Below are 57,671 nucleotides of genomic sequence, written 5' to 3'. Positions count from 1 at the left end.
CCATCTCGAAGATCTCCCCCCGCGTACGGGCCCCCGCGAACCACTGCGCCACGTCCCGCCGTCCGGCGCTCTCCAGCCGGCCGAGCGCCGTCTCCACCGAGGCCCCGGACGCCAGCTCACGCGCCAGCGCCACGATGTCGGACATGGCATGGTCGGCGGTGATCCGCCGGCGTACGTCCGCGGCGACGGCAGGCGGCACCTGGTAGGCCCGCAGGACGAGCTCGACCGGTGGCGGCGTCCAGCGCACCTGGTGACCGTCGGGAAGCGTCGCCGCCGTGGCGGTGACGACCAGGTAGGCCCCCGCCTCCCGCACGCGCCGCTGGATCTCGCGCACGCTGAAGTCGGCGACGCTCTCTTCGAGGTCGTCCTTGGGCCAGCCGGAGAGCAGGTAGCCGTACCCCTCGCGGTACTCGCGCGCGGCGAGCTGCTCCAGCGTGTACGCCGGGCTGAGCTCCACCACGCGACGTCCGGCGACCACGTCGCGCAGCAGGTTGAGCGCGGCGGTCCTCTTGCCGGTGCCGGAACCTCCCACGAGGACCACCACGTTGCGGACCTTCAGCCGTCTGTCCGCCTCGGTGTAGGCGGCGTGGCGGACGAACGAGATCGCGGCCTTCCCGATCTCCTCCTCCGGCACGGGTCCCGAGGTGCGCCGTCCTTCCGGCCGCGCGCCGGAGATGCCGAAGGTCGCGTTCCTGATCTGGTCGTGGATGTGGTTGATGACGATCTGGCCCTGGTAGACCTGACCGAACCCCTCACGTGCCGCCTCGTCGGATTCCTCCACTTCCGCCGCGTCCACGTCGTTCAGCGGGTCAGTTCCTGAAGCCAAAGGTGATCTCCTGGCCGCGCACCGAACCGGTGATCACGTTGATGGACATGTTCTCGGCCATGAACCGCTGCGCGACCTTCTCCGCCGCGGCGTCCAGCCGCACCATCCGCCGGAGCGATTCGGTCAGTTCATCCCGTGTGCGAGGCATGGCCGGACTACCCTCCCTGGTCCGGAAGTCCCGCAATCTGGCGAGCAGCAACCCGGCCGACTCCAGGCCGGTCTCCAAGCCGGACCGGTCGAGGGCCCCTCCGGAGACAAGAGCCCAAAGCGTGTCCGCAACCTCAGGAATTCTGTCCATATTCAGCGTCTCTCTCACACGTTTGTCAGTAGAAGGAACCCACACCCACGCGATCTCAAGGCCTTCCTTGGTCGGCACCTCGAGGCGCGTGAAATCGTCCGCCTGGAGAAAGGTGTGACCCTGCCGTACGACGTCCTCGAAGATGCGTCCCGGCAGGATGAGCACCAGGTCGGCCAACTGGCAGTCCCGCAGCGCGGCACGAGCGGCGTCGGAGTTGAGCAGCCGGCACGCCGTCACGACCGCCTGGCCGACGAACCCCATCGCGCCGCGCCTGACCACCCCATGGTTGATCGACACCCGCAGCCGCAGGCGCGCCTCCGGAAGCCGCTCCCGGTTGTGGTCACGCAGGGCCCACCGCATCCGGGTGACGAACCCGTCGATGATCTGCGGTTCCTGCACGTGGGCCGGCAGGATCGACACCTCGCCGTCCCCGCCTTCCTGCCGCTCCCACTCGTCCCGCCGGAACCCCGACTCCCTGGCACTGCGCTCCAGCACCGCCGCCAGCCCCGACTGGATCGAGTCGTGCCGCAGATCGTCCCCGCCGCCGTAGTTCTCGGCGTCCACCGCCAGAATCGGCCTACGGCCGAAATCAGAATCAAGCATCACGTCACCTGTTGTTATGTCTGGATCGCCCCGGTTCTCCGAGAGAGCAGTGTGGCGAAGACCGGCGTGACCGACGACGTACCAGTACGTCTTCCACGAAAATTCTGGACAACCCTCAAGCCTGGTATACGGACAGTCCGTACTGATCGAGCACGATCCTCCGCCGCTTCACCGAGTCGATGAGCCCCGCGTCCTTGAGCCCGCGCATGGCCTTGAAAACAGCGTCCTTACCGGCCCCGATCATGCTCGCGATCTCGGCATGCGTGAGTTCCACCCCGAGATCTCTTCTCCCGTCTGCCCGCTCCACGCCGTACCGCTCCGCGATCTCCAGCAACACCTTCGCCACCCGCACCGGCACACTGTGTTGCGCGAAGTCGATCCGCCGCCGATTGGCCCATTCGAGCCGGTCCGCGACCATCCGCGCCACCGCGTTCCACACCGCCGGATGCCGATCGAGAAAGTCCACGAAAACCTGCGCACGTATGACATGCACCAACATGGGGCTACAAGTCGTCACCATCGCCGAACGAGGCGTCCGCCGCAACGCCGCCAACTCCCCCACGACATCCCCGCCGACCCGGATCCCCAACAACACCTCCGCCCCCGACTCCAGATAAACGACGACCTTCACACAAGCCGTGACATCGGCCCCAGGAAGCGATCGCAGCAGGTAGACATCGGTCCTGTCCTGATCCCCCTGATGGATCAGCACCTCCCCGGCCCCCCGCGAGGACGACGGCGCCAGCCCGAGCAGCCCTTCCCTTTCCACCGGACTAAGCCTGTCCATAAGGGTGCCCTTAGGCCACATGACCGGAATATGCGCACCAACCACCGACAACGCCTTTGATTGACAACTTCACGGCGCTGAGAAGCTACACCCCTGTCGGCTGATCGACAAATCACACCATAAAACCGCTATACCCACAAATCCCCATTGCGAGCAATACCCGCCACCTCCGAGCAATATTGCACCCGCAAAAACCCCATCCCACTCCAGACCGATCCCCGAGCCCCATTTCACGCAATCACCCCGTCCCCAACGACTCCCCAACCGGCGACAGGACGACCCCGAACTCCGACCAGCCCCGGCAGACCGAACCGGCTGGGTCACGCCGTCGGCCCGTACGGCGAACCACCGCCGTCCGTCATAGGCTTTGCGCAGTTCTGGCACGTCACGGACGGAGGCTCACATGGCCGAGACGACGCTCACCGACACCACGGTCGCCGAGTTGATGGCCGAACTGGCCGCGTTGGACGACCCCAGGGCACGCGAGGTGAACGAGAAACACGGCGATGACCACGGCGTGAACCTCGGCGAACTCCGCGCCATCGCGAAACGCCTGAAAACCCATCACGAACTCGCACGCCGCCTCTGGCAGACCGACGACACCGCGGCGAGGCTCCTGGCGCTCCTCATCTGCCGTCCCAAGTCCTTCGACCGCGACGAACTGAACATCATGATCCGCCAGACCCGCGCACCGAAGGTCCACGACTGGCTGGTCAACTACGTGGTGAAGAAGAACCCCGATGCCGAAGCCCTGCGCGTCGCGTGGTCCACCGACCCGGACCCCGTGGTCGCGAGCGCCGGCTGGTCCCTCACCGCCGACCGGGTCACCAAGAACCCCGAAGGCCTCGACCTCTCCGCGCTGCTCGACACCATCGAGGCGAACATGAAAGAGGCCCCCGACCGCCTCCAGTGGTCCATGAACACCTGCCTGGCCTATATCGGCATAGAACACCCCGAACACCGCACCCGCGCACTAGAGATCGGCGAACGCCTGGAGGTCCTCAAGGACTATCCGACCTCCCCCGGCTGCACGTCCCCGTTCGCCCCCATCTGGATCAACGAGATGGTGCGCCGGCGGCAGGAGACCTAGGAACCCGGCGGCTCGACAACAGTCATCGGTTCCGCGCCGCGTAGTGCGCACGGTGCCGCCGGGCCTCCCTCAGAGCCCACTCCCGCGCGTCCGCGGGCACCCGTTCGTCCCGCCAGCCGTCGAGGACCCGCAGCATCTCCTCGGCGAACGACCGGCCGAGACGGGTGAACCGGCCGGTGCCGAGCGACCGGTCGACGGCTTCGAGCGTCACGTCCCGCCAGCGTGCGTACAAGGCGGCGGCGGGAACGCCGCCGGTGCCGTGCAGCCACTCCGCGCGCCAGAAGGACGTGACGCCGAGGTGCGCGTAGGCACCGTGGAAGAGGCCGATGAACGGACGGGGGTCGCTGCGCCAGGGAGCGTAGTACTGGTCGTTCTGGTCGTCCGGGAGGGGACGAACCAGGTCGAACATGGTCATGAGCGCATTCAGCTTCTGGTGCTGGGCCTCGTGCACCAACATCACCGCCGTGTGTGTGCCGCCGACCGGCCGGGACATCGCCACCGAGCCGAACGCGGCCTGCGCGCTCGCGCTGGCATGGCTGTCACCCGAGGCCAGCACCGGCGTGAGCACACGCACCACCTCCCGTACCTCCTCGGCGGCGGCAGGGTGCCGCGCGGAGAGCACCTCGGCCGACTCCTGGAGCGAACGACGCCACGCCTGCACCTCAGGAGGGTGCAGGACGAACCTGGGACAGGGGTGCGGGGGGAAACTGTACGCGTCGACGTCGTCGAGACAGATCTCCCAGAGCCCTCCTGGCGGACCGAGACGCAGCCGGCGCACCGGCCGCCATCCGAGGTGACCCGGTACCAGGCGCACCCACCGGCCCTCGTCCAGTTCCAGATGGCCGTCCCGCACCCGGACCTTGAGCGGCGCACGGTCACCGGCGCCGCTCAGGCGCAACCCGCCGAGGGACGGGAAACCGAGACCGCCGTGTTCGGTGCGGACGGTCGCCGCGAGATCGGTCCCCGCACGCGCCGCTACCGTGAGGGCCAGCGCCGCGAGGCGTTCCGGCCGGATGCGGTCGTGATCCCCGGACCGCATGGCACGGAGCGTGGTGAGGGCCCACAGTCCCACCGACGGATAGCTGAGCACCTCCTCGGCCGCCGCCGGGACCGCCGCGCACAGGTCGGCGAGCAGCGCGTACGCCTCCGCGGCACGCGTGCCTCCCTGTCCGTCGTCGCGGAACGACTCGGCGACGCTCCTGACCAGCAACAGGTGCTTGCTGCGTTCGGCCGCCGCCAGCAGCCGCACTCCTTCCGCGCCGCCTTCGCCACGGGCCAGCGCGCCGAACACACCGGCGGGAAGGACGTGTGGCGGCGGACTCATCCGGCGACACCTCCACGGCCGGTCAGGTCGTCACGGAGCCGCCGCCTGATGTGCGAGATCAGCCGGTACAGGTCGGGGCAGTACACCGAGGGATTGGCGAAGCCCGCGCCGTCGCGGTAACGGTGCGCGTACTGGCCTCCTCCGCAGGTGCGGCGCAGATCGCAGGAGCGGCAGACGGGTGCGAGCGCGAGCGGCCCCAGTTGCTGCGCGACGACCGGCGGGCTGAGCAGCACACGGTCGAACGCCGCGGACGCCACGTTCAGTGTGCTCCGCGTGGTTCCCGCGCGGGAGGTCTTCAGCACGTCACCCTGCTCGATCGTCCCGTCGGTCTCCACCACCACGGTCTGGACGGGCCCGAGCCCGATGCCTTGTACGGCCGGCCCGCCACCGAGGAGGGTGTGGACGATGCTCTCCAGCAACCGAACCGGCGGAGGTGGTGCCGAAGCGCCATACCACAGGTCGAAGACCGTGATCAGCCAGTCGGCGTACGGCGTCGCGGCGTCGCCTGCCTCCCGGCCAGGTGGCGGGCTCGACCAGTGTCCGTGTGGAAGCAAGAAGTCGATCATGGGGGGATCGAGGTCCGACAGGCTCCGGTAGACGCCGGCGGGATCGGTCCGCGGATCGATCACGCACAGGAGCCCGCCGAACAGGTGGCGATATCGCGGGGAGGTCAGGAGGCGTATCGCGGCGGTGACCGCGGCGTGGCTGCCTCGGCCGTCCGGCCCGCGGCGATGCCGGTCGTGGTCCGCGGCGTCGCCGTCGAGGCTCACCCCGACCCTGACGCCGGCCTGGTCGAACGCGCGCAGGTAGTCCTCCGACAGGCGCACACCGTTGGTCTGGACGCTCGCGTCCACCGTGACCGCCGGGCCGACGGCACGCCGCACCCGTGTGACGACGGCGGCGAGGTCGTCCGGCGTCCGCAGCAACGGCTCACCGCCGTGCAGGATGACACGGATGCGGGTGAGCCGGTGATCGCGGACGTGTTCGGCGATGCGGCCGGCGGTGAGCTCCGCGACGTGGGAGGTCATGGTGCGCGGCTGGGTCCTCCAGCGCTGGTCCGCGAATCGGTACACGTAGCAGTAGTCGCAGGCGAGATCGCATCTGCTGTGCACTTTCAGGACGAATTCCCGAAGTGGCGCGGGATGCCAGCCAGAGGCAAGCATCGCATCGACCTGGAGGTCGTCCGGCCATTCTCGGGTACCGGCGGACGGGCTTCGCTGATTACCCGCGTCGTCCACCCACACCGCCGAGACCAGAGGAGCGTATGACGCAATCCATCCCGTGATCCCATACTTCGATTAAATCATCATAAACCAGGATGATATATGTATCATCGGTAGCCCGTCAGGGCAATACATACCACCGAGGTGGGTTTTGAACAACTATAACGCTCTCATGACAGCTCGCGGAGCGCCAGAGCGGGGGTGACACAAACGGATGGGTGAGATGGAGGAAGATCACGACGGCCTCGTCGCAGTCATCGCGAAGTTATCGGTGGCCGACCTGACGAGCTTGCGCGTCCACGCCTCTCCGGTGCTGGCCAAGGCCCTGAACAGGCTCATCGAGGGAAACGGCGAAACGGACCCGTTCTGGGTCGGGTTTCAGGACGGCCCCTAAATCGACCTTGACCATATCGGCATTCCACCGCGTCCTATAGTCCTTTTTGACGGGCATGCGAAACCTCTATACTTCAGACCGGAAGCGACGGCACGAGACGATTCCTCGCGGCCCGAGACGCCTGGCGCAAGGCCCGGCGATACCGAAACGGAGCGCGATGGGCAAGGTTCCTCCCACAATTCCGCCGATCGCCATGATCGCTTTCTACGGCGCTCGCACGGGAGTGGGTAAGTCGACGACGCTGTGCAATGTCGCACTCATCCTCGCCGCCGCCGGCCGCCGGGTGCTGATCGTCGACCTCGGGACCGAACCGCCTGGCCCCTTCTCCTATCTGCGCGAACTGCTCCCCGATGACCTCGGCGAAGCCGGCGAGGAGCCCGGCCGTCGGCCGGTACCCCTGCGCCTCGACGCCTCCGGCGGCGTCGCGCTCCTGCGACGAACGCCGGAGACGTTCACCGTCGAGGAAGCCGCACGACTGCGCGCGGAGCTCACGGGATCGCCGTACGACGTGGTCCTCCTGGACGCACCCGCGAACGCACCCGGCGTGCGAGAGATGGTGTCGGCCGCCGCGGACCAACTCGTCCTGTGCTTCCCGATGAGCCCGCAGGCGGTCGAGGAGGCCGCGCGCTGGATCGAGTCGGCGAGAGGCGCCACACCACAGATCCTGCCACTGGCGGTGCGTGTCGACCTGGGTGCGGGCCTGCCACTGGCTGAGGCCAGGCACATGGCGCAGGCGTCCGGCCTTGGGGACGACCTCCTGGAGATCCCCTACTGCGCCGCGTACTCCGTATCGGAAGAGCTCGCCGTCCTGCACGACCGGCCCGGCGCGGAAGGGCTGCGTGGCGCTTACGAGCAGCTCGTCACCACGATCACTGGGGGTACCGTCTTCCCCGTCCGGCGCGTCTCCATCGTCTACCCGTCGCGCCGGCGGCACTGGGCCGAGTGGTTCGCGGAACAGGGCACACGCCATGGCATAGGCGTCACCCTGGTGCGGGAGGAAGACCTCGGAGGCACGCCGCCACCTCAGGGCCACCGCTGGGTGGCGCTCCAACCGGCCGAGCTCGGGGAGGCGACCCGCCGGCGCGTACGGTCGCTCCGCGCGCTGCTCGTCCGCCTGGACGGCGAACGTCTGCCTGACGACCTGGCGGGTCACGAGGTGGTCGCACTCGGCGAGTCACCCCAGGAAGTTCTCGCGGCCGTCCCTTCCGTCCTCGGCGCCGGGCCTGCCGTGCGGCGCAAGTCCGAGGACGAACGCCTTCCCGGCAGCCGGCCCGGCCTGGAGCGACTGCCGCGCGACGACAGCGAGTTCCGCGGCCGTGGCACACTGCTGGAGGACATCCGCGACCTGCTGAGCCCCGGCGCGAGCGGCCACGTCGCGCTGGTCGGGCCAGGTGGCGCGGGCAAGACCAAGACCGCCTTGGAGTACGCCAGACTCTTCCGCGGAGCCTACGACGTGGTCTGGTGGCTCGACGCCGGCCATCAGGACACCATCAGAGCGGGACTGGTCGACCTCGCCGAGCACCTCCTTCTGTCGGCGCAAGGCGATCCGGTGGACGCCGTACGCGCGCACCTCGCTTCCGGCAAGGTGTCCCGCTGGCTGTTGGTCTGCGACGACGCCAGATCCGCCGAGCAGGTGGCGGCGGCCGTGAAACCGCCGGCGCCGGGCTCAGGCGGCGTCGGTCACGTCCTGGTCACCGGCCGCGGCTACGACTGGCCGGAGCCGTTCAGGCAGTTGACGGTCAGGGAGATGGACCGTGACGGCGCCATCGGCCTGCTGCGCGACCTGGTGAAAGGCATCCGTGAGCCGGACGCGGAAAAGGTCGTCGCGACCGTCGAGAAGCAGCCTCTGGCGGTCCGCCTGGCCGGAGCCTTGATCCGCCGCGAGCTTCTGGAGCAGGGATCGGGCCGGACACGCCAGACCGACCTCACCGACGGCGACGGCGTGTGGCAGAGGGGACAGTACGAGCAGGAGGTCGCCGAAAGGTTCGTGACGGAGTTCGGCGAGGAATCCCGCCGGCAGGGACGCCGGTACGGCGAACAGCCCGACGTGTACGACGTGCTGGTCGAACTGGCGGTCCAGAAGCTGAAGGAGGGTGTGGCGGGTCGGGCCGGCGAATGGCTCGTGGAGGCGTGCGCGTTCCTGTCCCCTCAAGGCATCGGTCCTGGCCTGCTGCGTTCCACCTCCATGCTCGCTCGGATCGCCGAGGTCGATCAACGGCTGTCGGCACCCACGCTGATCGACGCGGTACTGCGGGAAACGGACCGCTACGCACTCATCCGCGCCGAACTCGGTCTTCCCGCCGAGCCGGTGCGCATGCACCGAGTGGTACAGGAATCCGTGCGCACGCGCCTGAGCCGCGCCGGCCTGCTCGATCGCAGGCGGCTGGAGATCACGTCTGTCCTCGCCGCGTCGGCCCCGCGCTACATGGAAGACATGGCCACCGGCGACCGGGACCTTCTGGCGGAACTCGACCGCCATCTGCCGACCTGTGGCGCGATCACCCCCGGAGCTCCCGCCGAGGTGCGCCAGTGGGTGCTCACCCAGCTCCGTTTCCTGCTCAGTGTGGGGCACGTGAGCGCCGTTCACCGGGCCCGGCGCCTGGCCGAGGAAGCGAGATCCGCCTGGAGCCCCACCGTACCCGCCACTCACCAGGACGGCATGGCACAGGACGCCGGCGCCGGACAGCCGGCCAGGAGCACGGCGCACGAAGAACTGCTCGTGATCCTGGCACGGGTGCACCTGCGCCTCAGCGAGGGTGACGGCGTCGTCGTGAACGCCGAACGCGCTCTTCCCGGCTTGACCCGTGCGTACGGCACTCTGCATCCCCTGGTCCTGGAGGCGACGACGATACTCGCCGCGGGGCTACGGCTGACCGGGGACTTCTCCGGCGCCTACGACCAGGCGGCACGGACGCTGCAGGGCCTGCGTGAGCTGTTCGGCGCCAACCACCCCGAGGTGGGCCGTGCGATGAACAACTTCGCCAGGGCCGCAGGACACATCGGCCAGTTCGAAGAAGCGGTGCGGGTGGCGACGGACCGCGTCAGGCGCCGTAAGTCGCTGTTCGGAGAGAACGACCGATTCGCCTTGCACACGGCCTGCAACATCGCTTACTTCTACCGCGAACTCGGCCGGCTCGAGGACGCGCGCAACCTCCTGCGGCAAGCGGTCCGGCGGCTGAGCTGGCTCGACTCCCCGGCCGAGTTGGAGCGCCTGACGGCACGCCTCGGGCTCGCCGTCACCGAACGCCGGCTCGGCCGGCTCACGACCGGCCTCCTGCAGGGTAACGACCAGACTCTCGCCGAGCTGCACGCGGAGTTCGGCCCTTCGCACCCCCTCACCATGGCCGGCGAGGTCAGCGCCAACGCCGACCGTCACGTCCTGCGGATGTGGCCTGAGGCCGCCGCGGGAGCGGCGCGGACACTGCGGCGGTTCCGCGGCCTGATGGGAGACGACCACCCGTTCACCCACATCTGCCGCGCCAACCTGGCGGTCTACCTGACGGCCTTGGGCGAGTTCGGCGACGCCGAGTCACACAGCACCCGGGCCATGGACGGTCTGCTCGCTCGGCTCGGCGACCTGCACCCCTTCTATCTCGCCGTCACCGCCAACCACGCCGGCGTCCTCGCCGCGCGAGGCCGGTGGGACGAGGCGATCGAGCGTGAGCGCACCGCGTTGTCAGGCCTTGTCACGGTCCATGGCCACGGCCACCCCACCACTCGCCTGGTCAAGGCCAACCTGAGCCGTACCGAGTCACATCAGGTGACGGGCCGAGAGGCCGTTGACATCGAGATTCCGAGCTAGCTCAAGGAAGGCAAGGCGCAGATGACCCTTCCCCAGCCACCGGACGAGTGCTGGGAGCATTCGCCTGAGGCGGCGGACCATCCGCTCGCGGGGCTCCTGTCCGTCTGGAGGGCCGAGCACTGCGACCCGTCGCTGTTCGATCCGCTCATCAAGCTCTGTGCGGAGGCGATACCCGATACGGCGGGGCCACAGTCACTGGTCCGCTTCGCTCGAGGTTTTCATGATTTCACCATCGACCTGCTCGGCGAGAAACCCGAGGAGGAACGTGAGCCTGTCCGCGTGGCCCGGCGGCACGCCTTCCGCCAGGTCGTGCTAGGCGTCGAACGGCTGGACCAGATGCTCGGCGAGCTGGACACCGGCCCGCTGATGCGCACGGTCGTGCAGACCCGGAGCGGCATCGTCCACTGCGGCAGAGTGCGGCCGGGGGAGTATCTCGTCGCGGCGGCCCGTGACGTGGACGACCTCGAACTGACGGACCGGCGGCTCTGCACACTCGTCACCAAGATAAGGAACGAACTGCACGGCCTGTCCGACGAGGATCCCGGTGGTTACTCGGACGCGCTCGTCAGCCTGGAAAGATCAGGGCCGATCAGCAACCGACCCGGCGAGAGCGCGTTCTCCCCGGACGTCCGGCAGGTGATGGACGCGAACCTCAGCGTCGACGACCTGCATTATCTGGCGTTGTACAAGGACTGGCGGCCGGTCTACTCCTGCGATGTCTTCGACGCGCCTCGGCTGAAGTCCGCTTTCTTCACGATGACCAGGCATCGGCGCCGTGAACTGTACGACGACCTCGTGCACAAGGCCCGGCGGGACATCAACCACCTGGGACGTTCGGTGCGCGACGTGATCGGTGCGGGGCCGATCAGAATCGTGCTCGACGTGGAGTCCGGTGCCGTTTACACGCATGTGCTCGATCTGGACGGCGACTTCCTGGTGGGAGTCACTCTCCGTCAGTCGGCCGTCTTCCGCGCCGAGAAACGTATGCAGAAAGTCGTGCAGCACATCCTCCGATCTCCAGCCGACAACTGACGAACATTTCAGCTCCACAACCCTGAATGTAGTCATATTTCGCGACATTTCACCCAGGACGCGTTTACCGTTCGCCACCATTCAACTACACTTTCTCAGGCGGGTGCGAGACAGCGGTGACGCGTCCCCGGGGAGCGGGGCACGCGGAGGCCACACGCGAGAGGCGGCCGCATGACGAGTGCCACCGATGGCCGGTCACTGCTGTGGCCGTCCGTGCGAAGACTCCTGCTCGCCCTCACCTGCGCCGGGGCCGGCCTGGTGATCGCCGGTGTCTTCAGCGGGGCCGATCCGCCTTCCTCCCCGGCCTATGTGACCGGGGTGAGCGCACTGCTCGCTCTCGGTCTGTACGGCAGTGCGTCCGGCATCCCCCGCGCGGCGGTGACCGACCTCCGGCGGGTGGTACTGGCGGTGACGGTCGGGGTGCTGTTCAAGGCGCTGCTCATCGGCGGCGTCATGTTCGCCTTCTCACCCCACCCCGCGTCGCTGGTGCTCGGTGTGGCCGTGGCCCAGATCGACCCGCTCTCGGTCGCCGCGCTGCTGACGCATTCGCAGATGTCCGCGCGGGCCAAGGGCCTCCTGCTGGCGTGGGCCTCCTTCGACGACCCCATCACGGCCCTGCTGACCATCTACCTGTCCGTCTTCGCGTTCGGCGCCGCCGCCGGCGCACCGCACCTCGAGACCGAACTCGGGCCGTACCTGCTCGGCATCGCCGCCAACCTTCTTCTCGCCGCCGCCGGGTGGCTGCTGTGGCAGTTGATCAAACGGCTGCCGGTCGGCGAGCGGACACGCCTCGCGATCGCGGTCGCCGTGCTGATCGTGCTCGGCGCCGTGGCCGTCTGGCAGTTCCTCATGCTGGGGATGGCACTGCTGGGGCTGTTCTACCGTCTCGACCTCGGTGCGGTGCTCGACCGGTTGGTCACGGTGACGTTCTACCTGGCGTCCGTGGCACTCGGCCTGTTGCTGATCGACGGGGTGCTCGTCACAGCCGGGCTCGTGCTCGGCCTGGCGGCGTTCGCCGCGCAGATCGTGGTGGGTGGCCTGCTGGTCGCGCCGCGAGGCATCGGAGTGACCGACCGGGTCTACCTGGCGCTCGGACAGCAGAACGGCGTCACGGCCATCCTGCTCGCGCTCGCGCTGGCCCCTGTGTATCCGCCGGCGATCCAGATCGTGGCCCCCGCCATCCTGGTGATCAACATCTTGCATATCCTCACCAACGCGGTGTGGGACCGCAGGACGGCCGTTCCCGCCTGGCTCGGCGGCATCCGGAGCAGACAGACCACCGGACTGGCCGCGCGCGTGGTGCGCGTGCTCGGGGCGGGCCACATCAGCGAGCATGTCGGCCGGCGGCTGGAGGACGCTCTGCGGAACGAAAGAGCGGTCCTTGGCGCGGCGACGCGGGACGACCGGACGGCCGCGACGGCACAGAACCGCCACACCGGCTGACCCCAGCGGGGTCGAGCGGCCGCATTCGAGCAGTTCGGTGGTGCCGTCGGCCCCTCGCGTCAGCGCACCGGCCCGACGGGTCCGAGCAGCTCCTCCTGCACGCGGGTCGCCAGGTGGGTCAGCGCGTCCTCGGCGTCCCGCCGTACCGAGCTCTCGATCACCTGCTCGGCCAGGCCGAGGATCTCGACCCTCTGCCCCCGCTCGGTCAGCCGGAAGAGCGGGATGATCTCCGCCGTGGCGTCGTACCGCTGGCAGATGGCCCGCAGTTCCTCACGCTGCTCCTTGGACAGGCCGCTACGGAACGCCTGCGCCTCGGCCCGGTCCAGCCAGCGCGCCACCGCGTCCATGAACGTCTCCACCAACCGCTGGAAGAACACGACGATGCCGATCACCTCGAAGAACTCGCGCGAGGAGGCGGGACGCATGCGGTGCGCCATCGGTTGCTCGCCGTCGAAATGGTCACGGAACAGCGACTGGATGCCGATCAGCCCTTGCAGTGCCGACAACGCGCGGGTGAAGTGGCGGTCCACCCGCTCGGGAAGTCCATGTCCCGTGTCGCCGGCACCGGTTCCCGTCCCGGCCACCGTCTGCATGCGCTGGATCTGCGCGGTCAGCAACTCCAGCGTCGTCTGGGTGTGGTTCTGCTGCCTGCCGATTCGCAGAACCTCCTCGCGGATACCGGTCAGCACGGTCTCGCGGCCGGCCTGCTCCAGCCGGCCGTGCGCCTCGGCCAGTTGCTCGCGCAGCAGCTCACGGAAGCGGTAATGGTCGTAGATCAGCGGCTGCCTGGAGAGCATGCCGGCGAGCGCGCGCCGATCGGAGGGCCGCATGTAGCCGTTGACCACCACGATGACCTCCTGGCCCGGCCGGGCCAGGATGGCGTCGACGTCCCGGCGGAGCCGCGTGTTCTCCTGGTCGTCCAGGATCGACAGCGTGAGCAGCACGGTGACCGCCGCGTCGTCCGCGCGCCGGGAGATCCGGAACGTACGGTCCCCCACCTGGTCGGCGGACCAGCCGCCGGTTTCGAGCACTTGCTGGACCTCGCGAGCCACGCTGCTGAGTTTGTGCCTCTCATGGATGAGGCGGATCGCGGCACGAACCGTGGGAGGAGTCACCACGTTGACCTGATCGGGACGGTAGACCTCGTCCCAGCCGACCCGGCACACGTTGAGCATGAACCGCGGGTTGCCCTCCGCGGACGTGGTGATCTCGCTCACGGCCTTCTCGGAGAACCGCACCGGTGAGCCGGGGGACACGTACTTGTCGATGAGCCGCCTCGTCTCCGGCACGTCGAACGGCTCCACGGGGAGCACTCGCACACGATCGTGGAAGCCGCCGGAGAACCTTTCCAGATTGTCCGGCAGCACGGTGAAGATCGTCAGTCCGCCGCTCTCGATCAGCACGTTGACCAGGCGCTCGAACCCCTGGAGCAGTTCCACGTTCCACGCCGGCGAGCGGTCGCTCTCCTGCAGCATGCGTTCGATCTCGTCCATCACGAACACGAACGGCTCACCGGCCCTGCCGTACAGGAAGGCGAGCATGGTGAACGCGCCGAACGCCTTGACGTCGCTGTCGATCGGCTCGGTGATCCCCTCTTCCTTCAGATCCTGGTCGAGATGATCGCCGCTCAGCCACTCCCACACCGCCGCGGCCCGGCCTTCCGAGCGCAGCATCTCACCGAAGTTCAGCAGTGCGAACTGACTCGCCAGCGCCTCCTGATCGGTGACGGCGAGAAGGTTCTTGCTCATGATGGCGCGGATGTCGTGATCCGACAGCCGGAACCTGGTCACGACCTGATCCGCGCGGATCTTCATCTCACGCACACTTCGCACCTGTGGTCCCGGCGCTCCCATCCGGGTCAGGAGATCGGCCGTCGCCTCCGCGTAGTAACGACCGAGGACCCGGGTGAACCCCGGCAGATCGAGGCCGTTCATCAGTGTCTCTTTGTAAAGCGTGAAGAATCTGCCGGACGGCCCGGCGGCGGAGAAAAGCTTAGGCGCGAAATGCGGACCGAGCCGGTCGCCGCTCCCGTCGCGCGGGATGACGGCTTCGAGATCGTCGAGGACCGTCCGCAGCAAGTGGGTCTTACCCGCGCCTAACCCGCCGGTGAAGGGGAGACAGACCCCGCCACCCGCGGTCCTGGTGCCCTCCAGTGTGCGGGACGCGGCCCGGTCGAGGTAGTTCTCGACCTGCCGGCGTGCTTGTGCGACGGTGGCCGTCTCCACGGTCAGTGACCTCTGGCCGCCGCCATGAAACGCCGCCGCCGTCTCGAGAAATGGGTTCGTGTCGGGGGGCGGGTCGTTCGTCCGGCTCATCACGCCTGCCCCTCCGGATCCTCGAGCTGCTGCCACACCGCGAGGTTCGTCAGGCCGAACTCGTCGGCGAAGTGGTGGTACTGCACCACCGTCAGTCCCGGCCTGTTGTCGAATATCTGACGCAGCACACCGCGCCACTGACCGATGCTCAGACGATCCGGACGGTGCTCGCGAACCTCTTGCACCACCGCCTTCGTGATCAACACCGGCGGTTTCATACGGCGCAACTGACGGTCGGCATAGCGCCAGTAATCTTCCTCGCGCATCGGACCGATATGCATGTGGTAGAAAAAACGATCCGGAGGATTGCGGATGATCCTGTACAGGTACGTACCGAGATCCTGCCGTAGCTGAGCGGCCTGCCGCTCGAGCGTCGCCAGCAGCAGAGAGGAGCTCTCCGCCAGGAAGACGATCCTGTTGCCGGCGAGATGCAGGTAGGTCCGCACCTGCTCGACGGTGTCCATGGGAGGGAGCAGCACGACGAGGTACATGTCGTCCCCCAGCGCCTCACCAAGAACCCTGTATCCGGTACCCGGGTCGGTCGCCGAGTCGCACAGGTCCGACAACCTGACCCCCCGATTACGCAAGTATAAGAGCACCTCTTTGAAAATGTACATCTCCGCGTCGACACCCCGTGCGGCGTTCTGCTGCAACGACAAACCCGAAATGTCCACCACTTTTACCGATGAATCCATCCAGACGCCGTCGGCCACCTGCGACCTGGCGACATCCACTCCCCTCGGCATTCCACACTTCTGCAGGTAGGCCGCGCAATTACCCAGCAGGGTCGTCTTTCCATCACTTTCACGACCGGTGGCCAGTACGAGAAATCCGCGCCTGTCCAGCCTCTTCAGGTCCCTGAACCGCTTCCGGAATTCTCCGAAGACCCGTCCCAGATCGTCCACCAGCGTGTAGAAACGCAAGTCACCCGGATTCGTGTCCGAGTCCACCCAGCCCCGCAACGGCTCGTCCGGCCGCTCCTCCGGAGCACTCGGATGCATGAACGGGTTGCTCAAGATTTTTTCCTTCCGAGCGCCTTCATCTTCCTGGCACGGTCACGCACACCGCCGGTCAGAGCCCGCAGACCCCCCCACCCGGCCCGCGGACGAGGCAGCAACCGTTCCGCGTCCCTGGCGGCGGCCATCACCGTGTGCACTTCATGTTCGAGTTCCTTGAAGCACTGCGCGGAGAATTTGGTCAGGTCGGCTTTGCGTTGCCTCTTCCATTGCCCGGAACTCCCCCACGGCGGCTCCTGCCGCTCGTACATTTCCGTCAGCAACAGCCGGCACCGTTTCGCGCCGGCCAGACGAAGACCCGCCATGACGGAAAGCTGTCCCTCGAGCGCGTGTTGTGCGGCCTGTACCTCACGATCCTCCGGTGTGTTCCCATCGCCGCGCCACTGCTTGATGTACTCGACCCCCGCTCTGCGGTACGCGACCGCCGCCGTCCGCAGGTCCATCGCCACCTTGGCGGCCCGGTCGCGCCGCACATGCCACGCCGTCGCCACGAGCGTGAGCAGCGCACCCACCGCGACCGGCACCATGCCGCCGATGAGACCCGGCCAGATCGACGCGTCGTCACGCAGACGCTGCGGGTCGGCGCCGATCAAGGCGTCACACGCCTTGTCGAAGGCGGCCTGATGACCCGTACGCCAGTCGAGCAGGGAAATCCACTTCCCCTCGACCCACACGTCATCGGCAGACGGCGAGGACGGCACGGCCGCAGGAGAGGTGACGTGCGGGGAGGCCGAAGGCGACGGCACGCGCCGGGTCGCGGCCGGTGAAGGCCCTGGGGTGACCAGCCTGAGAACGACCACCGCCTCGGCGAGGTCGCGCCGGTGCTCGGGAAGCAGGCAGTAGACCGTGCGCGCGTCTCTCGATTCCCGGTCGTCGTCCACGGCGGCGTTCGCCGGGCCGGCGAGACCCAGGCCGAACAGGAACACTCCCGCCAGCAACCTGACAATCGGACCGGTCATACCGCCTTCCTTGGGCTCACTGCGGGGACACTAGCCCAATTACACATCAAGCGGCGTGATATCAGATCAGTTCACAATGGCGAAATCGTATCGATGCGACAGCCGGCGATAATTGCCCTCTGCGGACGTCCCGAAAATGCTTATTCGGCTCGACAGGAGTCCCGTTGGACCGGAGATCACCCTGGCTGAGCGGATAAAGAGGATCGGCGGGCCGGAGCCCGCCGATCCCGCGATCGACAAGTCTTCCTCCAGGGTCCTCGAAGCCGGCCGTTCGTGCCGGCGCGGCCCCCGTTCTCGCGGCGTCAGCCGTTCCTGCGCGCGGTGAAGAGCAGATACTCCCACTCCATCACCGATTTCTCCCCACCCTGCATGTGCCGGCGAGCCAGCTCACTGAGATCGTGATCCAGCGCCGCGACCCGCTCGGCATCCCCCGCGACGGCCCGGTACACCGCGACGGTAGGCCCGTAGTTGGCCTTGAAGAAGTCGCGGAAGGCGTCCGGTGAGTCGAACCGGTCCACCGTGACCGACTGCCGGCGCACGCCGACCTCGGTGACCCGGTCTCCGAACAACCCGCGGACGTGCTCCTCGCTGCCCCACAGCGGAGGCGGCTGCGCACCGGCCGGCGGCGGTGGCGCGTACGGCTTCATGGTGGCGAACATCTGGCCGACGAAGCCCTCAGGCGTCCAGTTGACCAGCCCGATGGTCCCACCGGGCCGGCAGACCCGGACCAGTTCGTCGGCGGCGGCCTGGTGATGCGGCGCGAACATGACGCCGACACACGACAGGACCGTGTCGAACTCGCCGTCCCCGAACGGCAGCGCCTCCGCGTCGGCCCGACGCCACTCGACCTGCGCTCCACGCCGCGCGGCCAGTCCCCGTCCGACCTCCAGCAGCTCCGGCGTCAGGTCGCTCGCCACCACGCCGGCCCCCGCCAGCGCCGCGGGAATGGCCGCGTTCCCCGACCCGGCCGCCACGTCGAGCACCCGGTCCCCGCGTCCGACGCCGCACGCCTCGACCAGGATCGCGCCGAGATCGGGGATGACCTCCTCGGCGACCGCGGGATAGTCCCCCAGGGCCCACATGGCGCGGTGCTTCGCCTTGAGTGCCCCGTCGGCCCCTGAAGCGTCGATCTTTGCATTCATCGCACGTTCTCCCCGTTTTCCGCGGTTGTCTCGGTTCGACGGTAAGAAGAGACGCGCATCAGCCTCTAGTACACGATGTGTACCGCTGCTGAGACCCTGCGCCGATCACCTGGTGCCACCCCCGGCATCCGACTCTAAACTGCGCGCATGGGCTCCTCGTACCACCAGTTCTGCCCGGTGGCCAAAGCCATGGAACTACTCGACGAACGCTGGACACTGCTCATCGTCCGCGAACTGGTGTGCGGCCCCGCACGCTTCAACGACCTGCGCCGCGGCCTCCCCCGCATGTCCCCCACCTTGCTGTCCCGCCGCCTGAACCAGCTCACCAACGCCGGGGTCGTCGACCGCCGCACCGAGAACGACGAGGTCCGCTACACGCTGACCCAGGCCGGCCAGGAGCTACGTCCCGTGGTCGAGGCACTGGCGGTGTGGGGGATCCGCTGGATCGGTGAACTGGGGGACGAGGACCTGGACCCCAAACTCCTGCTCTGGGACATGCACCGCAACATCGACCGGACCACCGTGCCTCCTGGCCGCACCGTGATCCAGTTCCGCTTCCCGGACATCCCGCCGGCCAACCGCCACTGGTGGCTGGTGATCAGCGGCGAAGAGGTGGACGTCTGCGACACCGACCCCGGCCACACCGTGGCCGTCACGGTGACCACCGACCTCCGCAGCATGATCGACATCTGGCGCGGCAACCTGACCTGGTCCGACGCGCTGCGCGCCAACGCACTGACGGTGAACGGCCCGGAGTCGCTCCGCCGCGCCGTACCCGGCTGGTTCACCCTCCACCCGTGGGCCACGGTCCCGCGACCCACCTGACCGAACGGCTACCGCGCGAGCAGCGGCAGCGCGGCGAAGGTGTGGCCCTGCCACAGCAGCCGCGACGCCTCCTCCGGGTAGGCGGTGACCGTCGAGGGTGTGCCGAAGACCTGCGTGAGGCGCCGGCCGGCGTCGTACGCGGGCCACCCCGGGTCACCCTGTACGGCGAACGCCGTCCACGCCTGTCGGATCCGCGCCGACAGTTCCTCGGCCTCAGGCGGCGGCGGGTCGCCGATCAACATGGCGGGCTGTCCGCTGCTCAGGTTGCCGAAGACCAGCGGCACGTCCAGGCCGTGGCAGGCACCGAGGCCGCCACCGACCCCCGGAGCGGACCACGTCAGCTCGTACAGATGGGCCCGGCCGCCACCGTCGATCTGCGCCTCGGCGAGGTGCAGGCTCGGCATGCGGAACAGCCAGTCACCGTTGACCAGCTCGTACAGCTCCTCGTCGGCGGCGTCGCCGAACGCCTCCCGGTACCGCCGCGCGCCGTCCGGACCAGGAGCGAGCAGACGCAGAGCGGTCTCGGTCCGCTCCGGCGTGACCGCGCCGAGGACACCGTCGATCAGGCTGAACAACCGGTGCTCGTCGCGAGTGTGGCCGACGACAAGCGCGACGTCCCGCGCCGCGCCACCGGCCAGCGCCTCCCAGGGTGTGGCCGGCAGCACGTCCCCGTCGACCACCGGCGCGAACGGGATCGGCCGATGCGTGATCTGTCCCCAGCGTTCCCGCCGCCGTCCCATGCCGGCGAAGACCGCGTCCCCCACGGCCGGCAACCGGTCCGGCGGCACCTTCGACAGATCGGAGACCGCGGGCCGCATCCCGAGCTCGGCCGCGAAGGCCTCCGCGATGTCGGCGGCCAGCTCCGGTGAGAAGAACGTCCCCGGCACACTTTGCGCGATCGCTCGCCGGAAGAGCCCCGCCGCACGCGGCACGGCGAGCAGCGCCGCGACCGACCCACCCCCCGCCGACTGCCCGAAAACCGTCACCTGCTCCGGATCACCACCGAACCCCCGGATGTTGTCCCGCACCCACTCCAGAGCCGCGACCTGGTCGAGCAGCCCCCGATTGGCCGGCGCTCCGTCGATCCACGCGAACCCCTCGACCCCGAGCCGGTAGTTGAGCGTCACCACCACGACCCCACCCCGCGCCAGGCATCCGGCGTCGTACTCCGGAAGGCCGGCGTCCCCCATGGCGTAACCCCCACCGGGAATCCACACCATGACCGGCAGTCCCGCCGTGGCCCCCGGCTCCGGCGTCCACACATTGACCGTCAGCCAGTCTTCCCCACCGCCGTCGGACGACCCCCCGAGCACACGCGACTGCGGAGGCGGCGGCCCGAACTCCACCGCCGTCCGCACCCCGTCCCACCCACTGACCGGCCGCGGCGCACCGAACCGAAGCGGCCCGACAGGCGCGTCAGCGAACGAAACCCCCCGGAAAACCCCGGCCCCCGCCTCCCAGCAGCCACGGATGACCCCGGCCACCGTACGAACCTCCGGCCCGGACGACTCACGGGACGCACGGACGACCATCGCGAACTCCTCCCCGCTGCTGCTCGGCCGAGCATCGCAGCGCGCGTCATTCGCCAGCAATCCATTTAAAAACCGCATGAGGCCCGAACCAACCCCAATGACCGGCAGCCTGTGGTGTCAACCAGCCCACATGAGACGCACGATGTACACGACCCTGAGCTCCTCCAGCACCACATAAACAATCAGCCCGTACCGGCCGAAAGTCAGGTTGAGCAGATTGGCCTTCGGATTCCCGGGGTTGGCCGACACACCACACCAAGGCGAGACCTCAAGCAGGGCCCGCATCTCCAGATAAACGTTGAGCACCTCACCAGGCAACGCCGCGGCCTGCTCGACGACGGCCGGATCCGACTCGACCGTGTACACCCGCACGCTCAACCTTGCCGCGACCGCAACCGCGCGGCATACCCCTCGTCCCACGGCACCCCACCGACCGCCTCCCCTCGATCGGCCCTCCCCTGAAGCTCCTCGGCCCGATCCAGAACACGCCGATACTCGACAGGATCAGCCTTCAGCATGACGATCCCCCACCACCGATCCTGGAACCGCTGCACAGCCGCCAGATCGTAGGTGTCCCTGGCCTCGTCGAGCGCCGCACGATACTCCTCGTCGAACGCCGCGTGATCCTCGACCGGAAGCACGGCACGCAACGCTCGCGGACTCCGATCGTCCTTCACCGACTCCCGGATCCGCTCCGGCGACGACCGCGACCCCGGCACGTACGGCTGAGCACTCATGGCCCCCACAGTACGGCGCACACCCCGTCACGTCAGCTCACACATGGCCCCACCACGAGGAATCCGGCCGGCCCCCTGGTCAAATGATCATCAGGGATGCCGCAAGCCAGGATCGGACGGACATCTATCCCTTCCACTCCAAGATCATTAGTGACACCACAGGGCCGGTCGTCACCCGTCCGCGGGGGAGGCGGTGCTGTCCCGGATCGTGAGAGTGGTCGCCAGTTCCAGGCCGATCCGCTGGGTCTCCTCGCCGCGGCCCAGTGCGAGCGCCAGTTCGGTGGCCGCGGCCGCCATCTCGGTCAGCGGTTGGTGGACGGTGGTCAGTGGTGGGTCGACGAACGCCGCGACCGGCAGGTCGTCGAAGCCGACGACGCTGAGGTCGGCGGGGATGCGCAGGTCCAGTTCGCGAGCGGCCTGGTAGACCCCGAGCGCCTGTAGGTCGTTACAGGCGAAGATCGCGGTCGGCCGTGCCTCGGCGGTGAGGAGACCGAGCGCCGCCTCACGGCCGTGCTCCCTGGTGAGTTCGGTACGCAGGACGAGGCGGTCGTCCATCGGCAGGCCCGCCGCCTCCAGTGCCGAACGGTAGCCGTCGAGTCTGGCGCGGCAGCACAGGACGTGGTCAGGGCCCGCGATCATCGCGATGCGCCGGTGGCCGAGGTCGATCAGGTGCCGGGTGGCGGAGCGTCCGCCGGACCAGTTGGTCGCGCCGACGAAGGGGACGCCGTCCGGCAGTTCGACGGTGGGATCGAAGACCACGAACGGGATGTCCTTGGCGCGTAACTGGTTCCGCTGCTCCTCGGAGAGCTGGGCCACCGACACGACGCACGCCGGACGGCGGGCCAGGGTCTCGTCGATGGGATGGTCCATGGGATCACGCTCGGGGCCGAACTCCGTCAGCACGACACCTACGCGATGCTCGCGGGCCACGCGCTCGACGCCTCGGATGATCTCCAGGCCCCACATGTCCTCGAGCTCGCCGAAGACGAGCTCCATCATGTTCTTGCGGTTGCTCTTCCGGTAGCCGTACTCGCTGATCAGCGCCTCCACCCGGGCCCGGGTGCCGGCGGAGACGCCGGAGCGGCCGTTGATGACCTTGGAGACCGTCGGGATGGAGACTCCGGCGGTCTCGGCGATGTAGGAGATGGTCACCGGACGCGTGGGGTCGCCTCCGGGGGGCTGCTCCCTGTCAGCGACCGAACCGCCTGCCTCGGCGTGAGACAACATGGCCCCTTTCCTCGCCGTTCCGTCCCCACCAGGCGAGCCGTGGCAGGCGCGTCCACGGCGCAAGGATAACCCGCCGGTTCCGCTCAGCAGTGGTCGTGCGGCCCCGGCCGGCGGCTCATCGCCGGACCAGCCGAACCGGACGGCGCCGTCACGGCGTCGTGACCGATCAGCCGGCTGAAATATTCAGCACGATTCACCGAGAAAGTTTCTCCTCTGACTCTCCGGTAGTGGCAGGCGAACCAGTACGGCGAAGGACACGAAGCCCGTGGCCTCCCGGTTCGGCCTTGAGGGGTGGCGATATCTCCGCGACCCGGCCGCTGCCTCCCCGAGCGACCCGGCCACCCGGGATGGACAGCCTCACACCGCCTTCCTATTTTATGTTTCCGTTGCGATCTAGAGAAAGTTTCCGACCAAGGAGGACAACCGTGGAACCACACGGGTCACGACCAGCCCGCTCCAGGGTCGGAGCGGTCGTCGCCGCCGTGATCGCACTACTGACCATCGGCACGATGACGGCTTTCCACGCGCAGGCCGCCGCCGGTTGCCGCGTGACATACACGGTCTCGTCCCAGTGGACCGGCGGGTTCACCGCCGACGTGAACGTCACCAACCTCGGCGACCCGGTCACGAGCTGGCGGCTCGCCTGGACGTTCCCCTCGGGACAGCAGGTCACCCAGGCGTGGAACGCGACGATCACCACGTCCGGGGGACAGACGACCGCGGCGAACATGAGCTACAACGGCTCCATCGCGACCAACGCCTCGGTCTCCTTCGGGTTCAACGGCTCGTGGTCAGGCAGCAACACCAAACCGTCGGCATTCACCCTCAACGGCACCACATGCACCGGGAACGTCGGACCGTCCCCCAGCCCGTCCGCCAGTCCGTCGCCGTCCCCGTCCCCCAGCGCGTCGCCGTCCCCCACCCCCACCCCGGGGAACGCGATGGCCACGGTGGCGGCCATGCAGCCCGGGTGGAACCTCGGCAACACGCTCGACGCGATCCCCGACGAGACGGCGTGGGGCAACCCGCTGACGACCCAGGCGCTGCTCCACCACGTGCGTACCCAGGGGTACAACAGCATCCGGCTCCCCATCACCTGGAGCAACCACCACGGTCCTGCTCCGGACTACACCATCGACACCGCCTGGCTGAACCGCGTACGCCAGATCGTCGACTGGTCCCTCGCCGAGGGCTTCTACGTGATGATCAACCTCCACCATGACTCCTGGCAGTGGATCAACGGCTACCCGGCCGACAACACCACCGTGATGAACCGCTACAAGGCCCTGTGGCGGCAGCTCGCCGGCGCCTTCCGCGACCACTCGCCGAAGCTCGTGTTCGAGAGCATCAACGAGCCGCAGTTCACCGGCACGTCCGGCGACGACCAGGGCGACCAGATCGTGAACACCTTCAACACCGAGTTCGTCCGCCTCGTACGGCAGTCAGGCGGCGGCAACGCCACCCGGCTCCTCGTGCTGCCGACCCTGCACACCAGCGGCGAGCAGGCCCGCATGGACGCGTTGAACGCGACCATCACCGCGTTGCGCGACCCCAACCTGGCCGCGACGATCCACTTCTACGGATGGTGGCCGTTCAGCGTGAACATCGCCGGTGGCACCCGGTACGACACCAATGTGGAACAGGACCTCGTCGGCACCTTCGAGCGAGCGCGCACCACGTTCGTCTCCCGGGGAATCCCGGTGATCATCGGAGAGTGGGCCCTTCTGAGCTGGGATCACACCCGGCCCGGCATCATCGAACGCGGCGAGTTCCTGAAATACCTGGAGGCGGTCGGCTACAACGCCAGGATCCGCAACCTCACCACCATGGTCTGGGACGCCGGCCAGTTCCTGAACCGCCCCGAACTGAAATGGCGCGACCAAGGCGTCTACGAGATGTTCAAGGCGAGCTGGACCACCCGCTCAGGCACCGCCTCGTCCGACCAGGTGTACCTGCCACGCACCGGCACGATCACCAGCCGGACCCTCACGCTCAACCTCAACGGCACCACGTTCCAGGGCCTGCGGCAAGGCACCACCAACCTCACCCAGGGCACCGACTACACCGTCTCAGGAAACACCCTCACCCTGACCGCCTCGGCCCTCACCCGCCTGGCCGGAAACCGCGCCTACGGCGTGAACTCCACCATCGAGGCCCGCTTCTCCCAAGGCGTGCCGTGGCAGATCAGCATCATCACCTCCGACACCCCGACCCAGTCCGCCGCCACCGGCACCACCAGTTCCTTCACCATCCCCACCCAGTTCCGCGGCGACCAACTCGCCACGATGGAGGCCAAGTACGCCGACGGCAGTCCCGCCGGCCCGGCCAACTGGACCAGCTACAAGGAGTTCTGGAGCAACTTCCAGCCCGACTACACGGTCGGCGCCATCATCCTGAAGCCCGACTTCTTCGCCGAGGTGAACGACGGCCGCGTCACTCTCACGTTCCACTTCTGGAGCGGGAAGCAGGTCACCTACTACATCACCAAGTCAGGTAGCACGGTGACCGGCAGCACCAGCTGAGGACCGGCCCGCCGGCGGTGAGCCCGTACGGCGGCACACGGCCGAGGCGCACCTCCACGGGAGGTGCGCCTCGGCCCAGGCCTGTGGTACGAACTCGCCGTCACCCTGTGCGGGGCCTAGCGTTCGCAGACGATGCCGTCTCCGTCGCGGTCCTGGTACCAGTGGTACTCGGGGTCCCGGTCACGGTAGTACGGCCCGTAACCGTTCTTGTTGGCCTCGGCGCAGGTCCTGAACCGCGGGTCGTCCCCCGACGGCGGAGGCGTCGGCTTGGGAGTGGGTTTCGGCGTCGGCTTGGGGGTCTGCTGAGCGCCGTCGTCGCACCGGCCGGACCAGATGCGCAACCGTGCGGCCTTGGCGGCGGCCTGGTCCTCACGCAACGGCTTGAGGTACCTGACGTTGTCCCCTACCTGAACAGCCTTGGCGTACCCGTAACGGACCAGATTGCGGTTGACGAACGTACCTGCGCTGTTCCAAGCGTAGAAAAGATAGCGACCGGCGGAGTCCCGCGCCGTCTTGTCGCGAAGCAGGCGGACCTTGCTCCCGGCGGGGAGCAACGCCGCGGCACGTGCGGTCGCGGCCGCCGACCAGCACCGGCCCTTGTTCGGCGCGTTCACGTCCAGCAGGCGCACCCGGAGCGTCTTGCCCTTGTAGGAGACATCCACGGTGTCCCCGTCGACCACCGCCTTCACCTTCGCGGTCACCGTCCCCCGTGGAACGGCGGCGGCATCGGCCGGAACCGACAGAACGGCCAGGCCGCCGGCGGTCAAGGTCCCGGCGAGTAAGAGACGGACGCGCAACGTGGCTCCTCGTGTGAATGAAGTGACGCAGAGGAGACGGAGAACGAAGAACACCGGTTGTCCCCATGTCCGGGTTCGGACACAGCTCGTGATGATCTGTCCCTTACGAGACCGATGTGGACGGTGGCGCCGCGCACGGCAGCCGTACCGTCCACCTGGTCAACCGACCCACGTCCGCACACCAGGGACATAGCCTCCATGAAGCTGATCACTCTGAGAAGTCAAGCATGAACATCACCGGGCCGGCACGAGAGCCCTCGGCGTCAGGCGAGGGTGGGCACGCCTGCGCCGGCAGAGAGTGCGCTGCAGAAGGCGCAGACCCAGGTACTCGGCGTGGCGGGTGCGGGTCGTGTGTGCGATCTGTGGCGGCCGGTGGGGGGTTCCAGTTCCGGCGCGGCGGCGAGGACCGCCTGCTGAAGCCTTCGCAATCGTGCCGACGGTTCCAGTCCGAGTTCCTCGACCATCGTCTTGCGCAGCCTTCGATAAGCCTCCAGCGCGTCAAATATCCGTCCGGCCCGATAAAGGGCGACGATATATTGCGCGTGCAGGGACTCGTCCATCGGATTGTGCATGGCGAGCGACGCCAGTTCGCTGAGCAGGTCGAGGTGCAGTCCGAGTCGCAGGCCGACCTCGTTGCGCTCGTACAGCGCCTTCATTCTCCGTTCCTCGAGGCGCACCACCTCGCGTTCGAGGGTGTACCCGACCGGCACGTCCGCCAGGGCAGGGCCGCGCCACAGCGCCAGAGCGTCATTGAACAGCGCGTACGCGTCGGCGGGATCGGCCGCCAGCCCGGCCTCCCGCGACAGCCGCTCGAACCCGTCGAGGTCTCTCGTACCGGCGGGTGCGGCCAGAACGTAGCCGCCGTTGCGGGTGGCGAGCACGTCCTTGGGGCCGGCCCAGGAGTCCGCACCCAGCGCCACCGCCAGCTTCTTACGGAGCTGGAGAATGTAGGTCTGCAGCGTCGTTCCCGCGCTGCGCGGCGGCCGTTCCCCCCACACCTCCTCAATGAGGACATGAGCCGGGACGATCTTGTTCGGATTGAGCGCGAGGACCGCGAAGATCTGCCGTGGTTTGTCGGCGGTGGGGAGAATGTCGACATGGTTTTGCAGAGCGCTGAGCGGTCCGAGAAGCTTGACCTCCAATTAAGCTGGCCTCCTCACGCTGTCGGGCACAGGGATCAGCATCGAACCCATGCGCTTCATGGAACATGTGAATTCCGAGTGCCATTGCAGCCTATATACTTCCAGGACCCGGGAGAGTGGACCAGTGCGTCCGTCATCCGCGTCCTGGGATAGATGACATCGCCGGCCATTAATTACTCATGAGCTGCACAATGAAGTGACGCACCGGAATTTCTCCGACGCTCATCGTGCCGGTGAGCCGGAAAGCCCGTGCCGCGCCGCGGCGGTGCGTGCCCAGGCGAGGTCGGCCGCGATCAGATGCTCCCGGCCGCCGCGGTAGTCGTTCTCCAGCACCAATGCCCGCACGGGGACCCGGTGGCGTCCCAGCACGGCCAATGTGGCATCCAGGCGCCCCTGCCCGCGGCCGAGCGGCGGGGTGTCGCCGGTGGCGGGAGGACCGTCCTTGACATGCACCTGGTCCGCGAGCGCCGGTGCCAGCCCGGCGGTCAGCCCAGCCGGGTCCAGGCCGGCTCCTACAGGGTTGAAGGTGTCCAGAACCAGCCGGAACGCCGGCGAAGCGACCGTCGCCACCAACCGGCAGGCGGCGGCCTCCGGCAGCACATTCTCGCTGGCCAGCACCAGACCGCGAGCGTGCGCCTCCCTCGCGGCCCAGGCCAGCGCGCGTGCCGTCCGCGTGAAAGCGATCGGGCCATCGATAGCGCTGCGGCGGAAACTCGGCACGAAAGCCAGCGGCACGCCGAGGTCGCGCGCGGTGTCCAGCAGCCGCGTCAGCAGCCGGCGTACCCGCGTCTCGGCCGGGCCACCCGGGGGGGCCGGCAACCCGACGTCGTTGAGCACGTTGCCCGCGACAGCGAGCAACCGGACGTTCGCCGCCGACGCGGCCTCACGCAGAACCGCGACCCGGCCGGGAGCGTCGGCCCACTCCCCGCGTCCTGGCCCACCGAACTCGACCTGCATGCCGTCGGCGCCGGCCTGAGCCGCCAATCGCAGCGCGCCGGCGCCGGAAGACGGCAACCGCCACTCGGCCAGTCCGACCATCGGTGGATCGGCCGGCGCGTTCACGTCGTCACCGGCCGGCTCTGCGAGCGCGGCGCGCGATCGCCGGCCGACCACCATGTGCCGTCCTGACCGATGACCAGGCTGTCACCGTGGTGCCGTGACCCGCGGGTCACACCGAGCCGAACCGCCACCTGCGCGAACGCCTCCGGACGCATGTAGGCGGCGTAGTCGAAACCAGCCGGCCTGCGCCTGCGGATCCCCGGGGTGTCGACCATGCCCTCGGGCAGTATCTGCACGATCCGCACGTCCGCCGGGTCCTCCTCCTGAGCCACCGAGTCCAGCAGCGACTTGGCGGCGGCCTTGGAAGCGGCGTACCCGCTCCGGCCCGGCCCGGCGTTGAAGGCGACCTCGGAGGACACCCCGAGCAGCAGGCCGGGAGCCGCACGGCGCAGCGCGGGCAAAGTCGCGGCCAGCGTGAGCCACAGCCCGGTGACGTTCACCTCGACCTGGCGGCGCCACTCCTCCTCGGCGACCTCCCGGAAGGGGGCGCGTCCGGAGCCGTAGTGAACCGCCGAGTAGCACACCAGGTGCAGCGGTCCCGCCCCCTGCTCGGCCAAGACCGCGCGAGCCCGCCCCGTGTCGGTGAGGTCCAGGTGCCGCCAGCGCAGCGAGCGAGCACCGCAGGGCTCGCTGCGGCTGCACACGACGACATCGGCTCCCGCGTCGGCCCACGCCTGCGCGACCGCACGTCCGATCCCGGCCGAACCACCGACCACCAGTGCCCTCCGGCCGCTCAGGGGGCCCTCCAGCAGACCGCTCATCGCCGCTCCCTCCGCTCCGCGCCGATTCGCACCGCGAGCTTCACCAGCCGCCTGCCCTCGATCGTCCGGCCGGCCGACCCGGCCAGCGTGCGCATGACGGCGACCGCGCCGGTGAGGCCGGTCTCGTGGGTCACCAGGTCCCGGTAGCGCCACGGCGCGGCCGTCAGCTCCGCGGCGGCCTCGGCCAGATGCCGGTTCGCCACACCCCGGTGCCCGCACAGCACCACCCGCCGTCCGGTCGCGGTCACCGCGAACGTCATCTCGGGCTCGGCCGGGACACCCGCGCAGTTGGCCGCGCGCACACCTGCCAGGTCGACACCCGGCAGCAGCGGAGTCGCCGCGCCGGCCGGCACTCCGCCGACCAGATCCACCACGTCGGCCCCGAGCGCGAGCACCTTCTCCAGCATGAGGACGGTGGCATCGCGCGGGGTGGCCAGCAGCACGCACATCACTCCCCCCTCCGGCCGGAACCTTTCCAGGTCGCCGGCCTGGAGCAGCACGTCGGCACGGCCGGCGCGGCCGGCGCTCCACGCGAGCCCTGCCGCGGTGTGATGGACGTGCGCGATTCTCGTGCGGCCGAGACGGTGACGCGCCGCCCGGACGGCCAGGTGCCCGACGGTGCCGTCGCCGACGACCAGCAACGTGGCGGGTGCGAACCGGCCGAGCATCTCCAGCGCGTAGCGCGCCACGGCCAGCGGCTCCAGCAGGGCGGCCAGCGCGAGTTCCGGTGTGCGGCCCTCGTCCAGGGGGAGCACCAGTCCGCCGGTGACCGCGGACGCGGGAATGAGCACCCGTTCCTGGAACAGTCCGTCCACGGTATGGCCGAGAAGGAATGAGGGATCGCCGGGGTGGGTGGGGTTGACGACCACCGTGGTCCCCGGCGCCAGGTCCACACCTGGCCCGGCACGGACCACCCGGGCCGTTCCCTCGTGGCCGATGACCGCGGCGGCGTCGTCCCGCAGTCCGCGCAGCATCTGGATATCGGTACCGCACAGTCCGGCCACCTCCACCGCCACGCTGAGCTCGCCGGGCCCAGGCTCGGCGGTGAGCCGCGGCGCCAGGTACGGTGACCCACCGTCGCGGACGATGGCCCGATGTGTGCCGGTCACGACACCCACGCCTGTTCGGCCGCCATCCCCGCGCCGACCAGGCAGTCGGCCTCCCCGCGCGCGCAGACCAGCAGGCGCTCCGCGACCCAGGCCGGGGCCAGTCCGCTGGTCAGGTAGAGGCCCTGGTCCCCGAGGTGCCCCAGCAGCGCCGCCCGATAGTGGCCGCCAAGCGCGGTCGCGACCCCACCGGTGAACGCCACCATGTCCAGCTCGGGATCCAAGCAGAGCGCGGTGCGCGTCACGTCGGCCATCGGCGAGGTCGCCGCGCGCGTCAGCTCCCCGGCCACCGGATCACCCGCGTCCAGCGCGCTGACCAGCGCCTGCCCGAACGGCGCGGGGCCGGCCAGGGGGCCGGCGTCCCAGCCACGCGGGTCGCGGTCGCGCAGCACACCAGCCAGCCGCCGAAGGCCCGGCCCTGAGGAGAAGGACGCCACATGGTTGCTCCCGCCGCAGTCGCAGCACAGCTCCACGGGACCACCCGCGACGGACGTCGCCGCGGGCAGGTGCCCGATCTCCCCCTGCAGCCCGCAGCCGTCCACCGGGATCAGGCCGCTGCGCAGGTCCAGCACACGGCAGGCGACGCCGGTGCTGACCGTGACCAGCAGCAGTTTGCGGCGATCCCGGCCGACCGGCCCGGCCGCCAGATGGCGCAGGGCCGCGGTCACGTCGTTGACGACATGCCAGCGTACGTCGGGCCGGGCCGCCGACAGCGCACCCATCAGGTCGAACGGACGGGTGCAGGCTCCCCACAGCGGGGCGGAGGCGTAGACGGTGCCTGAGCGGTGGTCCAGCGCCGCACCGAAGGACACCCCGGCCACGCCGCCGTGCGGCACGGCCTCGGCCATCATCGCCACCAGCCGCGCGCGCAGTTCCTCCACCGGCCCGGCCGTCCCGTTCGCGACGCTGGGTGTCGGCACCTGCCGGATCTGGCCGAGGCCGCCGTCCCGGCTCCAGGTGGCCCAGCGGAAGTGGGTACCCCCCACGTCCAGCACCACGATCGGCTGCGACACGACCGGCTCCCTCCCGTAGGTGACAGGCCACGCGAGCCTAGGCAGGCGCCACTGGAGCGCCGGTGGACCGTGCGGGTCGAGTTGGATTTGAGCAGCCACGCGGAGGCTCCCTTGTGTCAGCCGCCGTCCCGGCTCCGCCGGGTCCGGCGCCAGAAGGTATTCCACGCGAGCAGACCGCCCGGTGGAGGGCGGGCAAGGGAGCGTCATGCCGGGATCAGCACAGGTCGACCACACGGCCGAGCAGGGGCTGTTGGCCTCCGACGGGGCGTCCGGGCCGTGGTGGCGCCTGACCACCAGGCAGCCGGTGAGCTACGAGGTGCGGGTACACCCCGGTCTTCTCGATCCGGCCGACCCGACCCTCGCCGACGCCGGAGCGCCAGAGCAGCCGAGGGTGGCGCGCCGCCTCGTCGTCGTCGAGAGCACGGTGTACGAGTTGTACGGCCAGGAGATCAACGCGTACTTCACCGGGCAGGGAGTGCGGCACGAGATCCTGGTGATCGAGGCACACGAGCAGGTCAAGACCATGGACACGGTGATGACCGTGGTCGCGGCCATGGACGCGTTCGGCATCGTCCGCCGGGCCGAGCCGGTGATCGCCGTCGGCGGCGGCGTCCTGACCGACGTGGTCGGGCTGGCCTGCAGTCTCTACCGGCGCGCGACCCCGCATGTGCGGGTGCCGACCACCTTGATGGGCATGGTGGACGCGGGTGTCGGCGCCAAGACGGGGGTGAATCTGGGCCACCGCAAGAACCGCCTGGGTGCCTACCACCCGGCCGTCGCCACGCTGATCGACCGGCGCTTCCTGCACACGCTCAGTCGCCGGCACATCGCCAACGGGCTCGCCGAGATCCTGAAGGTCGCCCTGGTCAAGGACGAGGCGCTGCTCGAACTGCTGGAGGCACACGGCGAGCGGCTCATCGCCGAGCGGATGCAGGCCCATGGCAGCATGGACGACGGGGTGTGCGCGGAGGAGGTCATGCGCCGGGCCATCCAGGGCATGCTGGCCGAACTCCAGCCCAACCTGTGGGAGCACCGGCTCAGCCGGCTGGTCGACTACGGCCACTCCTTCTCCCCGGCCATCGAGATGCAGGCGCTGCCGGAGCTGTACCACGGGGAGGCAGTGAGCGTGGACATGGCGTTATGCACGGTGATCGCCCGGCGGCGAGGCTGGCTGACCGGGGTGCAACAGGAGCGGATCATGGAGGTGATGCGCGCGATGCGGTTGCCGTCCTGGCATCCGGTGTGCAGTCCCGCGCTGATCGGGGCCGCGCTCCAGGAGACCGTACGGCATCGCGACGGTCACCAGCGACTGCCGCTTCCGGTCGGCTTGGGACAGGCACGCTTCGTTGAGGACCTGACCGGTCCCGAACTGGACGCCGCGCTGGCCGAACTGCGCCGCCTCGGTCATCTCAGGAAAGACATCGCCGTCTGAGGGATGGCCTCCCCGCCACGCGGCGGAGTTCGCGACCGGTGTTCCGCGCGCCTGCGCCGCGGCGGCCCGGGACGTACGCTGGTGCGACGGAGATCACCTACAGTGCCCGGAGGTAGGCGTGCAGAGGGTCCGCTCGCGGCTGGTGTACCAGAACGCCTGGATGTCGGTGCGCGAGGACGATGTCGAGTTGCCGGACGGTTCCATCGGCCTGTACGGCGTCGTCGACAAACAGGACTTCGCCTTGGTCGTGCCTGCCGAGAACAACGGGTTTCATATCGTCGAACAGTTCCGCTACCCCGTCGCGGACCGGTTCTGGGAGTTCCCCCAAGGTTCCTGGCCGGCTGAGGACGGCCACGCGGCGCAGACCCCCGGTCCTGATCCGGCGTCGCTGGCGGCGGCCGAACTGCGGGAGGAGACGGGGCTCGTCGCGGCCTCGTTCCAGTACCTGGGACGAGTCCACGTCGCCCACGGTTACTCCAGCCAGCGATGCCACGTGTTCCTTGCGGAGGGCTTCACCCAGGGGCGTCCGCAGCGCGAGGCCACCGAGTCCGACATGCGCCAGCGCTGGGTGAGTGAGGTGGAACTGGACCGGATGGTGGTGGAGGGCCGGTTCGTCGACGCGCTGTCGCTGGCCGCGCTCACGCTGCTCGACCGGATCCGGCGCGCGGCGCGCTGACGGTCCCGCGTACGCGGGTCAGGCGGCACGCGCCGGTTCAGCAGGCGTCGGGCAGCACGGGGTCGACCGCCGGGAGCAGCCATCCGGACTCGTCGGCGATGCGGATCGCGTCCACGCGGTTGCGGGCCTCCAATTTGGTGACGATGGTCGCCAGGTAGTTGCGCACGGTGCCGACCCGCAGGTCCAGACGCTTGGCGATCTCGGTGGGCTCGGCACCCGCCGACACCAGGACCAGGACGTCCACCTCACGCGGGGTCAGCGGGTTCGGCCGCGCGTTGAGCGCCGCGATGGCCAGCTCCTGGTCCACGATCTGCTCACCCGAGGCGACCACCTTGATGCCGTTCACCAGGTCGCCGGCCGGGGAGTCCTTCAGGAGCAGCCCAGAGGCGCTGGCCTTCATCGCGCGACGTAGCAGTTCGGGTGACTTACGCGCCGCGATCAGCAGCGTACGGCAGGCGGGCATGTGCCGGTGCAGATCGGCCGCGACGGTGATCGCCGACCCGTCGGTCATGTCGGCGTCAAGCACGACCACGTCCGGACGGCAGCGCTGGGCCGTGCGCAGCACGGTCTCCGCCCGGTCGGCCTCGCCTACCACGGTCAGGTCGGAATCCATTTCCAGTATCGCGGAGAACGCGTCCCGGATCATTTGCAATTCCATCGCCAGCATAACGCTGAACATCCGCTCCCCCACCACGTCGATATGAGCCGGCACCCGAGCGCTCGACAGCCTGAGGTCGACCCCCATCTCGATTATCGACACCCGCGCCGGCCCAGCACTTCGTGGGCCGCGTACACCGTCCGTGAGCATATCCGGTGACAGCGCACGTCGGCGTGGCGGCCGGAATCGATGTTCTTGATACGAATATGAACCGGCCCGGTAATTGCGTCTGTCATGCCTGTCCATGATCTGATGCGAGACTAGATATAGGACGCATCGATGTCAACCCGCCATGACTGAAGTACTTCGCCCTTGTCAGATGAACATTTTCGGATGACCGTAGTCATTATGTCGGTATTGAACGGCACGGGCCAACGTACTTACACAGGGTAACCGCGTGATGATATGCCGAGTTTCCGCCTGACGGACGATCAGTAGAGCGACCAGGCGGCATGGCGGGATCTGTGTTCTTTTTGTGGTCAGTGGGAGTGGGTCACCTCCGGAGAATTTCGTTATCGGAAGATGCCGGCGGGACGACCGCCATCCACCGGACCTTCCTCCAGAACTGTTCCGTGCAGGGCCACCCGGTTCACGGCAGCCGACCTCCGTCCCGTATCGACATCCGATCTTCAGGAATTCCCCGCGGCGCCTGCGCCATGGAGAAGATCCACGGGCCGCACGCGGGTCCGCCGCACGCAGGCACCGGCCCGGAGGCTGTGGGGACCTCCGGGCCGGCAGCCAGGCGAGGCGTCCGGAGCCCGGTGAAGGCCCCGTGCCGACACGTACGGCGGAACCGATTGCGTGCCTGGAACACAGCCTAGTACGTTGATCGATGACTCGACCAATGTTCGATTACCAGTCCAACGTTCTAGGAAGCCACATGGAGATTACCCAGGGGTCCCCGCCGGCGAGCGCGCCTCGAGCGACGGCGCGCTGGTGGGCCTTGGCGACCGCCGGTGCAGCGCAGCTCATGGTGGTTCTGGACTCGACGGTGGTCAACATCGCGCTGCCGTCGGTCCAGTCCGATCTCGGCCTGTCGGACGCGGCGCGCGGATGGGTGGTGACCGCCTACGCGCTGGCGTTCGGCGGGCTGCTGCTGATCGGCGGCCGGGTGTCGGACCGGTTCGGGCAGAAACGCGCCTTCATCGGCGGCCTGGTGGGGTTCGCGATCGCCTCGGGGATCGCCGGGATGGCCTCCACCGCGGACCTGTTGTTCGTCGGCCGCGCCGCTCAAGGAGCCTTCGCGGCCGTTCTGGCCCCGGCGGCGCTGTCGCTGATCTCCACCATGTTCGTCGAGCCGCGCGAGCGCGGCATGGCCTTCGGGGTGTTCGGCGCGCTCACCGGTGTGGGTGCCGCGGTCGGACTGCTTGTCGGCGGGCTGCTGACCGAGTACCTGTCCTGGAACTGGTGCCTGCTGATCAACCTGCCGATCGCTGCTCTCGTCCTCGCGCGCGCGGTCCTCCTTCCGTCCGACGCACCCGCGTCCGGCGCGATCTCACTGGACCTGCCCGGGACGGCGCTGAGCGTGCTTGGCATGCTCGCCGTCGTGTTCTCCTTCTCGGACATGGCCGACCACGGCTGGTCCGACCCGGTGGTGCTGGCCGTGCTGGCCGCCGGGCTGCTGTTGATGGTGGGGTTCGTACTCCACGAGAGGCGCACCACGCGTCCGCTGCTTCCGCTGCGGGTGGTGAGCGACCGCACCCGCGCCGGGGCCTTCCTCGTGCTGGGCCTCCCACAGATCTCCATGTTCGGTTTCTTCCTGTTCCTCACCTATTACCTGCAGGGCGTCCTCGGCTACAGCCCACTGCGAACCGGGCTGGCGTTCCTGCCGCTGTCGCTGGCCATCGGCATCGGTTCCACCGCCATCAGCGGTGTACTGGCACCCCGGCTGTCCCCACGCGCGATCATCGTCCCCGCGTTGCTGATGATGGCGGCCGGTATCGCGCTCATGATCGGCCTCGGTGCCGGAGGGCCCGGTGTGTACCTCACGCGTCTCCTGCCCGCGGAACTCCTCATCGGCCTCGGGCTGGGATGCGTGATCGCCCCGGCCATCAGCATGGCCACGGCCGGGGTGGATCCCGACGACGCGGGTGTGGCCTCGGCCACGGTCAACGTGGTCCAGCAACTCGGCGGGTCGGTGGGTACCGCGCTCCTCAACACGATCGCCACCGCCGCCGCGGGCACCTACCTGGCCACACATCCCGGCGCGACGCTTCGCGCCACCGTGCACGGGTTCGACATCGCGTTGATCGTCGCCGTCACGGTCGTCGCCGTGACGGCGCTGATCGCCGCGGTCATGCTGAGGACGCGCCGGCCCGCCGTCGCACCAGGGCCGGAGGCCTCCCGAGAAGGGCTCTCCTAGTGGGAGACGTGCGCGTAACCGGCCTTTCCTATGCCATGCCCGACGGACGTCCCCTGCTGGCAGGGGTGTCGTTCCACGTCGGTGAGGGTCTCACCGCCGGATTGGTCGGCCCGGACGGTGCGGGCAAGACGACGCTGCTGCGGCTGATCGCGGGCGATCTGCGGCCCGCCTCCGGCCGGATCGGCGTCCACGGCGGCATCGGCTTCATGCGCCGTTCCACCGGCGCGGCAGGCGGCCACCGTACCGTGCGCGACATGCTCTTCAGCATCGCTCCACCCAAGGTGCGGGCCACCGCCGCCACCTTGGCCGCCGCCGAGGCGTCCCTGGTCACCCGCGACGACGAGAGGACCCGGACGCGCCACGCGCGAGCGCTGACCGACCACTATGACTCCGGTGGGTACGAGCTGGAAGCGATCTGGGACGTGTGCGCCAGGAACGTGCTGGGCCTGCCCTTCGAGCAGGTGGCCGACCACGCACTGACCACGCTGTCATGCGGCGACCGCAAACGGCTCGCGCTGGAGACGCTGCTGCACGGGACCGAGCAACTACTGCTGCTCGACGAGCCGGACGACGGTTTCGACGTGCGCGGCAAGGAGTTGCTGGAGGACCAGCTCCGTGTCAGTCCCAAGACGATCCTTCTGGTGTCCCGGGACCGCCAGCTCCTGGCCAACGCCGCCAACCGCATCATCTCGGTGGAGAACGGCGGCGTGCGGGTACACGTCGGCGGGTACGCCACGTTCGCCGGCAGCCGGGGGGTCACCCGCCGGCACGGCCTTCCGGGTACGCGGCCTTCCTCGCCCGCGCGGCACGGCGAGCGCACGCTCGCCTGCCGCCGCCTGGCACTCACCGGGCTGACCGAGCCGTTCGAGCTGGTGGCCCACCCCGGTGAGCGAATCGCCGTGGTCGGCCCCAACGACACCGCCAAGTCGCTGTTCCTGCGGCTGATCACCGAGTCGGCCGGTCCGCGCGAGCCCACGATCCCGTTCACAGGCGTCGTGGACCTGAGCCCAGGCGTGTGGCCCGGTCACTTCACTCCGGGCGGTGTCCGTCCCGACCTGGACGGCAGGAGCGTGGGTGACATCGTCGCCGGCGACTACCGGCTCGGCCGTGACGAGGCCATGGCGGCACTCGACCGTTACGCGATGGCCAACGCCTGGCGTCAGACGTTCGACACCCTGACGGTCGGCCAGCGCACCCGATTACAGATCTTGCTGCTCGAACTGGCCCACGCCGACCTGCTCCTGCTCGACGAGCCCACCCGCGATCTGGACACCGTCAGCGCCGACGCACTGCAGCGCGCCCTGCGCGACTTTCCCGGTCCGATCGTCGCGATCACCAGCGACCGATGGTTCACCGCCGACTTCACCCGCTACCTGCACTTCGCCGCGGACGGCCGGGTGCGGGAGGTCGGCGCTCCGGTGTGGGAGCCGGTAGGCGACGGCGGCCGAGCGCGCGGTCAGGACGCGGACTGTTAGGCCTACGGACAGGTGTCGTGACCCACGTGTTCAAGCTCGGCTCGAGTCCACGTCCCTAGCGTGCGGGGGAGCCGTGTACCCCTCCGACATCGAGGTTGACGACTCATGAGCCGACAGACCGCAGACGAGATCGGGAAGTTCTACGACGATGTCACCGACCCCTACGTCCAGGCGTGGGACGGGAATCTCCACATGGGCTACTGGGAGACGCCTGACGCCGCTCCCTCGATCACCGAGGCGACGGAGCGCCTGACCGGGGAGGTCATCAGCGCGTTGCGGGCGGACCCGGGCGATCGCGTCCTGGACGTCGGGTGCGGGATCGGCAGGCCCGCGCTGCGACTGGCCCGCGAGCGCAAGGTCGACGTCGTAGGCGTGTCGATCAGCGAGCAGCAGATCGAGATCGCCAACGCGTCCCTGACCAGCGTCTCGCTGCCGAGCCGGGTGTCCTTCCAGACCGCCGACGCCATGGACCTGCCGTTCCCCGACGCGTCCTTCGACGCGGTCATGTGTCTGGAGGTCCTGCACCACATGCCCGACCGGGGCCGTGCGCTGAGGGAGATCGCCCGGGTGGTGCGCCCCGGCGGGTCGGTGGTCATCGCCGACTTCGCGCTGCGCGCCCCGGTCCCCGAGCGGCACCGAGATCTGGTGGACCGGTTCTCCGCCGCCTGCAACCTGGTGACGCTGACCGAGATCGACGAGTACGCGCGCGAGTTCACCGTCTCCGGACTGGACCTGACCGAGGTCATCGACATCAGCGACCAGGTGCGGCCGTCCATGTCGCAGCACGCCGCCGCCGTCCGCGCCGCCCGCGGGACTCTCGGGCCGATCGTCGGCGCGGACCGGCTGGAGGAGATGGCCGGTCTGACCGACCGGTACGCCGCGCTGCCCGAGTTCGGCTATGTCGTGCTCAAGGGCAACGGCCGGCTGCGGAGCGGCTGACGCTCCACCCGGGAGTCCTCCGGCCGGCGCGCGCGGGCCGACCGTCACCCGGCCGGCCCGCGCGCGTTCACGTGCCGTGGGCTCCTCAGCCCAGCTCGCGCAACCGGGCCGCCGCGGCCTCCGGCGCGATCTCGTTGACGTACACATCCATGAGCAGCTCGGACCCGGCCAGGTGCTTGAGCTTGACCGGGCTGCGGCGCACGGTGAACAGCTCCAGGTGCAGGGCGAAGTCCTCGGGTGCCGCGACCGGGGCCTGCAGCCAGGCGGAGATGTACGGTACGGGGCCCGGCTCCGCGCCGAACAGCCTGTCGAAGCGGCGCAGCAGGTCCAGGTAGAGATCGGGGAACTCGGCACGAGCGTCGTCGTCCAGCGCCGTCAGGTCCGGCACCCGCCTGCGCGGGTACAGATGCACCTCGTAGGGCCAGTGCGCGGCGTTCGGCACGAACGCCGTCCAGTGCCGTCCCTGGATCACCACCCGCTCACCGCGCGACTCCGTCGCCAACAGGTCGTCGAAGAGATTGCGGCCGGTGCGGTCCCGATGAGCCGCCACGGCGGCGAGCACGCGCTCGGTGCGCGGGGTGACGAACGGGTAGGCGTAGATCTGACCGTGTGGGTGTACCAAGCTCATGCCGGTCTCCTTGCCGCGGTCCTCGAACAGGAACACCTGCTCGACACCCGGCGTCCGCGACAGTTCGGCGGTGCGGTCGGTCCACGCCGCAAGGACCAGCGCGACCTGGGCCGGCGGGAGGTCTGCGAAGGAGGCTTCGTGGTCGGAACTGAAGCACATGACCTCGCACCGGCCCGCGCTCGGTGCCGACTCCCAGTGACGGCCCGGCGCGCGCAGGCCCTGGACGGCCCTCAGCGCGTCCGGGCCGCCGTGCCCCGTGAGGGAGGGGAAACGGTTCTCGAAGACGACCACGTCGTAACCGGCCGCCATGATCTCGCTGTGCCCGGCCGGTGACGGACACAGCGGGCATTCGTCGGACGGTGGCTGGTAGGTGCGTCCCTGGCGGTGTGCGGCGATCAGCACCCATTCGCCGCGCAGCGGGTCGTAGCGCACCTCCGAGGTGGTCACGGCCCGCGTGGCGTAACGCGCGTCGACCTCGTCCCGTGCCACGTCGTCGCGGACGTCATAGTAGATGAGCCGGCGTCCGTCGGGCATCTGGGTCACGGTCTTCTTCACAACCGTCTCCTTCGTGTCGTGGAGGTGCTCAGCCGTCACCGGAGAAGCGGCCGTCGGTCAGGGCGAGTCGTTCGATGAGCCGGACCGCCTGTCGCGGCCCGTCGTGCCTGCGGTACTCCTCGCGCACCGTCTGGGCCCGCCGGCGGTAGGACGGCTCGGTCAGTACCGTGTCGACGGCCGACCGCAGCCCGGCGGCGGTCAGCGCCTGCCGCCGCAGACCTATGCCGACCCCGGACCAGGACACCCGGGCCGCCACCTCGTGCTTCTCCTCCGAGGCCGGCGCGACCACCAGCGGGACACCATGAGACAGCGCGGTGTTCACCCCGCCGTACCCGCCGTTGGTCACCATGACGTCCACGTGGGGCAACAGCTCGAAGTGGGGGACGAAGCGCTCCAGCCGGACGTTCGCCGGCAGCGGACCGAGGCCGAGGGACTCGGGTGGGACGCCGGTGGTGGCCACGACCAGCACGTCCATGTCACCGAGCGCTCGCAGCGCCGGCACCAGCAGCCGGTCGGCGTCGTTGGCGACGGTGCCCTGGGTGACGTGCACGACCGGGCGGCCGCCGTCCAGCTCACCCCACCAGGCGGGCTTGTCGAACCCCTGGGGTGGAGGGCCGACGAACGGGCCGACAAAGTGTGTCTGCGGCAGCATGTCGCTGCGCGGGTACTCGAAGGACGGCACCGTACCCATGAGGTACAGATCCGGCGGGTCCACGATGTTCTCGAACGGGCCCTTGGGGATGGGCCGCAACCCGGCGCGCGACCGGGTCACATCGGCTTCCCTGCGCAGCTCCCGTAACGGGCCGAGCAGATTGCGCGAGGCCACCTTGAGCACGCGGTTGCGCAGCCGGCCCGCCGGCGAGGAGCTCGGCGGCAGGCCGAGGCCCAGCGGCGCCGTGTCGCGGCTGCCGAAGATGTAGATGGAGGTGGCGACCCAGGCGATCGGCACGCCACGGCGTTCGGCGGCGAAGCAGGCCCCGAAGATGGTCTCCCCGGTGACGATCACGTCGGCTGGGTACTCGTCCAGGACCGCCAGGATGTCGATCATCTGCCCGTAGGCCGGGCGGAAGAAGATGTCGCGGAAGGCCGCGGTCATGCTGGCGACGCCGGTGAGCCCGGCGTGGTGGGGGAACGCCTCCTCCCGGGTCTTGCCGCCCCAGTCCAGGCCATGGCGCATCGGCACGTATTCGGCGCCGGTCGACTCGACCTTTCCTCGGAACGCTCGTCCGGTGTACCAGCGCACGGTGTGCCCGGCCTGGACGAGAGCACGGGCGACCTCCACCATGCCGTTCACGTGGCCCTCACCGGGGGTGGTGGCGACCAGGATCCGCCGCATTCGGCTCACTCCTCTCCTTCGCGGTGTCCACCGGCGGCGTGACGGCCGCCTGCGAGACACATGTATGCGCCTCCGGTGGAAGTTGCCTCGAATCGAAGGCCCGGCGCCTCGCTTGACCGGATCTCAAGCACGGTCGCGGAGAGTCGCGCCGAGGCCGCACCGGTCGCCTGGGGCCGCGCACCGCACCGGGTGACCGACGAGGACTCCGGACAAGACAGGGAGTTGCCGTGTCAAAGCCGCAGGACGCGGAATGGCAGATCATGACGACGCTCGCCGGCATCGGACTGATCCTGCTGGTCGTGACCGGCGTCGTCCTCCTCGCCCGACGGTTGCGACAGCCGGCCGTGATCGGGGAGATCATCGCGGGGATCATGCTCGGTCCAAGCGTGCTGGGACTGCTGCCCGGCGACCTCACCGAGGTGGTGTTCCCGCCGGCGCTGCGCTCGCACCTGTCGGTGGTGGCACAGGTCGGCGTGCTGTTGTTCCTGTTCGTCGTCGGCTGGGAGTTCGACCCGTCCTCGTTGCGTGGGCGGCGGCGCAGCGTCGGCCTGATCTGGCTGTCGTCGATGGTCACGCCGATGCTGCTCGGCCTGGCGCTGGCCTGGTGGCTGTACCCGTCGTACAACGTGGTGGACGGGAAGCGGATCGCCATGCCGGGGTTCGTTCTCTACTTGAGCGTCGCGATGGCCGTCACGGCCTTTCCCGTGCTGGCCCGGATCATCGCCGAGCACCGGATGCAGGCCACCCGGATAGGGACGATGGCGATGGCGATGGCGGCCGCCGACGACGTGATCGCCTGGTCGGCGCTGGCGGTGGTCGTCGCTCTCGTGTCGGCCACCGGCCTGAGTGGTTTCGGCCTGGTGCTGGCCTGGTCGTCGGTCTACGTCGCCGGCATGTGGTGGGTGGTACGCCCCCTGCTGGCATACGCGTACGAGCGCACCGGCCCGTCCTCCCGGCCGTGGCTGGCCATGGTGACCACCGCCGGGGTGCTGCTGTCCTCGTACGCCACCTCGTTGATCGGCATCCACGCCATCTTCGGGGCGTTCATGTTCGGCCTGGTGATGCCGCGGCCCCCCACGTCGGTGCTGAGGTCCGCCGTGCAGGCTCCGCTGGAGCGGGTCGCGGTGCTGCTGATGCCGGTGTTCTTCGTGGTCACCGGGCTGTCGGTGGACCTGACCCGGCTCACCGGCATGACCCTGCTGGTCACGCTGGCCATCGTCGCGGTGGCGTGCCTGGGGAAACTCGGCGGGGTGGCGCTGCCGGCCAGGCTCAGCGGGATGAGCACGAATGCCTCGGTCGCGCTGGGGCTGCTGATGAACACCCGTGGGCTGACCCAGCTCGTGATCCTCAACGTCGGCCTGGAGCTGGGGTTGCTCAACAACCAACTCTTCAGCGCCATGGTCGTGATGGCCGTGGTCACCACCGCCATGGCCTCTCCCCTGCTGACGGTGATGCTGCGCCGCGCCGCCGCCTCGCCGGCCGAGCCGGACCTGCGGATCGACGCCGGGATGCCGGTGTCGGCCATGTCGGTGCGCTGACCGCACCGGAGAAGACCGCACGGAGAAGCGGAGAACAGGAGGCACGGTGGACTTCGGCTGGACCGGGGAACAGTCCGCGCGCTATGACGACCTGCTGGCGCGGGCCCGGGATCTGTGCGCGCGCACGCACACCGCGGAGCCGTTGGGCGGCGCGCGGGAGAGCTGGCTGGGGCTGGGCACCTTGGGGGTACTCGGCGCGAGCCTGCCGGTCGGCTACGGCGGGCTGGGGCTCGGCGCGCTGGACACCGCACGCCTGTTCGAGGCGCTCGGCCGCGCCTGCCCGCACACCGGGCTGGTGTTCGGGGCGAGCGCACACCTGTTCGCCTGCTCGATGCCGATCGCCGAGTTCGGCGCCGCCGAGCTGCGCGACCGCCTGCTGCCCGGCCTGATCTCCGGGGCCCTGGTGGCGGGCAACGCGATGACCGAGGAGGACGCCGGGTCGGATGTGTCCCGGCTGGCGGGCACAGCGCGGCGGGTGGACGGCGGCTGGGTGATCAGTGCCGAGAAGTCTTTCGTCAGCAACGGCCCGATCGCCGACGTGTTCCTGACCTACGTCACCACCCACCCTGAGGCCGGGTATCTCGGGCAGACGGCGTTCGTGGTGGACCGGAGCGCCGACGGCGTCCACGTCGGCCCCCCGATGGAGAAGATGGGGCTGCACGACTGCCTGGCGGGCCGGGTCCGCTTCGAGGACTGCTTCGTATCCGACGAGCGGGTGCTCGGCGAACCAGGGCAAGGCGGCCCTATCTTCCAGCGGTCCATGGACTGGGAACGGGCCTGTCTGTTCGCCGGTTACCTGGGGCTGACCGACCGGGTCCTCGAGCAGGTCACCGGGCACACCCGTGACCGGCGCCAGTTCGGCGCGCCTATCTCCCGCTTCCAGGCGGTGTCACACCGGATCGCCGACATGGTGCTGCGCGTGGAGAGCTCCCGCCTGCTGCTGTACCGGGCGTGCTGGCTGATGGACCAGGGTGAACCGGCGACCCTGGCGACCGCCCTGTCCAAGCTCTCGGTGTCGGAGGGGGTGCTCCAGAGCACCCTCGACGCCGTCCGCCTGTTCGGCGCCCGCGGCTACCTGCGCGGCGACGGCGTCGAGACGGCGCTGCGGGACGCGATCCCCTCAGTGATCTTCTCCGGCACCTCGGACATCCAACGACAGCTCATCGCGAGGGAGCTCCACCTGTGAAGCTGCACCAGTTGCTCATCGACGCCGCTCGGCGGCGACCCACTGCCGTCGCCGTCCACGACCGGACCGGACCCGCGACCTATCACGAGCTCGACGAGCTGGCCGGCCGGTACGCCGCGGCGCTTCGGCGGCTCGGCGTCCGCCGGGGCGACCGCGTCGTGGTGTGGTCCGGCAAGAGCACCGCGGCGGTCGCCGTGACCCAGGCCGCGCTGCGCCTCGGCGCCGTGTACGTCCCGGTGAGCGGCACCAACCCGGTGCTCCGGCTCACCGGGATCGCCGCCGACGCGCGGGCCGCGCTGATCGTCGCCGACGAGGACGGCGTCCGGCGCGCCGGCGCGTCCGGGGACGGCCCGCCGGTGACCGCGCTGGCGGACCTGGCGGACCTGGCCGGCCATGAGGACGCCATCGGGACCAGGGATGAGTCCGGCGCGGGCGACGACCCGGCGTACATCCTCTACACCTCCGGTTCCACCGGCAGCCCCAAAGGGGTGTGCCTGAGCCACCGCAACGCGCTGGCCTTCGTCGACTGGGCCGTGCGGGAAGTAGACGTGCGGGCCGGCGACCGGCTGGCCAACCACGCGCCGTTCAACTTCGACCTGTCGGTGTTCGATCTGTACGCGGCTTTCGCGGCGGGTGCGTCAGTGCACCTGGTACCCGAGGAGACGGCGTACGCTCCTGAATCGCTCACCGCGTTCCTGTACGAGCGGGACATCACCGTGTGGTACTCCGTGCCGTCGGCGCTGAGCCTGATGATCCGTGAGGGCGGCCTGCTGGACCGGGAACCGCCGCCGCGGCTGCGCGCGTGCCTGTTCGCCGGGGAGCCGTTCGCCCCGCGGCACGTGCGTGCGCTGCGGGAGCACTGGCCCAAGGTCAGGCTGCTGAACTGGTACGGCCCGACCGAGACCAACGTGTGCTGCTCCCATGAGGTGACCGGCGAGGATCTGACCGGCGACCGGCCACTGCCCATCGGCCGCGCGTGCTCGGGAAACACGGTGGAGCTCGATGCGGCCGACGCCGACGGCGTCGGCGAGATCGTCGTGTCCGGGCCGACCGTGATGCGCGGCTACTGGGGACGCGCGCCGCAGGCGGGGCCGTACCGCACCGGCGACTACGGAAGACGCGGCGCCGGGGGCGAGCTGCACTTCGTCGGCCGGCGCGACGACCTGGTCAAAGTGCGCGGCCACCGCGTCGAGCTCGGCGAGATCGAGGCGGCGCTGGGTTCCCTCGGCTCGGTGGCCGAGGTCGCGGTGCTCGCGGCCGGCGAAGGTGTGCGCTCGCGCCTGCACGCGTTCGTGGTGCCCGCACCGGGCCGGCGTCCTTCCCTCTTGGAGGTGAAACGCCGGTGCGCGGAACGGCTGCCGCCGTACATGATCGTGGACCATCTGCGGGTGCTCGACGCGCTGCCACGAACGCCGAACGGCAAGACCGATCGCGTACGCCTGCTCGCGGCCACGCAGGAGCGGGAGGATGGCCGATGAGCGGCTGGGAGGTGTTCCCGATGGCGTTCATGGAGAGCGACCCCGGCTGGATGGACATGTTCCCCACCTCCGGCCGGGACGTCACCGGCCGGGGATCGCCCTCGGTGGACGCGCAGACCTTCCGCGCCGTCATGGGGTCGTTCGCCAGCGGCGTCTGCGTGACCACCACCGTCGACGCCGAGGGACGGCCGCGCGGTTTCACCTGCTCGGCCGTGTGCAGCGTGTCGGCGGACCCGCCACTGCTGTTGTCCGGTGTGAGCAGCAGGAGCGGCACGCTCGCGGCCGTGCTGGACCGCGGCCGGTTCGCGGTCAACATGCTGGGCCGGGACGGCCGCCGGGTGTCGCAGATCTTCGCCTCCCCCGTCGCCGACAAGTTCGACCGGGTGCGGTGGAGCCGCGGCCGGGTAGGCGGCATGCCCGTGCTGGACGGCATCGTCGCCTACGCCGAGTGCGAGCTGGACCAGACGGTGACGGCGGGCGATCACACACTCCTGGTGGGCCGGCTCATCGGCGGCGGTATCGGCCTCGACCGCCACCCGCTGGCCTACTGGCGAGGCGGCTACGCCGAGGTGCTGCGCTGACCCTGTGCCACGACGTGAGCGGCGCCGGCGGACCACTCCGGGGGCGCCGCTCATCGTGTACGCACGTCAACCCGGACGTCACGGGCCGGATCAGTGCAGCGCGTCCGGCTGGACACTGGTCAGGTTCTCCTTGGTCATCATTCGGCGGAACTCCACCGGGGCCGTGGTCTTGGACCACAGCATCATCCGCAGCCGCCGCGCCGCCGAGAAGTGGTAGTACCGTGCCTTGGGATCGGCGAACCGGTACACAGGAGGCACGAACGGCGCCTCCCGCAGCAGCGCGAAAACGCGTCCTGCCGCGGCGCCGGCCGATCGTGTCCCGGCCTCGACCTCGCCGAACTCCTCGAACACCTGGGACAGCAACCGGTTCAGTCCCTTGGGTGGGGCGAACCAGAACGCGTGCCCGTGATGGCCCCGCACCCCATCCCAGCGACCCCGCGCCAGGCAGTCGTTACGAGCGCTCTTCAACGACAGCGCCGACAGCATCGACCACAGCAGCCAGACCCGCGAGTAGGCGTTCCACAGCCGGAAATCCTCCGTCGCGGCGCGGGCCGCGGTCAGCAGCCGGTCATGGAAGTCCACCAGACGCTCCTGGAACACCGCGACCGGCCGGACGTGGCCCGTCCAGTCGTCGCCGGCCGCCGCCTCGATGAGCGCCGGGGCCAGCGCGTGCACCATCTCGGCGGTCATGGTGACATCTCGGGACAGCAGGAAGTCGTTGCGCGCGGCCGTACGGTCCCACAGGAACCACCGCTCGCCCGCGGTGGTACCCGCCGTACGCTGCCAGCGGCGGGCCGAGGTCCACGGCCTGCACGCGATCGCGTTGGAGAACGACCGGGCCAGGCTGGGGAACCGGCCGATCAGCTCACGGAACGCATCCTCCGGATCGGCGGGCAGGTCGGCGTACCGCACCGGGTCCACGCTCGCCACCACGCTGGCCAGCGGGTTGACCGGGTCCTCGCCGTTGTCGAAGTGCGCCACCTGCACCCAGGCGCCGGGGAACACGTGGGTCAGGGTTCCCTTGGACCAGGGAGTGGCCTGGCCGTAGTCCTCCAGCCGGACACACTCCTCGAAGGGCGTCACACCCTGCATGTGTGTGGCGAGGAGCCGCGACCGCAGGCGCAGCCGCGGAATCTCGTCCTCGGCGCCGAGCCTGTCCGACAACGGCGAGCCCGCCCCGGCGCCGTCCACGACGAACCGCGCGTGGTGGAGCGAGCCGTCGCGCAACAGCACGTTCACCTCCTCCTCTCCAACCCTGACATCGGCGAGGACGGGACGCTGAGGTGGCGCCACCGCTCCGTACCTCAGGGCGAGCAGGTAGGCGTACCGATCGACGTGCGGCCGGTAGGGGTGCCACTCGGCGTGCTCGCCGGGCACGTTGAACTGCACCGCGAGTGCCGGGTCGTGCTCGTGGCCCTCACGGTGGTACAGGAATCCCAGGCTCCGCTTGACCCCGCTGGAACGGCGTACCTCGGAGGGCAGCGCGCTGGTGAGACCGAAGCCCGCCAGTTCCGGCATGCCGAACCGGCGGGCCATCGTGAAGAAGACCTCGGCGGTGTAGGGCACGGTCGTCTCGCCGGCGAACTCATCGGAGTCGGACGGAGCGTCCACCAGGAGCACCCGCAGCCCGTGCCTGGCCAGCACCGCGGCCAGAAGGCACCCGCCGAGGTGCGCGCCGAGCACGGCCACGTCGTATCGGATGGCACGGTCCGCGACGGCCATCACTCCTCCTTGTCCTGATCCTCCGCTGGATGGGCCCATCTCAGAACAGCTTCCGGCCTTTGAGCAGGCGCGACTTCAGCGCCGCCTTGCCGGTGTCGATCATGAGCCGGCCGAGCTCCGGGTCGGCCTCGGTTCTGGCCCAGCGCGCCATCTTGAGGAACGTCTTGGGACGCGGGCTGATGAACCGCACATCCCGCTCGGCGAAACCGAAACCCTTGGGCCAGAAGTCCGCCAGCCGCATCTGGTCGTAGAGGTCGTCGGCCGCTTCACTCGCGTCCAGCTCACCGGCCTCCACGGCGTCCACCTGCTCGACCATGCTGTCGTACGCCTTGGCGAAACCGTCGTTGAACCCCCAGTAGTGGCCCAGGTGCGGCGCCTTCTCCAGTTCCAGGAAGTGCCGGTCGTCACCGTCCTCGGCGAACCGGCTCAACGCTCTTTGGATCTGGTAGCAGCCGGCGTTGGCACCCCAGGCCCAGAACCGGAACACCGCTGTCCACAGGTCGTACTCCTGCCAGGAGATGAACGCCGCGTTGACCAGGGAATCGTTGTAGTCGAACAGCTTCTGCTGCAGCCGCTCGACGAACTCGAACCGCTCGGCGGAGAAGTCGCCGTCCTTGACGGCCTCCAGCAGCCGCCACGCCAGCGCGTGCACCGACTCGGCGGTGTTGGACAGTCCCCGGGAGAACAGCGGGTCGATGAACCCGGCCGCGTGCGACAGCAGGAACCAGCGGTCGCCGGCGCAGCGGCTGGAGGAGTACTGCAGGCGTGGCGTGGACACCCATTCGCGCACCGGCTTGGCGCCCTCGAACTGCCGCGCGATGTCGGGGTAAGGAGCGGCCAGCGCGTGGAAGTCCTCCTCGGGGGTCAGATCGGCGGGCTTGGGGAAGGTGCGTGGGTCCACGGTCATGCCGACGCTGCACAGAGGGTTGGTGGACCACTTGTTGTTGTCGAAGGCGATCACCCAGGCCCAGCCGCGCTCGAACACGTGGTGCACGGTGCCCTCATACCAGGGGAACGGCGGACGGTTCTCCTTGCCGTGCCGCCACAGGTCGTCGGTACGCGGCACGTCCAGCATGTGGTTCCACACCGAGCGGGAGTGATGCTTGAGCCGGCACGGGTTCTCCCGCAGGCCGAACTTGTCGGCGAGCGGCGAGCGGAATCCGCTGGCGTCCACCACGTAGCGGGCCCGGTACTCGGCGTCGCCGCCGCTGAGCGTGACGCCGTCGTCGCCGAAATCGACCTCGTCGACACGGAAGTTCTGGCGCGCCTTGCAGCCGTACTTCATCGCCACATGGAACAGATAGGAGTCGGTGTCCTGGCGGAAGTAGTGCGCGGCCTCGTTGAGCAGGTTCTTCGGGGTGTTGAACTCGTTGGCCTCACGAGGGTTCTGCGGCTGACCCGGATGGTGCATGAGAAACCCGAAGTGCCGCTTGACGCCGAACCGCTCCCCCATCGCCTTCCGGGTACGGGTGAAGGTCGCCAGGTTCTTGATCTCCGGAACGTCGTAGCGGTCGGCCAGCGCGCGCAGATAGAGCAGGGTGTACGGGATCGTCGACTCGCCGACCGCGAACCGGGGGTGCGACGCCGCGTCCACCAGCAGGACCTTGGCGCCGTGCCGGGCCAGGATCGCCCCCAGCAACGATCCGGCGATCCCCGAACCGAGGATCGCGACGTCGTAGACGGTCTTCTCCATGCTGCTGTTCCGCCTCATGCCGATGCCTTTCTGTCGGATCTGTCGGAGAAACGGTCAATGACGACGGCTGAACCGGCTACGGACGACTCCGCCGATGGCGCCACGGATCACCGCGCCGACGTGAGGAGGCGCCTCGGTCCCACCCCAGCGGGCGGCGCTCAGCATCTTGGGTGGCGTCGCGTGGAAGAAGTGGTTGGCCGGGTCGCCGAGGTTGAACACCGGCGGGATGTAGTCGGCGTCCTGGATGTGGTGCATCACCTTGGCCGCCGCCGCCGACGGGGTCATCGAGCCGTTCTCCACGGCGATGCACACGTCACGCGTGAGCGGGCCGAACCGATTGAACTGGTCACTGATCGGGAACGGTGACCCGGGGTGTTCGGTCTGCTCCAGCGCCCGGAACAGGCCGTCGTCGCCGGTGCGCAAGAACTTGTAGTAGGCGTCCTCGAGCACCAGGGTCCCCAGCACCGTTCCGATCTTCCAAGTGCGGTAGACGGCGTTCCACAGCTCGTAGTCCCGGAATCCGACGAACGAGCTGTAGACCAGGTCGTCGTGCACGTCGAACAGACCCTGCTGCAACGTCTCCACATACTCGAACCGCTCGGTGGACCAGTCGCCGTCGCGGGTGGCCTCGATGAGCCGCCAGGCCAAGGCGTTGACCACGTCCATGGTGTTCGTCAGGCCCCGCGAGTACAGAGCGTCGATGAACCCCGCCGCGTGTGAGGTCAGGCAGAAACGGTCGCCGACCAGGCGTTTGGCCGAGTACTGCAGCCGGTCGGTGGAGACCCACGGCCGTGTGGCCACCGCGTCCTCGAACTGCCAGGCGATGTCCGGGAAGCGCTTCAGGAAGGAGCCGAACTCACGCTGGGGGTCGGGCTCATCACGGGGGAAGCGCCGGGGGTCCAGGGTCAGGCCGACACTGCACAGCGGGTTGGTGGAGCCTCGGTGATTGTCGAACGGGATCACCCACAGCCAGCCGCCGTCGAAGATGTGGTGCAGCGTGCCGTTGTGCCACGGGCTGGGCTGGCGGTGCAGCCGCGCCGCCGGCGACCCGTCGAACGGCCGCACGCCGATCATGTGGGTGAACAGGCTGCGCGAGTGGTGCCGGGCCCGGGTGGGCTGCTCGCGCAGGTCGAACCGCTCGGCCAACGGCGAGCGATAGCCTCCCGCGTCGACCACGTAGTCGGCCCTGTACCGTTCACCGCCTGCCGTACGCAGCTCAACGCCGGTGTCGGGGTCGATCTCGACCTCCTCCACGCGGGTGCCGGGCCGTGGGTCCGCGCCGTACTTGACCGCGACGGCGAACAGGTAGGCGTCGGTGTCCTGCCGGTACAGGTGCGACTCGGTACGCAACGCGGTGGGAATCTTGAGCTGATTGATCTCCTCGGGGTTCTGCAATCTCCCTTCCCGGTGGTACACGAAGCCGAAGTTCTGCTTGATCCCGGAGTTGCGTGAGATGTGCCGCTGGATGGTCGTGAAACTCGCCAGCGCCGCGATCTCCGGCACCTGGTACCGGTCGGCGATGATCCGCGTCATCGCCGAGGTGTAGGGGATGGTCGACTCTCCCACGGCGAACCGAGGATGGGTGCCCTGGTCGAGCAGGAGGACGCTGACCCCGTTGCGCGCCAGGACGGCGGCGAGCATCGAGCCCGCCATGCCGCTGCCGAGGATCGCGACGTCGTATCGATCCCTGGCCGATGCGCCGTTCACCCGCTTCATGCGCTGACGCTCCTCTCCGTCGGGTGTGAATGATCGAGTTCGTGGCGCCGCATCACCTGGTCGAGCAGGTAAACGTCCCACTCGGCGGCGTCGGTCGCGAAGAACTCACCGGTGGGGCATTCGATCGCCAGGTCCTCGCGCACGCGCTTGATGAGCTCCATCACCATCAGCGAATCGATGCCGAGCTCCAGGAGGCGGAACTGCTCGTCCAGCCGGGCACGGTCCAGCCGCATGATCTGCGCGAGCTGGTCGCGCAGATACCCCGCGACCAGCGGGAGGCGCCGCTCCGGCGGGGCACCGAGCAGCTCCCCCAGCACCATGGCCTCGCCGCCGGTACGGACGACGGCGCGCTGTTCGACGGTGATCTCGCTCAGCACCGGCTTGGTACCGCGCACCTCCAGGACGGCCTTGTACCTCGACCAGTCGGCCGCGCACACCACCGGCTGGACGCGTCCCGCCGTGAGCAACGACCCCATCAGTCGCAGTGCCTGCCTGGCGGGCAGCGGACGTAGGCCCGTGGCCGCCAGGAACTCCCGCACGTCCTCCCCGTACAGGTTGGACGGTAGCTCCCACTGCCCCCAGTTCACGCTCAGCCCGGCCAGACCTCGCGCGGCACGGTGGTGGGCCAGCCCGTCCAGGAAGGCGTTCGCCGCGGCGTACCCGGCCAGGTGCAGTGACCCCCAGGCCGCGGCGATCGATGAGAAACCGAGGAAGAAGTCCAGCTCCAGCCCCTCGGTGGCGCGGTGCAGCGTCCAGCCTCCCACGACCTTGGGCCGCCACACCGCGTCGTAGCCGGCCCGGTCGACTTCGGCGACGACCTGCGGCCGGGAGACGCCGGCCGCGTGCACCACCCCCCGCAGCGGCACCGTCCCGGCGGTGATCCGCTCCACCATGCCGTGTACCGCGGCGAAGTCGGTCACGTCGGCGGCCACGGCCTCCACCTCGGCACCGATGGCCTCGAGAGCGCGCACCAGGTCGACCCGGCCGCGCTGGTCCTCGGGCAGGTCGTCGTCCCAGCGGACGCGGTCCGGCAGCGGGGTGCGGCTCATGAGGACCAGCCGCCGGGCACCCTGCCCGGCCAGCCAGCGGGCCACCGCGGAGCCGATGCCGCCGAACCCGCCGGTGACCAGGTAGGCGGCCTCCGGGTCGACCGGCGGCGCCGCCCGCAGCCGCTCCTCCGGCAGCGGGTTCCTCACCAGGCGGCACACCAGGGCACGGGTGCCGCGCAGCGCGATCTGATCCTCGGTGTCGCCGTACGCCAGCGCGTCGGCGAGCCGGTCATCGCCACCGGACTCGGGATCCAGGTCCACCGCGCCGCCCCATGACCGGGGATGTTCGAGCGCGAACACCCGGCCGAGGCCCCACAGCGGTGTGGCCGCCGCCCGGTGGACCCGCTGGCCGGGTACGGCCGGGACTGCTCCGCGGGTGACCAGGTGCACCTTCGCCGTGGGTAGGTCCGTGCGGAGACGCAGGGCCTGCATCAGGCGCACGGCGGCCAACTCGGCCCGGTCGCGGAAGGCGACCAGGTCCTCCTCGGCGGCGGTCTCCAGGTCGGGAGCGTCCACCCCGGTGAGGACGACGATCCGGTCGGGGCGGGTGCGCTCCAGCATCGCCCGCAGGTCCACCTCGGGCCTTGGCGTGACGACCTCCGCCACCGCCCCCAGTGCGCGCAGCCGGTCGGCGAGGCGGCCGGCGACGTCATCGCCGCCGAACAGCACCCAGGTCTGGCCGTCCAGCGTGGCGACGTCCGGTAGCGCCGCCTCCTGCCAGGCCAGGTCGAACACCAGCTCGGCGGGGTCCTGCCACGGCTGCGGGCCGGTGACCTCGGAGGCGGGTGTGGTGCGCAACCCGGCGGCGCCTCCGGTGACCGTCCCGTCCGGGGAGAGGAACGCGACGGCACCGCTCTCGCGGTGCACCCGGACCGAGGACGTCTCTCCGGCGTCCAGGGAGGCCGCGCCGATTCCGGTCAGCACGGCTTCCTGCGCGCCGGACAGCAAGGTCGCCGCCACCGCGAGAGGGTTGGCGCCGTCGGCGGGGGCCACGGCCCAGGGGCCGGACGGAAGGACGGGGCGTAGCGGAGCGCGGCGCAGCACGCCACAGGCGTGCACACGCCAGGGGGCGGCGGCGGCCGTCTCGGTGGCACTGCGGCCGCGGATGGTGAACGCCGCCGCGTCGTCGTCCGCGGCCGGCTCGACCGACACCTGCAGGGTGGCCCCGGCCGGTACCGGCTCTCGCAGCACAGCCGAGACCGCCTGCCGCCACGTACCACCGAAGGCCTCCACGGCGGCGTCCCGGGCCAGCTCGATCAGGTCGGCCAGGCCGGTGGCCGGCCCGGCGGTGGTCTCGAAGGCCGGCACCGCGGCCTGCGGCAGCGCCTCGAAACCCGGCCGGGACCCGCCGTCGCGGAGGGGGGACCTGGCGGGGGCGACCTCGCGGTACCAATGACGGGTCCGGTCCCACACGTGGGTCGGCAGCGGGACGCGGTTGAACCGCGCGCCACCGTGGAAGGCCGCCCAGTCCACCGCCACACCTCGCGCGTGCAGCGCTCCCAGGGACTGGACGACGCGCCGCCGACCGTCACGACCACGCCGCAGGGAAGGGATCCACACCGACGCCGGGTCGTCCAGAGCGCGTGCGCCGAGGCCGAGGAGCACCGGATGCGGGCCGATCTCCAGGAAGGTGCGCAGGCCCTCGGCGTGCAGGAAGCGGATTCCGTCGAGGAAGCGGACCGGCGCGCTCGCGTGCCTCACCCAGTGCTCCGGGTCGCGCTCGGCCTGTCCCCACTCGGCGCCGGTGACGTTGGACACGAGCCGGATCGTGGGGGCGTGATGCTCGACGGTCCCGGCGACCGCGCGCATCTCGTCCAGCATGGGGTCCATCAGCGGCGAGTGGAACGCGTGCGAGACCTTCAGCAGCCGGTGCTTGACACCCTCACCGGCCAGTCTTTCAACGACCGCGGCCACCTCCCGCTCCGGGCCGGCGACGACGGTGTCGGCCGGCCCGTTGACCGCCGCCACCGACACCAGGTGCTCCAGGCCCTTGACGGCCCGCGCGGCGCGCTCCTCGTCGCAGACCAGCGTGGCCATCACACCTCCCGGTGGCAGGGCCTGCATCAGCCTGCCTCGCACCGCGATCAGCCGGACCGCGTCGGGCAGGGTCAGCACCCCTGCCACGCAGGCCGCCGTGATCTCCCCTACGCTGTGCCCCGTCACGGCGGCGGGCCGCACCCCCCACGACAGCCACATCCGGGCCAGTGCGTACTCGACGGCGAACAGCGCCGGCTGGGTGTTGCCGGTCCGGTGCAGTGGTGAAGACTCCTCGTCCGGCCGGTCCAGCACCGCGGCCAGCGGTTCGTCCAGCAGCGGATCCATCAGCGCGGCGACCTCCTCGATCGCCTCGCGGTAGGCCGGTTCGGCACGCAACTCCTGCCCCATCCGGCCGTACTGGGAGCCCTGTCCGGTGAACAGCCACGCCACCCCCCGGTTACGGTGCGGGGCCAGCGGCACCCGCGTCCAGGCGTCGTCGCGCTCGTCGCGGGTGAAGGCGTCCAGCGCGCGGGCCAGCTCGCCGGACGTGGCCCCGGTGACGACGAGGCCGTGGGCCATCCGGGTTCGACCGGTCTGCGTCGTGCGGCAGATGTCTTGAAGCGGCGCCGGGTCGTCGTGCGCCAGGTGCCGCGCGTACGCGCCGGCCAGACCGCGCAGGCTGGCCTCGGTGCGCGCGGACAGGGTGAGCACACCGTCGTCGCGGCGGACTCCTTCGGGGGACGGCGAGCGGGCCGGCGGCTCGGTCAGGACGGCGTGCGCGTTGGTACCGCTGGCGCCGAACCCGCTGACCCCGCCGGCGCGCGTCCGGCCCCGCGCCGGCCAGGGTCGCCTCTCCTCGACGACCCTCACGTGCAGCCGGGACCAGTCCACATTGGGATTGGGGTCGGTGAAGTGGAGGTGCCCGGGGATCTCCCGGTGGTGCAGCGCGAGCGTGAGCTTCAGCAGCCCCGCGACACCTGCCGCGGCCTCCAGGTGGCCGATGTTGGTCTTGACCGAGCCGACCAGCAACGGATCCGCCGGCGGGTGGACATGACCGATGACCGCCTCCAACGCGCGCAGCTCGATCGGGTCGCCGAGCGCGGTGCCGGTGCCGTGCGCTTCCACGTAGTCGACATCCGCCGGGTCCAGCCCGGCCTGGTCCAGCGCGGCGGCGATGACGGCCTGCTGGGACAGCGGGTTGGGGACGGTCATACCACTGCTCACGCCGTCGTGCCGCACGGCGGTGCCGCGCACCACGGCCAGCACGTTGTCCCCGTCGCGCTGTGCGTCCGCCAGACGCTTGAGCACCACCACACCCCCGCCCTCGCCGCGGCCATACCCGTCCGCGGCGGCGTCGAAGGTCTTGCAGCGGCCGTCCGGCGCGAGCCCACGGAACTTGCTGAGCAGCACGAACGAATAAGGGCTGAGCATCAGGTTGACGCCGCCGGCCAGCGCCATGTCGCATTCGCCGAGGCGCAGCGCCTGGCAGGCGTCGTGCAGCGCTACCAGGGAGGACGAGCAGGCGGTGTCGACGACCTGGCTCGGCCCCATCAGGCCGAGGTGGAACGACACCCGGCCGGCGGCGAAGCTCGGCTCACCCAGCAACTGGTAGGCGTCCACGTCCGCGCGATCGCCGCGTTCCTGGCGCAGCCGGACGTAGTCGGTGGTGCTGACGCCGAGGAACACACCGGTGGCGCTGCCGGCGAGCGACCCTGGTGCGTACCCGGCATGCTCCAGTGCCTCCCAGACGACCTCCAGGATCAGCCGGTGCTGCGGGTCCATTCCAGCCGCCTCGCGCGGCGAGATGCCGAACACCTCCGGCTCGAACCTGTCGACCTGGTCGATGAACGCGCCGTTGACGACATACGTGCCGCCTGGCCGGTCGGGATCGGGGTCGTACCACGAACGCAGGTCCGCGCGGACAGCGGGGAACTCGGTGACGGTGTCGGTACCCGCGCACAGCAACCGCCAGAAGGACTCGGGCCCGTCCGCACCACCCGGCAGCCGGCAGCCCGCGCCGATGACGGCGATCGGCACGCGGGAGACATCCTTTTGCCCGGCCAGCTCGGCGCGTAGCCGCTCGATCACGCGCACGGACTCGATCAACTGAGCGCGCAGGTCTGTGTTGGTCATCGGTCTGTTCCCTTCGCCGGGCTTCGATGACGTGCGGTGTCCGCGGCCCCCGGCGTCGCCGAGCCGGCCAGCGCCACGGCGACGCGGGCGGCGAGTTCCTCGTCGCTCAGGCCGGACAGCTCGCCGCCGTCCGGGACCGCTTCAGGGCCGGGGGCCTTGGCGTGCTCGCCGCACAGCTCCACCACGATGAACCGCGCGAAGGACCGGGGGGTCGGACATTCGAACACCACGGTGTTGGGCAGTTCTTTGCCGAGAGCGGCTTCGGCGGCGCGTTTCAGCCGCAACGACAGCACCGAGTCGAAGCCCATGTTGAAGAATCCCTGGTCGGGATCGATGTCGGTGGCTCCGCCGAGCACCTCGGCCACCAGGCCGAGCAGAGGGCCGAGCAGCACCTCCTCACGCAGCGCCTCAGGCGTGGCTCGGACGCGAGCGCTGAGCGGCGTCTCCTTCAGCGGCCCGGCGGCGACCGGCGGGGCGGCGACCGGGGCGGCCACGCCGGCTGCGTTCTCCACCCAGTGCCGGGTGCGCTGCCAGGGGTAGGAAGGCAGCGAGGTCACCTGGCGGCCGGGGCCGGCGGTGCGACTCCAGTCGACGCGTGCGCCGCGGACGTGCAGGGCCGCGAGCAGTTCCAACGGCTCGCGGGCCGACGCGCGGTACACCACCTCACCTGCCAGCAGCAGCGTGAACCCGTCCGCGCCTAGCTCAAGCACAAGCTCACCCCGACCTTGGCCCTGGCCGGCGGGGCCCGCGGCGAGGCGCGGCGGGTGGCCGGCGGCCAGGGCCTCAGCGGCCTCGGCGAGAGTCGTCCTCCCGGCGGTGACGGCGGCGGCGTGCGCCGCGGGCCCAGGCCCGCCGATCCACGTCTCCGGCACCACCCCCAGTGCACGGCACAACCCGGCCAGAGCCAGATGACCGGCCAGCGTCTCGGCCCCCGGGACACCGGTCGAGCGCAGCTCCCGCTCCACGCGGCCGAAAATCTCTCCGGGGTCCGCGCCAGGTGCCGGCGCGGCGTCGTCGAACCAGCCGCGGCCGGGTGCGTCCGGGCCGAGGCGCACCAGCAAAGGGCGAGTCTCCCCGTCCGGCACCACGGCGCGGTGGCGCGGCGCGGCCAGCCGTCCCGCCAGTTCCCCGGTGGAGTGGCCCACCACGGCGATCCGGTGCTCGTGATGGGTGCGTCGCGCGGTCGAGGTCCAGCACAGGTCGGCGATCTCTTCCTCCGGGGTGACGGCCAGCCGCTCTCGCATGAGCGCGACGGCCGCCTCCAGCGCCGGGGCCGTCCTGGCCGACACGGCCAGCACCACCGGCATGTCCGCGGCGTCCGGCGGCCCGGCGACGGCCGGCGGTTCCCGCAGGACGACGTGGGTGTTGGTGCCGGTGAACCCGAACGCGCTCACCCCGGCGGTGCGGCTGCCGCCGGTCCAGGCGACCGGTTCGGCGGGCACCCGCAGTGAGGTCTGTGGCCAGTCGATCTGCCGGGTGGGCACCTCGTAGTTCAGGTGCCGCGGGATGACCCGATGGATCAGTGACAACACGACCTTGATCAGGCCGGCGATCCCGGCAGC

At 69.7% G+C, this 57,671-nt stretch carries 43 protein-coding genes (2 of these 43 running past the window's edge); 16 read left to right on the top strand and 27 right to left on the bottom strand.

Annotated features, from left to right (window positions below; translation table 11 throughout):
* The 3 genes from BJ992_RS02420 to BJ992_RS02410 form a co-directional block, all read right to left on the bottom strand.
* Window positions 1-826, bottom strand: the beginning of a protein-coding gene (locus tag BJ992_RS02420) for an nSTAND3 domain-containing NTPase (RefSeq protein WP_184978321.1). Its footprint begins 1,163 nt before the window's first position; 826 of the gene's 1,989 nt are visible here — the first part of the coding sequence; the start codon lies at window positions 824-826; its stop codon lies beyond the left edge, outside the window.
* Window positions 810-1,727, bottom strand: coding sequence for a hypothetical protein (locus BJ992_RS02415; protein ID WP_184978320.1), 918 nt, complete (start codon window positions 1,725-1,727; stop codon window positions 810-812). The genes BJ992_RS02420 and BJ992_RS02415 overlap by 17 nt, the downstream gene beginning before the upstream one ends.
* A 115-nt stretch (window positions 1,728-1,842) precedes the next feature.
* On the bottom strand, window positions 1,843-2,496 hold the full coding sequence (locus tag BJ992_RS02410; protein WP_184978319.1) for a helix-turn-helix domain-containing protein: 654 nt from the start codon (window positions 2,494-2,496) through the stop codon (window positions 1,843-1,845).
* Window positions 2,497-2,917: 421 nt separating this feature from the next.
* Between BJ992_RS02410 and BJ992_RS02405 the strand changes: the two genes are divergently transcribed.
* A complete protein-coding gene (locus BJ992_RS02405) occupies window positions 2,918-3,604 on the top strand; it encodes a DNA alkylation repair protein (protein ID WP_184978318.1) in 687 nt (228 codons plus the stop codon).
* Between the two features lie 22 nt (window positions 3,605-3,626).
* Here the strand turns inward: BJ992_RS02405 and BJ992_RS02400 are convergent, their stop codons facing one another.
* Window positions 3,627-4,928, bottom strand: coding sequence for an aKG-HExxH-type peptide beta-hydroxylase (locus BJ992_RS02400; RefSeq protein ID WP_184978317.1), 1,302 nt, complete (start codon window positions 4,926-4,928; stop codon window positions 3,627-3,629).
* On the bottom strand, window positions 4,925-6,091 hold the full coding sequence (locus BJ992_RS02395; protein ID WP_184978316.1) for an FxsB family cyclophane-forming radical SAM/SPASM peptide maturase: 1,167 nt from the start codon (window positions 6,089-6,091) through the stop codon (window positions 4,925-4,927). Before BJ992_RS02395 ends, BJ992_RS02400 begins: the two co-directional genes overlap by 4 nt.
* Window positions 6,092-6,365: 274 nt before the next feature.
* Here BJ992_RS02395 and BJ992_RS02390 point away from each other — a divergent pair, with 274 nt between their 5' ends.
* From BJ992_RS02390 to BJ992_RS02375, 4 genes are all read left to right on the top strand, one after another.
* The gene (locus tag BJ992_RS02390; RefSeq protein ID WP_184978315.1) at window positions 6,366-6,545 is read left to right on the top strand and encodes a hypothetical protein; all 180 of its coding nucleotides are present in this window, start codon (window positions 6,366-6,368) and stop codon (window positions 6,543-6,545) included.
* A gap of 193 nt (window positions 6,546-6,738) precedes the next feature.
* Complete coding sequence (gene fxsT, locus BJ992_RS02385; RefSeq protein WP_184978314.1) at window positions 6,739-10,347, top strand: FxSxx-COOH system tetratricopeptide repeat protein; 3,609 nt, start codon at window positions 6,739-6,741, stop codon at window positions 10,345-10,347.
* Window positions 10,348-10,368: 21 nt separating this feature from the next.
* On the top strand, window positions 10,369-11,379 hold the full coding sequence (locus BJ992_RS02380) for a hypothetical protein (protein WP_184978313.1): 1,011 nt from the start codon (window positions 10,369-10,371) through the stop codon (window positions 11,377-11,379).
* Window positions 11,380-11,550: 171 nt separating this feature from the next.
* Entirely contained in the window at window positions 11,551-12,822 is a 1,272-nt protein-coding gene (locus BJ992_RS02375) for a cation:proton antiporter (RefSeq protein ID WP_184978312.1), read from the top strand.
* Between the two features lie 59 nt (window positions 12,823-12,881).
* On the opposite strand, the gene BJ992_RS02370 is transcribed toward BJ992_RS02375, so the two are convergent.
* The 4 genes from BJ992_RS02370 to BJ992_RS02355 form a co-directional block, all read right to left on the bottom strand.
* Window positions 12,882-15,047 (bottom strand): hypothetical protein, encoded by a 2,166-nt coding sequence (locus BJ992_RS02370; RefSeq protein WP_184978311.1) that lies wholly within the window; start codon window positions 15,045-15,047, stop codon window positions 12,882-12,884.
* An 89-nt stretch (window positions 15,048-15,136) separates the two neighbouring features.
* A complete protein-coding gene (locus BJ992_RS02365; protein WP_184978310.1) occupies window positions 15,137-16,153 on the bottom strand; it encodes a hypothetical protein in 1,017 nt (338 codons plus the stop codon).
* Entirely contained in the window at window positions 16,150-17,112 is a 963-nt protein-coding gene (locus tag BJ992_RS02360) for a hypothetical protein (RefSeq protein WP_184978309.1), read from the bottom strand. The genes BJ992_RS02365 and BJ992_RS02360 overlap by 4 nt, the downstream gene beginning before the upstream one ends.
* A 302-nt stretch (window positions 17,113-17,414) precedes the next feature.
* Entirely contained in the window at window positions 17,415-18,254 is an 840-nt protein-coding gene (locus tag BJ992_RS02355; protein WP_184978308.1) for a class I SAM-dependent methyltransferase, read from the bottom strand.
* Window positions 18,255-18,401: 147 nt separating this feature from the next.
* Between BJ992_RS02355 and BJ992_RS02350 the strand changes: the two genes are divergently transcribed.
* Window positions 18,402-19,079 (top strand): winged helix-turn-helix transcriptional regulator, encoded by a 678-nt coding sequence (locus BJ992_RS02350; RefSeq protein ID WP_184978307.1) that lies wholly within the window; start codon window positions 18,402-18,404, stop codon window positions 19,077-19,079.
* Window positions 19,080-19,087: 8 nt separating this feature from the next.
* Here the strand turns inward: BJ992_RS02350 and BJ992_RS02345 are convergent, their stop codons facing one another.
* The 4 genes from BJ992_RS02345 to BJ992_RS02330 all read right to left on the bottom strand — a co-directional run bounded on the left by BJ992_RS02345 (window position 19,088) and on the right by BJ992_RS02330 (window position 22,575).
* Complete coding sequence (locus BJ992_RS02345) at window positions 19,088-20,611, bottom strand: carboxylesterase/lipase family protein (protein ID WP_184978306.1); 1,524 nt, start codon at window positions 20,609-20,611, stop codon at window positions 19,088-19,090.
* A gap of 117 nt (window positions 20,612-20,728) precedes the next feature.
* Window positions 20,729-20,983 carry a hypothetical protein gene (locus BJ992_RS02340; RefSeq protein WP_184978305.1) on the bottom strand — a complete coding sequence of 85 codons (255 nt, stop codon included), beginning with the start codon at window positions 20,981-20,983 and terminating at the stop codon, window positions 20,729-20,731.
* Between the two features lie 2 nt (window positions 20,984-20,985).
* Window positions 20,986-21,348, bottom strand: a complete 363-nt coding sequence (locus BJ992_RS02335) for a DUF6247 family protein (protein ID WP_184978304.1) — start codon at window positions 21,346-21,348, stop codon at window positions 20,986-20,988.
* A gap of 171 nt (window positions 21,349-21,519) precedes the next feature.
* Window positions 21,520-22,575: a LacI family DNA-binding transcriptional regulator gene (locus BJ992_RS02330; protein WP_184978303.1), complete on the bottom strand. Its 1,056-nt coding sequence runs from the start codon at window positions 22,573-22,575 to the stop codon at window positions 21,520-21,522.
* A gap of 425 nt (window positions 22,576-23,000) precedes the next feature.
* On the opposite strand from BJ992_RS02330, the gene BJ992_RS02325 reads away from it, so the two are divergent.
* Window positions 23,001-25,097 carry a cellulase family glycosylhydrolase gene (locus tag BJ992_RS02325; protein WP_221474656.1) on the top strand — a complete coding sequence of 699 codons (2,097 nt, stop codon included), beginning with the start codon at window positions 23,001-23,003 and terminating at the stop codon, window positions 25,095-25,097.
* 116 nt (window positions 25,098-25,213) lie between these two features.
* On the opposite strand, the gene BJ992_RS32060 is transcribed toward BJ992_RS02325, so the two are convergent.
* The 6 genes from BJ992_RS32060 to BJ992_RS02295 form a co-directional block, all read right to left on the bottom strand.
* The gene (locus tag BJ992_RS32060) at window positions 25,214-25,894 is read right to left on the bottom strand and encodes a thermonuclease family protein (RefSeq protein WP_221475118.1); all 681 of its coding nucleotides are present in this window, start codon (window positions 25,892-25,894) and stop codon (window positions 25,214-25,216) included.
* Window positions 25,895-26,157: 263 nt separating this feature from the next.
* Window positions 26,158-27,036 carry an AfsR/SARP family transcriptional regulator gene (locus BJ992_RS02315; RefSeq protein WP_184978301.1) on the bottom strand — a complete coding sequence of 293 codons (879 nt, stop codon included), beginning with the start codon at window positions 27,034-27,036 and terminating at the stop codon, window positions 26,158-26,160.
* Between the two features lie 222 nt (window positions 27,037-27,258).
* On the bottom strand, window positions 27,259-28,152 hold the full coding sequence (locus BJ992_RS02310; protein WP_184978300.1) for a TIM barrel protein: 894 nt from the start codon (window positions 28,150-28,152) through the stop codon (window positions 27,259-27,261).
* Complete coding sequence (locus BJ992_RS02305) at window positions 28,095-28,856, bottom strand: SDR family NAD(P)-dependent oxidoreductase (protein ID WP_184978299.1); 762 nt, start codon at window positions 28,854-28,856, stop codon at window positions 28,095-28,097. The genes BJ992_RS02310 and BJ992_RS02305 overlap by 58 nt, the downstream gene beginning before the upstream one ends.
* On the bottom strand, window positions 28,853-29,965 hold the full coding sequence (locus BJ992_RS02300) for an alcohol dehydrogenase catalytic domain-containing protein (RefSeq protein ID WP_184978298.1): 1,113 nt from the start codon (window positions 29,963-29,965) through the stop codon (window positions 28,853-28,855). Before BJ992_RS02300 ends, BJ992_RS02305 begins: the two co-directional genes overlap by 4 nt.
* Window positions 29,962-31,074, bottom strand: a complete 1,113-nt coding sequence (locus tag BJ992_RS02295; protein ID WP_184978297.1) for an ROK family protein — start codon at window positions 31,072-31,074, stop codon at window positions 29,962-29,964. Before BJ992_RS02295 ends, BJ992_RS02300 begins: the two co-directional genes overlap by 4 nt.
* Before the next feature lie 106 nt (window positions 31,075-31,180).
* Between BJ992_RS02295 and BJ992_RS02290 the strand changes: the two genes are divergently transcribed.
* Together BJ992_RS02290 and BJ992_RS02285 are read left to right on the top strand one after the other, a co-directional pair.
* Window positions 31,181-32,407 (top strand): sedoheptulose 7-phosphate cyclase, encoded by a 1,227-nt coding sequence (locus tag BJ992_RS02290; RefSeq protein ID WP_184978296.1) that lies wholly within the window; start codon window positions 31,181-31,183, stop codon window positions 32,405-32,407.
* Window positions 32,408-32,525: 118 nt separating this feature from the next.
* On the top strand, window positions 32,526-33,083 hold the full coding sequence (locus BJ992_RS02285) for an NUDIX hydrolase (protein ID WP_343072465.1): 558 nt from the start codon (window positions 32,526-32,528) through the stop codon (window positions 33,081-33,083).
* A gap of 37 nt (window positions 33,084-33,120) precedes the next feature.
* Here the strand turns inward: BJ992_RS02285 and BJ992_RS02280 are convergent, their stop codons facing one another.
* Window positions 33,121-33,729, bottom strand: coding sequence for a LuxR C-terminal-related transcriptional regulator (locus BJ992_RS02280; RefSeq protein WP_221474655.1), 609 nt, complete (start codon window positions 33,727-33,729; stop codon window positions 33,121-33,123).
* An 892-nt stretch (window positions 33,730-34,621) separates the two neighbouring features.
* On the opposite strand from BJ992_RS02280, the gene BJ992_RS02275 reads away from it, so the two are divergent.
* From BJ992_RS02275 to BJ992_RS02265, 3 genes are all read left to right on the top strand, one after another.
* Window positions 34,622-36,103 carry an MFS transporter gene (locus BJ992_RS02275; RefSeq protein WP_221474654.1) on the top strand — a complete coding sequence of 494 codons (1,482 nt, stop codon included), beginning with the start codon at window positions 34,622-34,624 and terminating at the stop codon, window positions 36,101-36,103.
* Window positions 36,104-36,138: 35 nt separating this feature from the next.
* Window positions 36,139-37,578 carry an ATP-binding cassette domain-containing protein gene (locus BJ992_RS02270; protein ID WP_184978295.1) on the top strand — a complete coding sequence of 480 codons (1,440 nt, stop codon included), beginning with the start codon at window positions 36,139-36,141 and terminating at the stop codon, window positions 37,576-37,578.
* 105 nt (window positions 37,579-37,683) lie between these two features.
* Window positions 37,684-38,517 (top strand): class I SAM-dependent methyltransferase, encoded by an 834-nt coding sequence (locus tag BJ992_RS02265; RefSeq protein ID WP_184978294.1) that lies wholly within the window; start codon window positions 37,684-37,686, stop codon window positions 38,515-38,517.
* Window positions 38,518-38,602: 85 nt separating this feature from the next.
* Here BJ992_RS02265 and galT read toward each other — a convergent pair whose 3' ends face one another.
* Window positions 38,603-39,700 (bottom strand): galactose-1-phosphate uridylyltransferase, encoded by a 1,098-nt coding sequence (gene galT, locus BJ992_RS02260; RefSeq protein ID WP_184978293.1) that lies wholly within the window; start codon window positions 39,698-39,700, stop codon window positions 38,603-38,605.
* A gap of 28 nt (window positions 39,701-39,728) precedes the next feature.
* Window positions 39,729-41,036, bottom strand: a complete 1,308-nt coding sequence (locus BJ992_RS02255; RefSeq protein WP_184978292.1) for a glycosyltransferase — start codon at window positions 41,034-41,036, stop codon at window positions 39,729-39,731.
* A 227-nt stretch (window positions 41,037-41,263) separates the two neighbouring features.
* On the opposite strand from BJ992_RS02255, the gene BJ992_RS02250 reads away from it, so the two are divergent.
* Genes BJ992_RS02250 through BJ992_RS02235 form a run of 4 tightly spaced genes read left to right on the top strand, consistent with a single transcriptional unit; the run spans window position 41,264 to window position 45,819 of the window.
* On the top strand, window positions 41,264-42,574 hold the full coding sequence (locus BJ992_RS02250; protein ID WP_221474653.1) for a cation:proton antiporter domain-containing protein: 1,311 nt from the start codon (window positions 41,264-41,266) through the stop codon (window positions 42,572-42,574).
* 46 nt (window positions 42,575-42,620) lie between these two features.
* Window positions 42,621-43,760 (top strand): acyl-CoA dehydrogenase family protein, encoded by a 1,140-nt coding sequence (locus BJ992_RS02245; protein ID WP_184978291.1) that lies wholly within the window; start codon window positions 42,621-42,623, stop codon window positions 43,758-43,760.
* Window positions 43,757-45,238 carry an amino acid adenylation domain-containing protein gene (locus tag BJ992_RS02240; RefSeq protein WP_184978290.1) on the top strand — a complete coding sequence of 494 codons (1,482 nt, stop codon included), beginning with the start codon at window positions 43,757-43,759 and terminating at the stop codon, window positions 45,236-45,238. The genes BJ992_RS02245 and BJ992_RS02240 overlap by 4 nt, the downstream gene beginning before the upstream one ends.
* Window positions 45,235-45,819 (top strand): flavin reductase family protein, encoded by a 585-nt coding sequence (locus tag BJ992_RS02235; RefSeq protein ID WP_221474652.1) that lies wholly within the window; start codon window positions 45,235-45,237, stop codon window positions 45,817-45,819. Before BJ992_RS02240 ends, BJ992_RS02235 begins: the two co-directional genes overlap by 4 nt.
* A 90-nt stretch (window positions 45,820-45,909) precedes the next feature.
* On the opposite strand, the gene BJ992_RS02230 is transcribed toward BJ992_RS02235, so the two are convergent.
* The 5 genes in view from BJ992_RS02230 to BJ992_RS02210 are tightly spaced (at most 40 nt apart) and all read right to left on the bottom strand, a layout consistent with a single transcriptional unit that may run on beyond the window.
* A complete protein-coding gene (locus BJ992_RS02230; protein WP_221474651.1) occupies window positions 45,910-47,541 on the bottom strand; it encodes an NAD(P)/FAD-dependent oxidoreductase in 1,632 nt (543 codons plus the stop codon).
* Window positions 47,542-47,581: 40 nt separating this feature from the next.
* A complete protein-coding gene (locus BJ992_RS02225) occupies window positions 47,582-49,252 on the bottom strand; it encodes an NAD(P)/FAD-dependent oxidoreductase (protein ID WP_184978288.1) in 1,671 nt (556 codons plus the stop codon).
* Window positions 49,253-49,288: 36 nt separating this feature from the next.
* Window positions 49,289-50,950, bottom strand: a complete 1,662-nt coding sequence (locus BJ992_RS02220) for an NAD(P)/FAD-dependent oxidoreductase (protein WP_184978287.1) — start codon at window positions 50,948-50,950, stop codon at window positions 49,289-49,291.
* Window positions 50,947-56,109 carry a type I polyketide synthase gene (locus BJ992_RS02215; RefSeq protein WP_184978286.1) on the bottom strand — a complete coding sequence of 1,721 codons (5,163 nt, stop codon included), beginning with the start codon at window positions 56,107-56,109 and terminating at the stop codon, window positions 50,947-50,949. The genes BJ992_RS02220 and BJ992_RS02215 overlap by 4 nt, the downstream gene beginning before the upstream one ends.
* Window positions 56,106-57,671 carry the 3' portion of a type I polyketide synthase gene (locus BJ992_RS02210; protein ID WP_184978285.1) on the bottom strand. Its footprint extends 4,035 nt past the window's final position, so the window shows 1,566 of its 5,601 coding nt (coding positions 4,036-5,601); its start codon lies beyond the right edge, outside the window; its stop codon occupies window positions 56,106-56,108. Before BJ992_RS02210 ends, BJ992_RS02215 begins: the two co-directional genes overlap by 4 nt.

The sequence above is a fragment of the Sphaerisporangium rubeum genome (assembly GCF_014207705.1).
Taxonomy (GTDB): domain Bacteria; phylum Actinomycetota; class Actinomycetes; order Streptosporangiales; family Streptosporangiaceae; genus Sphaerisporangium; species Sphaerisporangium rubeum.
Note: the sequence above shows the minus strand (reverse complement) of the source record. Positions and strands in the feature narration are given on the sequence as shown.

Coding starts and splice junctions, on each gene's coding strand:
- BJ992_RS02415 (WP_184978320.1), bottom strand. CDS start 1,727: ATGCTTGATTCTGATTTCGGCCGTAGGCCGATTCTGGCGGTGGACGCC.
- BJ992_RS02405 (WP_184978318.1), top strand. CDS start 2,918: ATGGCCGAGACGACGCTCACCGACACCACGGTCGCCGAGTTGATGGCC.
- BJ992_RS02400 (WP_184978317.1), bottom strand. CDS start 4,928: ATGAGTCCGCCGCCACACGTCCTTCCCGCCGGTGTGTTCGGCGCGCTG.
- BJ992_RS02395 (WP_184978316.1), bottom strand. CDS start 6,091: ATGCTTGCCTCTGGCTGGCATCCCGCGCCACTTCGGGAATTCGTCCTG.
- BJ992_RS02390 (WP_184978315.1), top strand. CDS start 6,366: ATGGGTGAGATGGAGGAAGATCACGACGGCCTCGTCGCAGTCATCGCG.
- fxsT (WP_184978314.1), top strand. CDS start 6,739: ATGATCGCTTTCTACGGCGCTCGCACGGGAGTGGGTAAGTCGACGACG.
- BJ992_RS02380 (WP_184978313.1), top strand. CDS start 10,369: ATGACCCTTCCCCAGCCACCGGACGAGTGCTGGGAGCATTCGCCTGAG.
- BJ992_RS02375 (WP_184978312.1), top strand. CDS start 11,551: ATGACGAGTGCCACCGATGGCCGGTCACTGCTGTGGCCGTCCGTGCGA.
- BJ992_RS02360 (WP_184978309.1), bottom strand. CDS start 17,112: ATGACCGGTCCGATTGTCAGGTTGCTGGCGGGAGTGTTCCTGTTCGGC.
- BJ992_RS02355 (WP_184978308.1), bottom strand. CDS start 18,254: ATGAATGCAAAGATCGACGCTTCAGGGGCCGACGGGGCACTCAAGGCG.
- BJ992_RS02350 (WP_184978307.1), top strand. CDS start 18,402: ATGGGCTCCTCGTACCACCAGTTCTGCCCGGTGGCCAAAGCCATGGAA.
- BJ992_RS02345 (WP_184978306.1), bottom strand. CDS start 20,611: ATGGTCGTCCGTGCGTCCCGTGAGTCGTCCGGGCCGGAGGTTCGTACG.
- BJ992_RS02335 (WP_184978304.1), bottom strand. CDS start 21,348: ATGAGTGCTCAGCCGTACGTGCCGGGGTCGCGGTCGTCGCCGGAGCGG.
- BJ992_RS02330 (WP_184978303.1), bottom strand. CDS start 22,575: ATGTTGTCTCACGCCGAGGCAGGCGGTTCGGTCGCTGACAGGGAGCAG.
- BJ992_RS02310 (WP_184978300.1), bottom strand. CDS start 28,152: ATGGTGGTCGGCCGGCGATCGCGCGCCGCGCTCGCAGAGCCGGCCGGT.
- BJ992_RS02305 (WP_184978299.1), bottom strand. CDS start 28,856: ATGAGCGGTCTGCTGGAGGGCCCCCTGAGCGGCCGGAGGGCACTGGTG.
- BJ992_RS02290 (WP_184978296.1), top strand. CDS start 31,181: ATGCCGGGATCAGCACAGGTCGACCACACGGCCGAGCAGGGGCTGTTG.
- BJ992_RS02280 (WP_221474655.1), bottom strand. CDS start 33,729: ATGATCCGGGACGCGTTCTCCGCGATACTGGAAATGGATTCCGACCTG.
- BJ992_RS02275 (WP_221474654.1), top strand. CDS start 34,622: ATGGAGATTACCCAGGGGTCCCCGCCGGCGAGCGCGCCTCGAGCGACG.
- BJ992_RS02270 (WP_184978295.1), top strand. CDS start 36,139: ATGCCCGACGGACGTCCCCTGCTGGCAGGGGTGTCGTTCCACGTCGGT.
- BJ992_RS02265 (WP_184978294.1), top strand. CDS start 37,684: ATGAGCCGACAGACCGCAGACGAGATCGGGAAGTTCTACGACGATGTC.
- BJ992_RS02255 (WP_184978292.1), bottom strand. CDS start 41,036: ATGCGGCGGATCCTGGTCGCCACCACCCCCGGTGAGGGCCACGTGAAC.
- BJ992_RS02235 (WP_221474652.1), top strand. CDS start 45,235: ATGAGCGGCTGGGAGGTGTTCCCGATGGCGTTCATGGAGAGCGACCCC.
- BJ992_RS02230 (WP_221474651.1), bottom strand. CDS start 47,541: ATGGCCGTCGCGGACCGTGCCATCCGATACGACGTGGCCGTGCTCGGC.
- BJ992_RS02225 (WP_184978288.1), bottom strand. CDS start 49,252: ATGAGGCGGAACAGCAGCATGGAGAAGACCGTCTACGACGTCGCGATC.
- BJ992_RS02220 (WP_184978287.1), bottom strand. CDS start 50,950: ATGAAGCGGGTGAACGGCGCATCGGCCAGGGATCGATACGACGTCGCG.
- BJ992_RS02215 (WP_184978286.1), bottom strand. CDS start 56,109: ATGACCAACACAGACCTGCGCGCTCAGTTGATCGAGTCCGTGCGCGTG.